The organism is Halobacillus sp. B29, from assembly GCF_052246755.1.
In the GTDB taxonomy this organism is placed as follows: domain Bacteria; phylum Bacillota; class Bacilli; order Bacillales; family Halobacillaceae; genus Halobacillus; species Halobacillus halophilus.
Map to the genome: position 1 here is coordinate 115,343 of NZ_JBQQCM010000011.1, position 47,486 is coordinate 162,828.

Annotated in this window: 50 protein-coding genes (1 of these 50 cut by a window edge); 30 read left to right on the forward strand and 20 right to left on the reverse strand. The window is 42.4% G+C overall.

Annotated elements, in window-relative coordinates:
• On the forward strand, window positions 1-189 hold the 3' end of the coding sequence (locus ACTWP7_RS14655) for a sugar O-acetyltransferase (protein ID WP_443123825.1). 366 nt of this gene lie to the left of the window's left edge; the window shows 189 of its 555 coding nt (coding positions 367-555); its start codon lies beyond the left edge, outside the window; the stop codon is at window positions 187-189.
• An 89-nt stretch (window positions 190-278) separates the two neighbouring features.
• Entirely contained in the window at window positions 279-1,034 is a 756-nt protein-coding gene (map, locus tag ACTWP7_RS14660) for a type I methionyl aminopeptidase (protein ID WP_443123826.1), read from the forward strand.
• 965 nt (window positions 1,035-1,999) lie between these two features.
• On the opposite strand, the gene ACTWP7_RS14665 is transcribed toward map, so the two are convergent.
• From ACTWP7_RS14665 to ACTWP7_RS14675, 3 genes are all read right to left on the reverse strand, one after another.
• Complete coding sequence (locus ACTWP7_RS14665) at window positions 2,000-2,197, reverse strand: cold-shock protein (RefSeq protein WP_014642423.1); 198 nt, start codon at window positions 2,195-2,197, stop codon at window positions 2,000-2,002.
• 193 nt (window positions 2,198-2,390) lie between these two features.
• Window positions 2,391-3,248: a hypothetical protein gene (locus ACTWP7_RS14670; protein WP_443123827.1), complete on the reverse strand. Its 858-nt coding sequence runs from the start codon at window positions 3,246-3,248 to the stop codon at window positions 2,391-2,393.
• Window positions 3,249-3,269: 21 nt separating this feature from the next.
• A complete protein-coding gene (locus ACTWP7_RS14675; protein ID WP_443123828.1) occupies window positions 3,270-4,097 on the reverse strand; it encodes an alpha/beta fold hydrolase in 828 nt (275 codons plus the stop codon).
• Between the two features lie 96 nt (window positions 4,098-4,193).
• Between ACTWP7_RS14675 and ACTWP7_RS14680 the strand changes: the two genes are divergently transcribed.
• Entirely contained in the window at window positions 4,194-4,964 is a 771-nt protein-coding gene (locus ACTWP7_RS14680; RefSeq protein WP_443123829.1) for a cobalamin-binding protein, read from the forward strand.
• Window positions 4,965-4,993: 29 nt separating this feature from the next.
• On the opposite strand, the gene ACTWP7_RS14685 is transcribed toward ACTWP7_RS14680, so the two are convergent.
• Both ACTWP7_RS14685 and nhaC read right to left on the reverse strand, forming a co-directional pair.
• Window positions 4,994-5,800 carry an MBL fold metallo-hydrolase gene (locus ACTWP7_RS14685; RefSeq protein WP_041601573.1) on the reverse strand — a complete coding sequence of 269 codons (807 nt, stop codon included), beginning with the start codon at window positions 5,798-5,800 and terminating at the stop codon, window positions 4,994-4,996.
• An 88-nt stretch (window positions 5,801-5,888) separates the two neighbouring features.
• On the reverse strand, window positions 5,889-7,289 hold the full coding sequence (nhaC, locus tag ACTWP7_RS14690; protein ID WP_443123830.1) for a Na+/H+ antiporter NhaC: 1,401 nt from the start codon (window positions 7,287-7,289) through the stop codon (window positions 5,889-5,891).
• 957 nt (window positions 7,290-8,246) lie between these two features.
• On the opposite strand from nhaC, the gene ACTWP7_RS14695 reads away from it, so the two are divergent.
• From ACTWP7_RS14695 to ACTWP7_RS14710, 4 genes are all read left to right on the forward strand, one after another.
• Window positions 8,247-8,984, forward strand: coding sequence for an AzlC family ABC transporter permease (locus ACTWP7_RS14695; RefSeq protein ID WP_443123831.1), 738 nt, complete (start codon window positions 8,247-8,249; stop codon window positions 8,982-8,984).
• Window positions 8,981-9,274, forward strand: coding sequence for an AzlD domain-containing protein (locus ACTWP7_RS14700; protein ID WP_014642430.1), 294 nt, complete (start codon window positions 8,981-8,983; stop codon window positions 9,272-9,274). Before ACTWP7_RS14695 ends, ACTWP7_RS14700 begins: the two co-directional genes overlap by 4 nt.
• Before the next feature lie 60 nt (window positions 9,275-9,334).
• The gene (locus tag ACTWP7_RS14705; protein ID WP_014642431.1) at window positions 9,335-9,790 is read left to right on the forward strand and encodes a hypothetical protein; all 456 of its coding nucleotides are present in this window, start codon (window positions 9,335-9,337) and stop codon (window positions 9,788-9,790) included.
• Window positions 9,791-9,903: 113 nt separating this feature from the next.
• Window positions 9,904-10,425 (forward strand): GNAT family N-acetyltransferase, encoded by a 522-nt coding sequence (locus ACTWP7_RS14710; protein WP_231853978.1) that lies wholly within the window; start codon window positions 9,904-9,906, stop codon window positions 10,423-10,425.
• Between the two features lie 45 nt (window positions 10,426-10,470).
• Here ACTWP7_RS14710 and ACTWP7_RS14715 read toward each other — a convergent pair whose 3' ends face one another.
• The gene (locus tag ACTWP7_RS14715; protein ID WP_443123832.1) at window positions 10,471-11,343 is read right to left on the reverse strand and encodes a cation diffusion facilitator family transporter; all 873 of its coding nucleotides are present in this window, start codon (window positions 11,341-11,343) and stop codon (window positions 10,471-10,473) included.
• A 334-nt stretch (window positions 11,344-11,677) separates the two neighbouring features.
• On the opposite strand from ACTWP7_RS14715, the gene wrbA reads away from it, so the two are divergent.
• From wrbA to ACTWP7_RS14730, 3 genes are all read left to right on the forward strand, one after another.
• A complete protein-coding gene (gene wrbA / locus ACTWP7_RS14720; protein WP_014642434.1) occupies window positions 11,678-12,283 on the forward strand; it encodes an NAD(P)H:quinone oxidoreductase in 606 nt (201 codons plus the stop codon).
• A 436-nt stretch (window positions 12,284-12,719) separates the two neighbouring features.
• Window positions 12,720-12,962, forward strand: a complete 243-nt coding sequence (locus ACTWP7_RS14725; RefSeq protein ID WP_014642435.1) for an IDEAL domain-containing protein — start codon at window positions 12,720-12,722, stop codon at window positions 12,960-12,962.
• Window positions 12,963-13,201: 239 nt separating this feature from the next.
• Window positions 13,202-14,050: a M15 family metallopeptidase gene (locus ACTWP7_RS14730; RefSeq protein WP_443123833.1), complete on the forward strand. Its 849-nt coding sequence runs from the start codon at window positions 13,202-13,204 to the stop codon at window positions 14,048-14,050.
• Between the two features lie 40 nt (window positions 14,051-14,090).
• Here the strand turns inward: ACTWP7_RS14730 and ACTWP7_RS14735 are convergent, their stop codons facing one another.
• On the reverse strand, window positions 14,091-14,711 hold the full coding sequence (locus ACTWP7_RS14735) for an NAD(P)-dependent oxidoreductase (protein WP_443123834.1): 621 nt from the start codon (window positions 14,709-14,711) through the stop codon (window positions 14,091-14,093).
• Between the two features lie 101 nt (window positions 14,712-14,812).
• Between ACTWP7_RS14735 and ACTWP7_RS14740 the strand changes: the two genes are divergently transcribed.
• A complete protein-coding gene (locus ACTWP7_RS14740) occupies window positions 14,813-16,108 on the forward strand; it encodes an MFS transporter (protein WP_443123835.1) in 1,296 nt (431 codons plus the stop codon).
• A 689-nt stretch (window positions 16,109-16,797) separates the two neighbouring features.
• Here the strand turns inward: ACTWP7_RS14740 and ACTWP7_RS14745 are convergent.
• Complete coding sequence (locus ACTWP7_RS14745) at window positions 16,798-17,709, reverse strand: zinc dependent phospholipase C family protein (RefSeq protein ID WP_443123836.1); 912 nt, start codon at window positions 17,707-17,709, stop codon at window positions 16,798-16,800.
• 348 nt (window positions 17,710-18,057) lie between these two features.
• On the opposite strand from ACTWP7_RS14745, the gene fumC reads away from it, so the two are divergent.
• From fumC to ACTWP7_RS14760, 3 genes are all read left to right on the forward strand, one after another.
• On the forward strand, window positions 18,058-19,446 hold the full coding sequence (fumC, locus tag ACTWP7_RS14750; protein ID WP_443123837.1) for a class II fumarate hydratase: 1,389 nt from the start codon (window positions 18,058-18,060) through the stop codon (window positions 19,444-19,446).
• A 125-nt stretch (window positions 19,447-19,571) separates the two neighbouring features.
• Window positions 19,572-19,790 (forward strand): alpha/beta-type small acid-soluble spore protein, encoded by a 219-nt coding sequence (locus ACTWP7_RS14755; protein WP_014642441.1) that lies wholly within the window; start codon window positions 19,572-19,574, stop codon window positions 19,788-19,790.
• Between the two features lie 98 nt (window positions 19,791-19,888).
• Window positions 19,889-20,125: a hypothetical protein gene (locus tag ACTWP7_RS14760; RefSeq protein ID WP_443123838.1), complete on the forward strand. Its 237-nt coding sequence runs from the start codon at window positions 19,889-19,891 to the stop codon at window positions 20,123-20,125.
• A 45-nt stretch (window positions 20,126-20,170) separates the two neighbouring features.
• Here ACTWP7_RS14760 and ACTWP7_RS14765 read toward each other — a convergent pair whose 3' ends face one another.
• Complete coding sequence (locus ACTWP7_RS14765; protein ID WP_443123839.1) at window positions 20,171-21,268, reverse strand: ABC transporter ATP-binding protein; 1,098 nt, start codon at window positions 21,266-21,268, stop codon at window positions 20,171-20,173.
• A 123-nt stretch (window positions 21,269-21,391) separates the two neighbouring features.
• Window positions 21,392-22,288 carry a PucR family transcriptional regulator gene (locus ACTWP7_RS14770; protein WP_443123840.1) on the reverse strand — a complete coding sequence of 299 codons (897 nt, stop codon included), beginning with the start codon at window positions 22,286-22,288 and terminating at the stop codon, window positions 21,392-21,394.
• Between the two features lie 131 nt (window positions 22,289-22,419).
• Between ACTWP7_RS14770 and ACTWP7_RS14775 the strand changes: the two genes are divergently transcribed.
• Window positions 22,420-22,701, forward strand: coding sequence for a metal-sensitive transcriptional regulator (locus ACTWP7_RS14775; RefSeq protein ID WP_041601223.1), 282 nt, complete (start codon window positions 22,420-22,422; stop codon window positions 22,699-22,701).
• 53 nt (window positions 22,702-22,754) lie between these two features.
• On the opposite strand, the gene ACTWP7_RS14780 is transcribed toward ACTWP7_RS14775, so the two are convergent.
• Window positions 22,755-22,931: a hypothetical protein gene (locus ACTWP7_RS14780; protein WP_443123841.1), complete on the reverse strand. Its 177-nt coding sequence runs from the start codon at window positions 22,929-22,931 to the stop codon at window positions 22,755-22,757.
• A gap of 833 nt (window positions 22,932-23,764) precedes the next feature.
• Between ACTWP7_RS14780 and ACTWP7_RS14785 the strand changes: the two genes are divergently transcribed.
• The 3 genes from ACTWP7_RS14785 (at window position 23,765) to ACTWP7_RS14795 (ending at window position 26,303) form a co-directional block, all read left to right on the forward strand.
• Entirely contained in the window at window positions 23,765-24,901 is a 1,137-nt protein-coding gene (locus ACTWP7_RS14785) for a DUF445 domain-containing protein (RefSeq protein ID WP_443123842.1), read from the forward strand.
• A gap of 85 nt (window positions 24,902-24,986) precedes the next feature.
• On the forward strand, window positions 24,987-25,346 hold the full coding sequence (locus ACTWP7_RS14790; protein WP_014642448.1) for a YlbF family regulator: 360 nt from the start codon (window positions 24,987-24,989) through the stop codon (window positions 25,344-25,346).
• A 186-nt stretch (window positions 25,347-25,532) separates the two neighbouring features.
• Entirely contained in the window at window positions 25,533-26,303 is a 771-nt protein-coding gene (locus ACTWP7_RS14795) for an enoyl-CoA hydratase (RefSeq protein ID WP_443123843.1), read from the forward strand.
• Window positions 26,304-26,385: 82 nt separating this feature from the next.
• Here ACTWP7_RS14795 and ACTWP7_RS14800 read toward each other — a convergent pair whose 3' ends face one another.
• The gene (locus tag ACTWP7_RS14800; RefSeq protein WP_014642450.1) at window positions 26,386-26,571 is read right to left on the reverse strand and encodes a YhzD family protein; all 186 of its coding nucleotides are present in this window, start codon (window positions 26,569-26,571) and stop codon (window positions 26,386-26,388) included.
• Between the two features lie 149 nt (window positions 26,572-26,720).
• On the opposite strand from ACTWP7_RS14800, the gene ACTWP7_RS14805 reads away from it, so the two are divergent.
• The 7 genes from ACTWP7_RS14805 (at window position 26,721) to ACTWP7_RS14835 (ending at window position 35,927) form a co-directional block, all read left to right on the forward strand.
• A complete protein-coding gene (locus ACTWP7_RS14805) occupies window positions 26,721-27,620 on the forward strand; it encodes an ABC transporter ATP-binding protein (protein ID WP_443123844.1) in 900 nt (299 codons plus the stop codon).
• Window positions 27,613-28,866, forward strand: coding sequence for an ABC transporter permease (locus tag ACTWP7_RS14810; protein ID WP_443123845.1), 1,254 nt, complete (start codon window positions 27,613-27,615; stop codon window positions 28,864-28,866). Before ACTWP7_RS14805 ends, ACTWP7_RS14810 begins: the two co-directional genes overlap by 8 nt.
• A gap of 284 nt (window positions 28,867-29,150) precedes the next feature.
• Window positions 29,151-30,401 (forward strand): metallophosphoesterase family protein, encoded by a 1,251-nt coding sequence (locus ACTWP7_RS14815; RefSeq protein ID WP_443123846.1) that lies wholly within the window; start codon window positions 29,151-29,153, stop codon window positions 30,399-30,401.
• Window positions 30,398-33,298, forward strand: coding sequence for an AAA family ATPase (locus tag ACTWP7_RS14820; protein ID WP_443123847.1), 2,901 nt, complete (start codon window positions 30,398-30,400; stop codon window positions 33,296-33,298). Before ACTWP7_RS14815 ends, ACTWP7_RS14820 begins: the two co-directional genes overlap by 4 nt.
• An 89-nt stretch (window positions 33,299-33,387) precedes the next feature.
• Window positions 33,388-33,951 (forward strand): GbsR/MarR family transcriptional regulator, encoded by a 564-nt coding sequence (locus ACTWP7_RS14825; RefSeq protein WP_443123848.1) that lies wholly within the window; start codon window positions 33,388-33,390, stop codon window positions 33,949-33,951.
• A 714-nt stretch (window positions 33,952-34,665) separates the two neighbouring features.
• Window positions 34,666-35,613 (forward strand): 3'-5' exoribonuclease YhaM, encoded by a 948-nt coding sequence (gene yhaM, locus ACTWP7_RS14830; protein WP_014642456.1) that lies wholly within the window; start codon window positions 34,666-34,668, stop codon window positions 35,611-35,613.
• A 119-nt stretch (window positions 35,614-35,732) separates the two neighbouring features.
• Window positions 35,733-35,927 (forward strand): sporulation YhaL family protein, encoded by a 195-nt coding sequence (locus tag ACTWP7_RS14835; RefSeq protein ID WP_443123849.1) that lies wholly within the window; start codon window positions 35,733-35,735, stop codon window positions 35,925-35,927.
• Window positions 35,928-35,990: 63 nt separating this feature from the next.
• Here ACTWP7_RS14835 and ACTWP7_RS14840 read toward each other — a convergent pair whose 3' ends face one another.
• The 5 genes from ACTWP7_RS14840 to ACTWP7_RS14860 form a co-directional block, all read right to left on the reverse strand.
• Window positions 35,991-36,908, reverse strand: a complete 918-nt coding sequence (locus tag ACTWP7_RS14840) for a peptidylprolyl isomerase (RefSeq protein ID WP_443123850.1) — start codon at window positions 36,906-36,908, stop codon at window positions 35,991-35,993.
• 188 nt (window positions 36,909-37,096) lie between these two features.
• A complete protein-coding gene (locus ACTWP7_RS14845; RefSeq protein WP_041601224.1) occupies window positions 37,097-37,279 on the reverse strand; it encodes a hypothetical protein in 183 nt (60 codons plus the stop codon).
• A 126-nt stretch (window positions 37,280-37,405) separates the two neighbouring features.
• Complete coding sequence (locus tag ACTWP7_RS14850; RefSeq protein ID WP_223254261.1) at window positions 37,406-37,954, reverse strand: DUF3267 domain-containing protein; 549 nt, start codon at window positions 37,952-37,954, stop codon at window positions 37,406-37,408.
• A gap of 429 nt (window positions 37,955-38,383) precedes the next feature.
• Window positions 38,384-38,959, reverse strand: a complete 576-nt coding sequence (locus ACTWP7_RS14855) for an HTH-type transcriptional regulator Hpr (protein WP_443123851.1) — start codon at window positions 38,957-38,959, stop codon at window positions 38,384-38,386.
• 143 nt (window positions 38,960-39,102) lie between these two features.
• The gene (locus tag ACTWP7_RS14860; protein ID WP_443123852.1) at window positions 39,103-39,609 is read right to left on the reverse strand and encodes a GbsR/MarR family transcriptional regulator; all 507 of its coding nucleotides are present in this window, start codon (window positions 39,607-39,609) and stop codon (window positions 39,103-39,105) included.
• A gap of 283 nt (window positions 39,610-39,892) precedes the next feature.
• Here ACTWP7_RS14860 and proV point away from each other — a divergent pair, with 283 nt between their 5' ends.
• The 3 genes from proV to ACTWP7_RS14875 all read left to right on the forward strand — a co-directional run bounded on the left by proV (window position 39,893) and on the right by ACTWP7_RS14875 (window position 42,934).
• Window positions 39,893-41,095: a glycine betaine/L-proline ABC transporter ATP-binding protein ProV gene (gene proV / locus ACTWP7_RS14865; RefSeq protein WP_443123853.1), complete on the forward strand. Its 1,203-nt coding sequence runs from the start codon at window positions 39,893-39,895 to the stop codon at window positions 41,093-41,095.
• On the forward strand, window positions 41,079-41,924 hold the full coding sequence (locus tag ACTWP7_RS14870; RefSeq protein ID WP_443123854.1) for an ABC transporter permease: 846 nt from the start codon (window positions 41,079-41,081) through the stop codon (window positions 41,922-41,924). Before proV ends, ACTWP7_RS14870 begins: the two co-directional genes overlap by 17 nt.
• Before the next feature lie 62 nt (window positions 41,925-41,986).
• Complete coding sequence (locus tag ACTWP7_RS14875) at window positions 41,987-42,934, forward strand: glycine betaine ABC transporter substrate-binding protein (protein WP_443123855.1); 948 nt, start codon at window positions 41,987-41,989, stop codon at window positions 42,932-42,934.
• A gap of 39 nt (window positions 42,935-42,973) precedes the next feature.
• On the opposite strand, the gene ACTWP7_RS14880 is transcribed toward ACTWP7_RS14875, so the two are convergent.
• From ACTWP7_RS14880 to ACTWP7_RS14890, 3 genes are all read right to left on the reverse strand, one after another.
• The gene (locus ACTWP7_RS14880; RefSeq protein ID WP_443123856.1) at window positions 42,974-43,387 is read right to left on the reverse strand and encodes a YtxH domain-containing protein; all 414 of its coding nucleotides are present in this window, start codon (window positions 43,385-43,387) and stop codon (window positions 42,974-42,976) included.
• A 189-nt stretch (window positions 43,388-43,576) separates the two neighbouring features.
• On the reverse strand, window positions 43,577-44,131 hold the full coding sequence (locus ACTWP7_RS14885) for a tryptophan transporter (RefSeq protein ID WP_443123857.1): 555 nt from the start codon (window positions 44,129-44,131) through the stop codon (window positions 43,577-43,579).
• Between the two features lie 128 nt (window positions 44,132-44,259).
• The gene (locus ACTWP7_RS14890; protein WP_443123858.1) at window positions 44,260-44,694 is read right to left on the reverse strand and encodes an HIT family protein; all 435 of its coding nucleotides are present in this window, start codon (window positions 44,692-44,694) and stop codon (window positions 44,260-44,262) included.
• A gap of 147 nt (window positions 44,695-44,841) precedes the next feature.
• On the opposite strand from ACTWP7_RS14890, the gene ACTWP7_RS14895 reads away from it, so the two are divergent.
• Together ACTWP7_RS14895 and ACTWP7_RS14900 are read left to right on the forward strand one after the other, a co-directional pair.
• The gene (locus ACTWP7_RS14895; RefSeq protein ID WP_014642469.1) at window positions 44,842-45,585 is read left to right on the forward strand and encodes an ABC transporter ATP-binding protein; all 744 of its coding nucleotides are present in this window, start codon (window positions 44,842-44,844) and stop codon (window positions 45,583-45,585) included.
• Window positions 45,578-46,792 carry an ABC transporter permease gene (locus tag ACTWP7_RS14900; RefSeq protein WP_443123859.1) on the forward strand — a complete coding sequence of 405 codons (1,215 nt, stop codon included), beginning with the start codon at window positions 45,578-45,580 and terminating at the stop codon, window positions 46,790-46,792. The genes ACTWP7_RS14895 and ACTWP7_RS14900 overlap by 8 nt, the downstream gene beginning before the upstream one ends.
• The last annotated feature ends 694 nt before the right edge of the window (window positions 46,793-47,486 follow it).

The window sequence follows — 47,486 nt, forward strand, 5'->3', positions numbered from 1 at the left end:
GGATTGGAAGCGGGAAAACCCATTACGATAGGCGATGATGTATGGATTGGAGGAAATGCCGTTATCAATCCTGGCGTGACCATCGGGGATAATGTCATTGTTGGTGCTGGAGCGGTCGTAACCAAAGACGTTCCTTCAAACGTTTTTATAGGAGGGAACCCTGCTAAAACGATAAAAGCAATTGAGTAAGTCTCAGGGGTGGTCGAACGGGAATTTTTTCGGTATTATACTATAGGATGCTTAGTTAAACGTTAGAGAGATAAGGAAGGAATGGGTGTATGATTAAACGTAAAAGTAAACGAGAAATAGAATTAATGCAGGAAGCCGGTAAGCTGCTGGCCAACGTTCATAAAGAATTAAGAACATTTATCAAGCCAGGTGTGACCACAATGGAGATTGAAAATTTTGTGGAACGTTATTTAACCAAACATGGAGCGACCGGTGAACAAAAAGGGTATCAGGGTTATGAATTTAATACTTGTGCCTCCATTAATGATGAAGTATGTCACGGCTTCCCACGTCATGAGAAACTCGCTGAAGGAGATATCGTTACCGTGGATATGGTGGTGAACCTCAACGGGGCGCTCGCTGACTCTGCCTGGACGCATGCGGTAGGAAACGTTAGTGAAGAAGCCAGTAAGCTGATGGATGTAACAAAAACATCTCTATATAAAGGTATTGAGCAGGCTATACCTGGGAATCGGATCGGTGATATTGGTCATGCGATTCAATCCTATGCGGAAGGAGAAGGCTACTCTGTCGTCCGCGACTTTACAGGTCACGGGATCGGCGAAGGCATTCATGAAGATCCATATATTCCGCATTTCGGTAATGCTGGAAAAGGTGCTCGTTTGAAAGAAGGAATGGTTATTACGATTGAACCGATGATTAACATCGGCGGCTGGAGCACTAAGATGGATGATAATAACTGGACCGCCCGTACAGTAGATGGATCATTATCTGCACAGTATGAACATACGGTAGCTATCACAAAAGACGGCCCCGTGATTCTAACTAAGCAGGAAGAAGAATAAATAATTGCAGGCAGGAGCTGGATCAGCTCCTGCTTTTTTTATTAGAGGTCTTTACGTATGTTTGATTAGTGCAGCAAGACGAAGATTTCTTATTATAAACATAGGCTCTGTTACACTTTTTTTGATGATTTTTTATTAAATACTTATTAAGCTAAAGGGCCGGATTGTGGAAGACTCAGCTACAAGATATTGGGTGGAGAAGGGGCTCCAGGGAACGGCTCGCTTTCCGTGGGCATGTGGTGAGCTTCCTCAGGCTACGCCTTCCGGGATCTCACCGATCATGTTCATCCCACAGGAGTCTTCGCCGTTCCCTTCCGCCCCTTTGCGTTTATGGAGAGCTCGAAAATCTTTCCATAATCGCCTTCCAATGAACGAGATCCACACTGGTTTTCACGTGTAGGACCACTGTTATAGAAGCATTTGAGGCAGATGCAGCATGGCTCCTTTCTCCTATAGCAGGGTCCGCTCATCAGCTATCGTTCGGGCGGCGAAGGAAACGACGAGACTCCCGTTTAAAAGCGGAAACACCTTGGTCAGCGGCGTATGGACTGGAGGTACAAGGAAGTTCGACTAAGATCGCCACCTCGTGTGGCAACGTCGAACGCCCCTACGTCATGCCGGGCCAAATGTGGAGGTGCCTTGTCCAGCCTCGACAAGCTTAAGAACGACCATGAAAGGAAGGGCTCTTCTTCCTGTCATGGTTGGACTTAAGACCTCGAGAGGCTAGGCACGGAAACTAGCCTGGAGCTGGATAGCACTTCATGCCGTTTAAGCATTGGTTTATGATTCCATCTATCATGAGTGTAAGAACGGGAGAAGGGTCACCCTTTTTTGGCGACGGACCCAAGTTATTTCGAAACTGAGTCTTCAAGTATCGGGGGTTTATCTTAAAAAATTGACAATGAGATGGAAGGAAATTCGACAAAATAAAAAGACTCCCTGTTAGGGGAGTCTTTTTTAGGTATTTATTTACGAACGTTAGAAGCTTGTGGTCCGCGTTGTCCTTCTTCGATTTCGAAAGTTACAACTTGACCTTCTTCTAGAGATTTGAAACCTTCTTCTTGAATAGCAGAGAAGTGAACGAAGACGTCGTCTTGGCCTTCTACTTCGATAAATCCAAAACCTTTTTCTGCATTAAACCATTTTACTGTACCTTCAACCATGTACAAAAACCTCCTGTGTGGAAATATTCCACATTGTATTACTATTCTTGCCCTTCAAGTTCAATCAAGACGACATCTTTGAAACATCTTCTCTTGCATGAATCTGATCGAACAACAATAATTAATCCTAGTATAGCAGATGCCCAATAAGAAAGAAAGCTTTTCAGGAAAAAACTTTCTCCTGACACCCCGGTTACTCCTGAGGCTGAATAATATAGGCGTGGTTTAGTAAGGAAAAAAGGGATCGCTCCACGAAAGTATCCACATCTTCTTTAGGCACGGAAGCTAAATCTCCAACCGTCCGTCCATTATCCAGGAGGTGCTTGACGACGATCCATCCCGTAAAGTTCGCTTCTTTTTCATATCCAGACGCGCCTGTTCCTTTTGTGAAGGAAAAAAGGGCTTCATAGTCTGTCCGACTTAAATGAGGGATGATATTAATCATAATGCGATTGGGCTCCCTGCTGCATTTCTCACGGCTCCACAGGAGTTCTGTTTTTACATTTGCCTGTTTACTCATTAGCTGGCGAGCTGTATGCAAGGCAATGCCTTCCTGAAAGATTAATTGTGCAAGGGTTCTAGTCTGGCTGGGCGCGAGACCAGATTTGCAGCAATGGACGACGCGGACAATTTCCTGAAGCAGCTTGAACTCATTCCATTCTGTTTCGATAGGAAAACAAAGGGTATATTCATGGTCTTGTTCTAAAATGAATGGTTCTGTTTCAAACGTTCCTACGAAAAACAACAGAGTCATCGAAATAGGCTCATCATATTGTAGAGCTTGTTTAACGGGAGTGACTAATTCCTGTAAGTTCACTTCATCCATTTCAAAGTACTTGATCTTATCATAGACGAGAGAATATTTATCCCAGGCATAGTTCAGCATTTCTCTTTCAAATTGGTCTTTCTCATAGCCGGGAGGGACAAAAGTAAATCCGTAATGTTCCTTCCATAATGCATAACGGCGCTCAGGATCAGCATTTTCAAGGGAAGCTTTATCATAAAAAAACAGGAAGCGGTCCAGCATTTGTTTAATTTTTAAATCATCCACGATGATCCTCCTCAATATAGTTTATCGTGACAGAAACTCGAGACGTTTGTTCCAAACCTGCTGGGCGTTTTTACCAATCCAGATCAAATGACTGTCTGCATCTACTTCAAAGATTTCACAATCAGGGGCCCTGGACTTTAATAGGAGAGCATGGGTATAAGGGACACTTTTATCTTTTTGGGAATACATGCCCAGTACAGGAACCTGGATTTTGGATATATCCGTGGTGACGGAATGGTCAATATCAAGGCTGAATCCCTTTCCTGACTGAGAGGTAGCAAGCATGTCATAAATAAACCTGCGATCATTAGGGGAGAGGCGCTCTAAGTATTCTTCAGGATCTTCTGTAGTCATTTCTGAGATCAACTGTTTCATAATAAGGTCCGGGAAGAATTTAAGCATGGTTTTCAAGCTTCCCCACACCATCCGTTCGGCAGGCCCAAATAGAACTCTGGCTTTTTGCTTTACAGCCTCTTCCCATGGTGAAGTAAGAGCAGCTTCCATTATTAATTTAGATACCCTTGACGGATGATTTACCGCTAAAGCAATACCTGTAGGACCAGCTGCCGAGATAGCAATAACTTTAACCGTTTCAATGTTTAAATGATCGAGGATTTCGATAATCGTTTCGGCGAAAATCTCAGGGCTTTTCCCGGTCGAAACCTCAGTGTAGTCGTAGCCGGGACGAGAGACGGTCAGAAGAGAGAAGCCCTCATAAATAAGGCTGCTGTGGGACAAATCAGTCTCTCTGGTGGAATGGCCTCCTTTTAATAGAAGCACGGCAGGGCCGGTTCCTTTATATGTATATTCAACAATTCCTTTGGAAGTATCAAATAGTGTGGCAGTCATTGGGATCATCCCTTTCTTCCTTTTTCATTAATTTAAATATAAGCTATAATAAAAGAAAATGAAACATCAGAGGATTCTGAAAAATGAGGTGGAATTGTGAGGATTGTGTCGATATGTCCCAGTAACACTGAACTTGTAGCCTATCTCGGTCAAACGTCTCTGTTGGTTGGTGTCGACAATTATTCTGATTATCCTGAAGAGGTGAAGGATCTTCCAAAACTTGGTCCTGACCTCTCCATAGATATGGATGCCGTCGAGCAGCTGAAACCGGATCTGGTACTTGCTTCTCTTTCTGTTCCAGGAATGGAGAAGAATATAGAAGGTTTAAAAGAGAGAGGTCTCCGTTATATCATTTTGGATCCGAACAGTTTGAAAGAGATCGCAGAAGATTTAAAGGTAGTTGGAGATAAGCTCGGGATGAAAGAACTCGGGGAAGAAAAAGCAGACGCGTTTCTGAAAGAGATTGATGTGTGCAGGCAGGGAGCGCTCACCTGCGGAGATCAACCTTCTCTGTACTGGGAATGGTGGCCCAAGCCTATTTTTACACCCGGTAAAGCTAACTGGTTAACTGAGATTAGTGAACTGGCCGGAGCACGGAACATCTTCGATACAGAGCCAGAAGCAAGTGTTCAGACGGACTGGGAAAATGTGAAACTGAGGAACCCGGATCACATTTGTATGGTATGGGTTGGGGTGAAGGAAGAGAAAATGAATCCTGACCTGGTTCGGAAACGTCCGGGCTGGTCTGAAATGAAGGCAGTTCAAGAAGATCATATACATGTACTTGAGGAATCTTTATTTTGCCGACCCAGTCCAAGACTGCTGGAAGGATTGAAAAAGTTAACCTCTGTTTTAAGTGAAAAGTAAGGCAGCCCAGTGCCGGGCTGCCTTACTCATTAGTGAAGCTTATTTTTATGTTTGGGAACGGCTAGTTCTTTAAAGTTTTCAGCCAGGTGATCCAGTTGATCCGCTAAAAGTTCACCTTCCATAGGCAGTCCGTGCCCTGTAATAGCTACTCGCGGTTGCAGAGCGGCTAACTTCTTAACGGATTTTTCAGCTGCTTCCCAATTATGAGTGAAATAAGCAGGAGGTCCATGCACGTGCTGATGCTGGATGAAAACGGCCATGCTAGATTCCTGTTTAACCGTAATAAAAGCGTCACCGGAAATAAGTGTTCGATCCTCTTCTCGAAATAAAGCAACATGTCCCGGGGTATGTCCCGGGGTATGAATGGTGCGCCATCCTTCTAAGAAGGGGATAGAACCGTCTTCGGGAAGAGGATAGATATACTGGCTCAAATCTACGGGATCAGTTGGAAAGAACGGAGATAAAATTGAAAATAAGCCTCCTCCGACCGTAGCATCCCCAACAGGGTAGTCGCGCTTCCCGGTTACATATTCCATTTCTTTCGGATGAATGTAGATTGGAACGTTCCAGTGGTCTGCCAATTTTTTGGCTGAGCCTACATGATCAAAATGGCCATGCGTCAATATAATGGCCTGCGGGGGCCTGGAGCCGTAGCGTTTTTGAGCGGCTTCTATTATACGTTTAGCATAATGTCCTATGCCGCAGTCGACAAGGACCCATTCCCTTGCATCCTCTGCCCCGATAAAAATCACATTAACAATTAAAGTTCTATAGAAAGCGACGTCTGGAAGCATTTGTTCCGCCACCGCCTGATCCATGTGCCACCCATTATCCATTTCATCTTGATGTCCGTATTTATCCACGTCTCCACCTCTTTTTTTATAGTTTGGTTGGAGATAAAGGTTCTATACACCAGTTGTATGATTAGCTCGTTGCTTTTTGCTTTTCTTCGGTTTGCATCGTCAGTGTTTTACCGGTGAAACCAAAAATAATAGTCAGCACTGGACAGAGCAGACAGAAGAATGCAAATGGAAGGTAATCAAGGACAGGTACACCGAGTACGTCGGATAAAAATACTCCGCAAACGCTCCAGGGCACCAACGGGTTAATCACTGTGCCTGCATCTTCCAGGGTTCTTGATAAATTTTTACGTGCTAAGCCGGCTTTTTCATAAATATCCTGATAAGCTTCTCCTGTAAGCAAAATGGAGAGGTACTGTTCCCCGATCGCTAAATTAATACCGATCGCCGTTAAGGCGGTGGAAAGGGTAGCAGAACGAGCGGATTTTAACCCAGATTGAACACGAGCTAATATTGAAGGAATGACTCCAGTTTTGAAAAATAGTCCGCCTAGAGCAAGAGCCAAAATGACGAGTGCAATTGTAAAAAGCATGTCGTTCATGCCTCCGCGAGTTAGCAAATCATTCACGGCATCATTGCTGGTTTCCGCTGTATATCCGTTAAACCACGTGCTCCATAGTGTAGACCATTCCATGACTCCTCTGAAACCCGCTAACAGAATAGCAGCTAAACTGCTTACCGCAAGGGAAATAAAAGCTGGACGCTTTGAAACAGCCATGACTACAAGGATCAACAAGGGAATCCAGGAACTCCAGTGAATCACCCCAGCCTCTGTTAGGCCATTTTGAAAACCGGCTAATTGTTCTGGCGAGACTTGCTGGCCAGGAGAGAGAATGATAAAGGCAAGAGCTGAAAGGATAAAGGCAGGAATGGTAGTCCAGCTCATGTTTTTAATATGATCAAATAAATCTACTTTCACTACGGTGGAGGCGAGGTTGGTCGTATCAGATAAGGGCGACATTTTGTCACCGAAAAAGGCACCTGAAACAACCGCACCAGCGGTCATGGCCAGGGGGAGGTCCATTGTCTGGGCGGCGCCGATAAAAGCGACCCCGACGGTAGCCGCTGTTGTAAACGAACTGCCAAGAGCAACTCCGACAATAGCTGTAACAGCAAAAGCAATGGCCAAAAACCATGGTCCCCCCGCTAAGTAAAAGGCTGCATCCATCAATATGGGAATTGTGCCGCTGGCCATCCAGCTTGCAATTAGTATCCCAATTAAGAAAAATAACAGAACAGCCCCCATTCCGGTTTGGGCCCCTTGAACCATTCCATGCTGTAAATCCTGAAAACTTACTTTCTTCAGCATTCCGTACGTAACCATAAGAAGAATTCCTATAAGAATAGGGATATGCGGAACGGTCTGAATTTCAATGATAAAATAACTGATGATTCCAATGACTAATAATAGGATTAAACTTGATTCTACCACTCCTGGCAGTTTTTTAGGCTGTAGGTGAAGCATCGTAATTCCTCCTTGAATAGATAAGATCTTTTCATTCTCAATGTTAGTTATCGGAAATTCTCGCGATTCCATAGGCGAAAGGCCATCCCTGCCAGGAATGCACAAGGGTCTAATTGATAACTTGTTTATTAAGAATTCACCAAAAGTTGATGTTAGTACAAAATAAAAAGACTTCATCCCCAAAAACACAGGGACGAAGCCTTGGCTCCGCGGTACCACCCTAGTTGGTAAGCCATACTTACCCACTCGTCTGGTGTATCACTGGTAAAGAATTCTGTAATTCAAAGAAAGAAGACCTGAATTTCCACCTGACATTCAGTCTCTTAGTGCTGTCCTTCAATCTTCTACTCCGGAATTCATGATACGGATTATTTTTCACTTGAACGCTTTTAAGTGATGAAGCATATTAGTTCTATAATCGTAAAAGAAGTGAAGAAAATTGTCAATCAGTTTTTGAAAATCAATTTACCCTCACATTATGTTACTTATTTCCAGTAAGGAATTGTCTCATTTTCTCTCTGAGGTGCTTATTAAAGATAATCTCCCGATATTTGAAGACTCAGTTTCGAGACTTTTGTGAGAATTAGGTCCTGCAGAGGTCGATTTCGCTTTTCGGCCCTGCACGACGCAGGGTCGTTCGACGTTGCCAAACGACGTGGCGTTCTTAGTCGAACTTCCTTGTACGTCCAGTCCATACGCCGCTGACTAAGGTGCTTCCGCTTTTAACCTAGGAGTCTACATCTTCCCCCATAGGAAAGCGAGTTATTTCCCCAACAGCCCTCTTCTACATAGAGTAACGGACCCAAACTATCTCGAAACTGAGTCTTACACAATTCGGTCCTATACTGGAATAACTCATTTCTTAAGAATCAACGACCAGAACTTATATCTTCCAATCACAAGGGTTCATTGTGTATAATAGTGGAAATTTAGTAGAGAGGAAGGGAAGGGAAGAGAATGCAGTCCCAAGCTGTTAAACAGGCTGGAACATCGAGCCGCATACATATGATTCGAAGGGGGATGCTAGCTGGTTCTCCGATTATGCTCGGCTATTTGCCAATTGCTCTTACCTATGGGGTTCTTGCCAGTCAATCAGGTATGAGTAACTCGGAGCTGACGCTTATGAGTGTTCTTGTTTTTGCGGGTGCTGCTCAATTTTTAGCGGTTGGAATGTTGGCCGCCGGTACAGGGGTTTTTGAAATTATAGTAGCAACATTTGTATTGAACTTTAGACATTTCGTGATGAGCTTCTCTTTTGTGAATCGATTGAAGAAGATCGCGCTCAGAGCGAAGCTTCCGATGACTCTCGGTCTTACAGATGAAACGTTTACTGTATCTTCTCTCTATCGCAGAGAAGCAAAAGAAGATTATGGAGCTTACTTTTTCTCTGCTCTTATTATAACTGCCTATGTTTCCTGGGTCGGAGGATCCTACCTCGGAGGCGTTCTTGGAGATATTATGCCTCAAAGATTGAGCGAAAGCATGGGTGTTGCACTTTATGCTATGTTTATAGGTCTGTTAGTCCCCTCTGTGAAAAAACATTACCGAATTGCTGTAGTTGCTGTTTTAGCCATGATTATTAATTATCTAGCCCAGCAGATTGGCTTCAGTCAAGGATGGGCTATTGTTCTTGGTACGGTAGCCGGGGGATGCAGCGGTATCTGGATCTTGCCAGAAGAGGAGGAAGACATATGATCATCTGGATGATTATCGGAATGGCTCTTGTAACTGCCATTCCCAGAGTACTGCCAGCCTTTATAGTAGATATTGTGTCTTTTCCAAAATGGGTAGACCGTTGGTTAAATGCTATCCCTTATGCAGCACTTGGAGCTTTGATTTTTCCTGGTATTCTAAGCGTAAAGCCGGAAGCTCCTCAGATTGGGATAATTGCCGGTTTAACAGCCGTGCTTTTAGCGTGGCTGGATCTCCATATTATTCTGGTCGTTCTTGGAGCCATCGCATCTGTGTTTCTTTTAACATTATAATCACGCCCGCCCATCCGATGCATATCGTATAGGGATACTTCCGGAAAGGGATTGATCGTGATGTATAGACAACAAGGATTCCCATTTGGACAAAACTTTGGAATTCCCGGGCAGGGACAGGGAGGACAGTTTGGACCAGGCGGCCCATTTGGTGGTGGACCTCAAGGCCCGCCGTTCGGAGGAGGCCCCGGTCAGCCACCGCAAGGTCCGCCATTCGGAGGAGGTCCTGGTCAGCCGCCACAAGGTCCGCCATCTGGGGGAGGTGCACAATTACCACCGCCTCCTTCTTCACCTCCATCCCAACAAGGGGCTTCCGTGTATGCGGTAGATCCTGGATCGCTTTTTGGATGTTTATATCGGTACACTTGGATCAGACTGGAAAATGGACGCTCTTTCTGGTTTTATCCAACGTTCATAGGAAGAACCTCTGTGGCTGGTTACCGATGGCAGCGGAGAAGACGTCAATGGGTTTACACGGGCTTCGATACAAGTTTAATTTCGAATTTTCAATGTTAAAAGAAATGGTGCCCTCTCTGGCGCCATTTCTTTTTATAGAATATACAGAATTATGTTACTATTAAGGATAGAGAATAAGTAGAAGGGAAGACGAGCCTATGCCGGAGCTTAGATTGGCACGTTTAGAAGATGCAGAAACGGTAGCAAATATCCATGTAGCCAGCTGGAAATCTACATACAAAGATCTCCTTGATGAACGGGATGTAAGTAATATAACGGTGGAAAATCGAATTGCTCTTTGGCAGACCATATTAAGGAAGCCTGTAAACGGACAGATTGCCTATGTCATTGAAAATGATAACCAGGAAGTGGTCGGCTTTGTGTCTGGCGGAAAAGAACGTACGAGAAACTACGGCTATGATGGTGAAATTTATGCCATTTACCTTCTCGATGAGTATCAGGGCCAGGGTTATGGAACGCTTTTGATCCGGACATTTGCAAGAGCGATGAAGGAAGCAGGATATAAATCCCTGCTTGTGTGGGTATTAACTCATAATCCTTCCAGCCAATTTTATATAAAACTGGGTGCTCATCCGGTAGAAGCAGAAAAAGTAACGATCGGGCAAGGTACCTATGAAGAAACAGCTTATGGATGGAAAACGATAGATGAATTAGCGGAAGAGGCAGCTAATTAAACAAAGCGGTCACGAATATCGTGACCGCTTTGTTCGTTTAAGATATTAATCTTTTTCAAAAGGCTCAATGTGGATGTGTGCATAAAGAATACGATGTTCTTTTTCTAATGTGTATTCCACATCGTCTGTGATGGTATGACCTTGTTCGATCGTAATATGAGGATTTACGTGGATAGTGGCTTCCACAAGTGTCTGATTGCCTTGCAGTCGAGCTTTTACATCTTTAACGGCCCACACATCTGGATGTTTTGAAATGGTTTCCCGTATGCTTTCAATTTCTTCTTCATCAAATCCGTCCGTCAAACTATGTGTGGAGTCTCTAAATATATCCCAGGCTGTCTTGCAAATGATCAGCCCAACGATCAGTCCCGCTAATGGATCAAGCCAATAAGCCCCGAATTGAGCGCCAAATATACCTATGGCAGCTCCTATACTTACCAAAGCATCAGAGCGGTTATCCTGAGCAGCAGCGTATAAGGCGTTACTATCTATTTTCCTGGACAGCTTCAGGTTGTAACGGTACACAAAATACATAATGGCGGCGGCTGTCAGTGCGGTCCAGGCTGTAAGTAATCGCGGCTCACTAATTTCTTGATTGATGATGTCCTGTATAGTCCCGATAATCACTTCAATCCCAACGGTCATCATAATAAAGGCCGCGACAAGGGAAGCAATCGTCTCGGCTCTGAAATGCCCGTAATGGTGGTCCTGATCAGGAGGCTTGCGGGAAATCTTAAGACCAATCAGTACAGCGACGGAAGCAATGACGTCTGTCGTATTATTCAGTCCATCGGCTCTCAATGCTTCTGAATTACCTATGGAGGCAATCGTAAGTTTAGCTGCAGCCAGAACTAAATAGACGATGATACTGATCCAGGCTCCTTTTTCTCCCTTTTTTATATTTTGATATTCACTCATCTCTTGTAACCCCCGTGTCTTCTTTGAAAGCTTGACTTAGCTTACCAAATATATTCTTGATGAGTCTAGAGAAAAAAAGCTTTCCATACGCAGATTGCTTGGTCAGGACTAGGATGTTTGCATTCATTCAAAAAAAAGAAATTCCTTACGCTATGTAAAGCAAACCTACAGCTTATGTTAACCAAGTGTAAAGACTATATAAAATATCTTGAAATGAAGATTCTTTAGTTTGAGTTTTATTTACGCAGGGTATATAATTTTAATGAATCCAAGCGGTTCGATTGGAAACCATAAGAAAATAGGTAATGAGCAACTAATCAAAGGAGAGATACTCATGGCAAATGTAAAATTAGCGGTGATTTACTACAGTTCTACAGGTACCAACTATCAAATGGCTCAATGGGCCGAAGATGCAGCGAAACAGGCAGGAGCGGAAGTGAAGCTTGTTCGTGTCCCGGAAACAGCACCTATGGAAGCTATTGAACAGAACCCTTCCTGGAAAGAGCATTATTTAGCAACTAAAGATACTGTAACAGAAGCGAAAATTGATGATTTAGACTGGGCAGATGCTATCATTTTCAGTGCACCTACACGATTTGGAAATGTACCTGCACAATTAAAACAATATATGGATCAGGCAGGCGGTCTATGGTTCCAGGGTAAACTTGTCAATAAAGTTGTCAGTGCCATGACCTCCGCTCAAAACCCTCATGGCGGTCAGGAAGCTACACTTCTTAACTTTTATACCACGATGTTCCATTGGGGTGCTATTATAGCTGCGCCAGGATACAGCGACAATGCGATCTTCGGTGCAGGCGGTAACCCTTATGGAACAAGTGTAAGCGTGGACGGCGAAGGAAACATGAAAGACGATGTTGAAGAAGCTGTACGTCACCAAACCCGTCGTACGATTGATGTAGCCAGCAAGTTTGTTAATTAAAAATACGAAAGTCCTCTTTAATAGAGGACTTTTTTTATGGGTAAGGATCTGAAATACAGTCCGTGAGCTAGGTTACCTCAGTTTTTGGGAGACAGGGTGTAAAAAAATTTATCTAATCCTTCTTCCCCCTTAAAAATTGAGTTCACACTTATCTATTATCCACAAGGGATGAGCACGGGAAATTCAATTTGAATGAGATAACCCCACGTTTGACTGAACCAAAATCTGGCCGTTGTTCATACCATTTCCTCTGACTACCCTCAGTAATTCTGAAAAATCTAAAAAATTTTAATAGAGTCAAAACCCCTTCATGACAGGGCTCAATAGGTTTAACAATCATTTAAAGAGGGAAAGATATAACTAAATATTCAGAAAACTTATTGCGTTATAAGTTTAAATCCTGCATAATGAAAAAAAGCATGAAGGGGGTATTCTCATGAGAAAGCAAAAAATGGTCTATGTTATACGTCGCGACCCCGATTATAAAGGGAAAGAGATTACGGCTAAAAGAGAATTGTCCTTTGGTATTCAACTAGCTTCACGGTTGTTCCTTGATCAAATGAGTTTTGAGTTTAATAAGGATCGTTTAGATGAAGAAATTAATCAGGCGATTGACAATGGCGACCGTGCAGAATTCGAACGTTTGAGTTTACAATATACACCTTATACGTGGGAATAAAATAAATGGTACCAGACCACTGCTGATGCAGTGGTTTTTTTTGTGAAGTCCATCTGGTTTTTCATAGTAATTGTTAATATTTAAGGATTAGTACCGATGTTAATAGTACATAAGTTCGTCACTTAGACCAACACAGTTGGGGGAAGAAAAGGCCGCCTATTGATTAGAAAGATTGTACACGACAAACATTAAAAAGTGTTATAGTGGGAATATCATCAAGGTTTAGGTAGGTAATGTCGATGAAACAATTATTATTCATTTCTATATCACTTCTAAGCATAATGTTAAGTGCGTGCTCGCTTACCGAAACTTCGAGTGAGGAGAATGACCAGGCAGAACCAGCTCCTGCGAGTGATAAAGAGATAGATTCCAAAGAAAAACCAGCTTTTAAATCTGAAACGGAATCACCAGAGTCAGATTCCTCAGAGGAAAAGGAAAGCGGGGAATCTTCTCAGAATCAACAAGAACCGAATGAAACCAGTGAAGAAGGTCTGACAATTGTAGAGAACCCGGAAAGTATACAGGTAGTGGTTAATAAGAACCGAAAGCTACCTGACGGATACACTCCACCGGATTTAACGATACCGAATGTCCCCTTTTACTTTGACGAAGAGCTTCCAAAAAAGCAGATGCGTAAAGAAGCTGCAGGGGCGCTTGAAAAGCTGTTTAAGGCTGCCGATCAAGCAGGACAGGACTTAGTGGCCGCTTCTGGTTATCGTTCTTACGAGCGTCAAAAGAACCTTTTTGAGGGATATAGTGAAGAGTACGGGGAAGAGAAAGCTAAAACGTTTTCCGCCCGTCCCGGCACGAGTGAACACCAGACGGGTCTTGCTATGGATGTTACCTCTGCAAAAATGTCTTTTAAGCTGGACGAGTCCTTCCGTGATACTGAAGAAGGCGAGTGGCTTGCTCAACACGCTCACGAATACGGATTCATTATCCGTTATCCTGAAGGTAAACAGGACATTACAGGTTATACCTATGAACCGTGGCACTTAAGATATGTAGGTAAGGATATATCGTCGGATATTCATAAAGCAGAAGAAACGCTTGAAGAATTCTTTGGGCATTATCCTTCTGAATCATAAAAGATCCCCTTCCACACGTGGAAGGGGATTTTGTTAGGGATTAGTAACAAATCCCTACGCGATGATGAACATAATGATTTTGTAGTAATTCATGAAAAGCAAATAATGCGGTATCCCCGACAGTTACTTTATTTCCATCTTTGGGAAGAAGATCAGCCTCAGCCCTTACTTCTCCTACAGCATCTCCATATGGTAAATAAGTGGGACAAACAATAGTCCAGTTAAGACTACTTTTCAAAAACTGTTCATATACTTTGGCATGTTCTTCTGCTGCGAACGTTTTCTTTCGTTTGGATTCGGATGTCTGGAAGCGATACTTCCCGTCTTCATATCGACTGTCTAGTATCCCGGCAGTACCAATCGTTACAATTCGGTCGATCTGAGCTTCATCCATTCCCTTGATGATTTCCGGGACTGCTTTCGTCAGTGTATCTGTTTTGTCTGTGCTTAAACCGCTGAATACTAGATCAGCGTCTCTTAAGGTTCTCTTAATATCTTCGGGATTCATGGCATCCCCGTGGATAAAATCAGCCCCGGGAATCAACTCTTCTGCTTTGGCTTCGTCTCGGACCAGGGCGCTTACTTTGTATCCTTCTGCTAAAGCTAATCTTACAACTTCCTGACCGACCCGGCCGGTGGCACCAAAAATAGCAATTCTCATAGTCTCACCTCAAAATATTGTAAAAGTTGAATGAAATCCATCTGTTTGACGGAATAGTCTGCTAAGCTTAATTAAATAACAAAATGGCAGGGGGTACCTCGTTGAAAAAGAAACCTGTATTGAGCTGGATGCTTTACGATTTTGGAAATTCTGCTTTCGCAACAACGGTTATGGCTGCTGTCCTTCCCGTTTTTTATTATGATGTAGCGGCAAAAGGAGTTGACCAATCGCTTGCCACGAGTTACTGGGGGTATTCCCAATCCATTGCTGTTCTAATCGTAGCCATTCTCGCTCCCATTCTTGGAGCCATTAGTGACTATTCGGCGGCAAAGAAACGCTTTTTAATGTTCTTTGCTTTTATGGGAATGATTGCGAGTGTGCTGCTAGCCTTTGTAGGTGAAGGGGATTATTTATTAGCTTCTCTTCTTTTGATCATAGGAACCATCGGTTTTTCAGGTGGGAATGTTTTTTATGATGCTTTTCTTCCGGAAGTGTCGGATGAAGAAACGATTGATAAGGTGTCGGCATATGGTTTTGCCTTTGGGTATATAGGCGGCGGAGTACTGCTCGCTGTTAACCTTCTGATGATTATGAAATATGAGTGGTTTGGACTTCCCGACAGTTTGGCTGGTACACAGCTTGCTTTTGTGTCTGTCGGAGTCTGGTGGCTGATTTTTTCCATCCCTTTATTTAAGAATATTGTAGAAGAAAAAAAGGTCTATGAGAAACGTACAGCCTCTTATATTTCCATTGGTTTTAACCGAGTAGGGAAAACATTTAAAGAATTGAAGCATTTCAAACAACTGTTATTATTCCTTTTTGCTTTCTGGTTATACAATGATGGTATTTCCACTATTATAAAGATGGCTACGATTTATGGAAGAGATATAGGAATTGATAGTACGGCTCTTATTACAGCTCTATTAATTACTCAATTTGTGGGAATTCCTTTTGCCTTTTTCTTTGGATGGCTTGCAAAGAAAATTACGGCGAAACGTGCTTTGATGCTGGCTTTGTTCATTTATCTTGCAATCGTAGGTCTTGGGTATTTCATGACCACTGCCCTTCACTTCTATATTCTGGCCATGTGTGTAGGATTTGTGCAGGGAGGAGCTCAGTCTTTAAGCCGCTCGATATTTGGGAGAATGGTTCCTGGCGACCGGCATGCAGAATTTTTTGGATTTTACGGAATATCATCCAAATTCGCTGCAATTTTTGGACCTTTCGTATTTGCCCTTGTCGGCCAGCTGACAGGCTCCAGCCGCTTAGGAATCTTGTCGCTTATCGTATTTTTCGTTGTCGGGATCGTTTTATTGAATAAGGTGGACATCGAAAAAGGAATGAAAGAAGCTAAAGCATACACCGATCCTGATAAAAAGCCTGTCATCCATCCGTAAGAGAGGAGCCTATTCCTCTCTTTTTTCATTCTTTATAAGTTATTCCACAATCGAGCCGGATTGTGTAAGACTCAGTTTCGAGATAATTTCGGGGCCGTTGCCAAAAAAAGCGGAGAGGTGGCTGCGGAAACAACTCGCTTTCCTGCGGGGGAACCGGCAAACCTCCTCGCTCGTTTCACTCCCTGTGGGGTCTCTCCTAGCTCCTTCTCCCGCGGGAGTCTCGTCGTTTCCTCCGCCACCCTATGATCGAGGAGTGAACGGACCCTTCTATAAGAAAGATCAGCGTTCTAAAACATCCTTAAACCCTTATATATCAGGGTTATTTAGGGTTATATACTTAAATAAGCTAGATGCTCTTTTGCTCTCCGGTTAATTATAAGACGCATTTTTGGTGGATTTCGAGTTTCTGAGTTGGCCAGGTCCGGAGGGGGACGATGAAGACTCCTGCGGGAGGAACATGATCGGTGAGATCCCGCAGGGCTTTTAAGACCGAGGAAGCTCAGCACATATAAGAAGTTCGACTAAGATCGCCACGTCCTGTGGCAACGTCGAACGACCCTGCGTCGTGCAGGGCCGGAAAGCGAAATCATCCCCCGCAGGACATAATTCTCACAAAAGTCTCGAAACTGAGTCTTCCACAAGCGGGAGCTTTTCTGTAAGAACTAATACGGAGATTTAAGAGATCTTTTTTATACGATGGGGTTGCTGAAACGGTTGACCAATCCTTCTGATAGAGGAGCTCCTGTGTCATACGATCGGTTGCCGATCATGTCTTTTATTTCATTCAGGCGGCTGCTATCGGGATTCTCCCAATAAGATAAGATAAGCTGGAATAAAAGCTTTCCTTCTTCGAGCGCCTCTTCATAATGGTCAAGGAAAGAAGATGTATGCGGCTCATTAGTCGCTGGGTGATGCCAGCGGTTTTTTTGCTCATTCAGATAATCCTTGTCATCGTTAACCGGTTGATGAGAAAAAGAAGAAACTAGGGAACCGAAGTATTTGTTTTTCCATTTCCATGGGTCATACAGCACACGCTGCGCAAACTGAATATGGCGGTAGGACTGGTGAATAAAGTTATCAGGATAGTCTTCCACTAGACCTGGGAAATGCGTGTCCAGGAGCAGGTCCATTAGTTGAGCAATAGAAGGGAGCGATCTGCTTTTTATTTGTTTATGAACTGGATTCTTCCAAGTTTTTATAGAACGGAACCGCTCAAGCATAATGGTGTCAATGATGGTTTCCAGCTCCTGATGCTTATTTGCCTCATAACCCGCATGGTAATGGATATAAGGATGAGTGTGACGGTCAAGCATATGATGGCTGACAAATCCAAGAATGAAGGCCTGAAGGTGATTCTTATGATAAGCACCCCGCTCAATCATGTCTATTAACAGAGGGCCGCATTGCTCGGTATGTAATTTCATTCCCACTTCATCCACGTGTTCGTCTTGAGAGAAAGGCAGGAAATTATGGTAAAAGAACGGATCCGGTCCCTGTGCTCCTAAGTGAAGAGAATGGCCGGATGTCTGAATAAGATCATGTCGGTTCAGTTCGTTACATAATTGATCGACAAATAATACATGGGTCCAAATATTTGGCATGATTCTCACCTCCAAGCTTTATTATAAAGGATTTTGAAAAAAATTCATTAAAAAAGAGCCTGTACAGACAGACTCTTTTTATTCCCACCTAACTGGACCATTTGAAAAGATCGAGCAAAAACAATAATGCTTTTTACCGGGAACCTCCTTCCTTGTGGTATTAAGTACGATTGTTTCTGCCTCCTTTCTTTTATTAAAATTCACTATACACCAAAAACTGAAAATTGTAAATAATCTGATAATAAAATATCGAAAATTGTTTTTTTAAATCTAAGCTTGAGGTGAATGTTCAAAAGATTCTTGATACAATAATGGAGGAGTGAATGAACAAAATAAGGAGGATTTATCATGGATTACCGTATTGAAAAAGATACAATTGGTGAAATACAAGTACCGAGCGAAAAATACTGGGGAGCACAAACCCAGCGAAGTAAACAGAACTTTCCGATCGGTGATGAAAAAATGCCGAAAGAAGTTATCGAAGGTTTTGCGATCTTAAAAAAGAGTGCTGCACGAGCCAATTTTGAATTGGGACTATTGGAAGAAGAGAAAGCAGACGCCATTGAATACGCAGCGGACCAAATTATTTCCGGTGATTTTGAAGAGCATTTTCCTCTTGTCGTCTGGCAAACAGGGAGCGGCACGCAATCCAATATGAACGTAAACGAAGTTATTGCTTACGTAGGAAATGAATGGCTTAAGAAACAGGAAAGCGAAACGCGCCTGCACCCGAATGATGATGTGAATAAATCACAGAGCTCTAACGATACTTATCCGACAGCTATGCATATTGGAGCTGTTCAGAAGCTTGAGGATGTGGTTCTTCCCGCATTAACTCAACTAAAAGATACCTTAAAAGAAAAAATGGAAGCGTTTGACGAGATTGTAAAAATCGGGCGTACCCATTTGCAGGACGCGACGCCTCTTACCCTGGGTCAGGAAATAAGCGGCTGGCATCGTATGTTAGTTAAGACCGAAAATATGATTATAGATAGTACGAGGTATGTAAAAGACCTTGCTATTGGCGGTACAGCTGTTGGGACAGGTTTAAATGCCCATGAAGATTTCTCTGAGCAGGTGGTCGCTAAAATCAATGAAGTTACCGGTAAAGAATTCGTATCAGCACCGAATAAATTTCACGCGCTCACATCTCATGACGAGCTTGTGCATACTCATGGTGCGCTTAAAGCATTAGCTGCTGATCTTATGAAGATTGCAAATGATGTTCGCTGGCTGGCGAGTGGACCTCGATGCGGGATTGGCGAAATTACTATTCCAGCTAATGAACCGGGAAGTTCGATCATGCCAGGGAAAGTTAATCCTACTCAAAGTGAAGCGGTCACTATGGTTTCCGCACAGATTATGGGAAATGATGCGACCATTGGTTTCGCAGCGAGTCAGGGGAACTTCGAACTGAACGTATTCAAACCTGTCATAGCTTATAACTTCCTGCAGTCTGCCCAGCTTCTTGCGGACAGTATGGTTTCATTTGAAGAGCGCTGCGTACGCGGACTCGAGCCAAACCATGAACAGATTGAAAAGAATCTGCGCGATTCGCTTATGCTCGTTACGGCACTTAATCCGCATATCGGGTATGAAAATGCAGCCAAGATTGCTAAAACTGCTTTTGAAAAGAATCAAACATTAAAAGAAACAGCGGTGGAATCCGGTATTTTAACTGCTGAGCAGTTTGATGAATACGTTGATCCAAAGGCCATGACGAAGCCTAACGCATAGAGATTTGTATGTTGTTTAGCCATGGAATGAGTCTGGTGAAACCCCTCCATTAATTTCCAGTAATTTTTTTGACATAAAAAATACAATACCGGCTCATACTACTTTTACACAGGAGGTGAGACAACATGGCTAACAACAACAGTTCAAATGAGTTAGTTGTACCTGGTGTTCAACAAGCTCTAGATCAAATGAAATACGAAATCGCTCAAGAATTCGGAGTACAGCTTGGTGCTGATTCTACTTCCCGTGCTAACGGTTCTGTAGGTGGAGAAATCACTAAGCGTCTTGTACAAATGGCTGAACAGCAGTTCGGTGGACAGCAGTACGGACAACAACAAAAATAAATACGTGTGACGAAGGAGGAAGGGTGCGCCCTTCCTCTTTATTTTGTGGTGAAAAATCGTATTTATTGAATAGAAACTTGTGGAAAGAAGTGCAGTATATGCGGGAATGCGGGATTTGTAATGGCTGGGGTGAAACAGGGCACCCTTGCCCTAAGTGCAAAGGAACGATGGAGGATCAGGGTAGAATTACCGATTTTCTAGATGATTATAGTCCGTACCTCGACCAAAAATGGACGAATCTGGTGGACGGGGATGAAGATTCTTCTATAACAGATGAATGTATTCATCTGTTTATCTGCCGGAAGTGCGGTCTTGAGGATGTACGAAGTTCATAGAAAAAGCGCAGCTTGAGAGCTGCGCTTTTTTCTCTATTATAGCTATTAGCGGATACGTAATTCAGAATCTTTATCGAAGAAGTGAACTTTGTTCATATCAATCGCAAGTTCGATATCTTCACCGCCGTTAATATCCGTACGGGAGTCTACACGAGCGATAAATTCCTGATCATTAAGACGAGAATAAAGGTAAGATTCAGAACCCATCATTTCAGCTACTTCGATATGGGCTGTAATCTTCTTGTCCTGGTTAGCATCAATGAAGACAGGCTCATCGTGCATGTCTTCCGGACGAACACCAAGAATCAGTTCTTTACCTATATAGTTCTGATCACGAAGGGTTTTCATTTTTCCTTCTGGAACCGAAATCTTGACGGTGCCAAGGTCAATTTGCCCTTCTTCTAATGTACCTTGCAGGAAGTTCATGGCTGGTGAACCGATAAATCCGCCTACGAAAACATTCTCAGGTTTGTCATAAACATCTTTTGGCTTTCCGACTTGCTGAATCAGGCCGTCTTTCATAACGACCAGTCGAGTGGCCATCGTCATGGCTTCTGTCTGGTCGTGTGTTACATAGATCGTTGTAGTTTGGAGACGCTGGTGAAGCTTTTGAATTTCTGCACGCATCTGGACACGAAGTTTAGCATCCAGGTTAGAAAGCGGTTCGTCCATCAGGAAAACTTTGGCGTCACGAACAATGGCACGTCCGAGCGCGACACGTTGACGCTGACCACCTGATAGGGCTTTTGGTTTACGATCAAGTAAAGCTTCCAGACCAAGAATGTTGGCTGCATTGTTTACGCGCTGCTCAATTTCTTTTTTGTCCATTTTACGAAGCTTCAATCCGAAGGCCATGTTGTCATAAACGTTCATGTGCGGATAAAGGGCATAGTTCTGGAAAACCATTGCGATGTCCCGGTCTTTAGGAGCAACATCATTCATACGCTTATCATCAATCAGAAAGTCACCGCCGGTTATTTCTTCAAGTCCTGCAATCATTCTTAGCGTTGTAGATTTACCGCACCCGGATGGTCCTACGAATACGACGAATTCTTTATCGTTAATATCTAAATTAAAGTCTTCAACCGCTTTTACATTTTTATCATAAACTTTTTCAATATTGTTCAGTTTTAGTTCTGCCATTATGTCTCACTCCAATGTAATTTTTGAAATCGCTTTCTTTACTGTTTACAGTGTAGCGAATTCTGAAAAATGGGTAAATGGACAAAGTGCACAAAGATTCGTCATTCATCTTTGTGCACTTTGTTATTGATCCAGAGTGAGCAAGGCAAGATACGTAATCATGGCTCCTTCAAATTGTTTTACATCTATACCGGTTCTCTCAATAAATTTATCTACCCGGTATTGAAGGCTGTTGCGGTGCATGTACAGGGTTTTAGCTGCCAGGGTCGCATTTGAGCCTGATTGAAGAAAAACTTTAATAGTCTGAAGCAGGTCTTTATCCTTTTTAATATCCTGAAAGATAGAACGATGAATATGTTCCCATTGGTGCTCAGGAATAGCTTCAATAAATAGATAAGGCATGACTTCCTTGTAGGTGACAGCTACACCAATTCGGTATTTCATGGCAATCGTATGACAATAGTCCGCCCACTTATAGATGGATGGAGAGGAAGGTATATCGTCTGAGAATTCGCTGATATAGAACTGAATATTGGTATAAAAATCGCTCATCAGTACATCGACAATGCCCTGGAAGGATAATGGCTCCTGGTTCTTTTCATGAATTTCTTCAATAATAAATCCTTCTCCGTTTGTTTCCCATATAATTGGCATTCTTCTCGGAAAAAGAGATTGGAACGCTTCTTGAAAGGATTCTTTATCTTCAGGAAGGTTCGCTATTGAAAAGAACACAAATCGGTATTGAATTGGCCACTGAATCGGCAGTTGATCCTGACTCCCTTTTAAGAAGTCATTCCAGGCCGTCTCCCGTTCCGTTTCTGTCGGAAGACCCACTGGCGCTGGAGTGAGAAAAACGGAAAGCAGTTCAGTATCGCGTGCCTCCGTTTCCTCTTTAAGAATACCGATGGTGTCCATCGAAGGGGTCAAATACCAAGCATAGGCGTCGGAATGGTCGGTTTCTTCAGGATCTGATATAATTAATGAAGGGTAGATCGTTTTAAGCTCGGCAATAATGGGCATGAATATCTTCCTTTTTTATAGATTCTTTACTATTATAGTAGTACATTGCACAATAAACTTAAAATCAGCATCCCGCAACTGGGGTTATGGTATAGATCCTATTTATAGGTACAGAAGGGAGTCGTTTCTCTATGGAACAAGTGAAAGACAGTAACTTATATGGTCAGGAAACAAAAAACCGTCTGAAACGGATTGAAGGACAAGTTAGAGGCGTATTGAAAATGATGGATGAAGATAAAGATTGTAAGGATGTCATAACTCAATTGTCAGCTGCCCGTTCAGCTATGGATCGTGCAATCGGATATATTGTAGCAAAGAACCTGGAAGGCTGCATTAGGGAAGCCCATGAAGAAGGCGAATCTGCAGAGGATTTAATTAATGAAGCTGTACAAATGATTGTAAAAAGCAGATAACACAAAGCCGGAGATGTGCGAAGCATCACCGGCTTTTTTCATCTTTGTGATTGTTAACGCTGTGGATCTCTTTTGGGCTGCTCAGGAATTTCGTGTACTTCGCCAAGTTGCTCATATCCATGCACGGGTTTCACAGTTCCTCCGGCCATTCCTTCGTTGATCATGCGATCGACATCCAGTTCATACTTATCTTTTCCTTCAGGAACTCGATTGTTTTCGCTTTTCTTCACGTTATTCACCTCCCTGTAATAGTTTGTCCCGTAATGAATAGAACCATGAAGGTTTCACACGATGACCTTTGGATTTTCATATTTCTTATAAGCGGAACTATGCACATCAACAATTAAGTTCTGTTAAATACTAGTTGATTCTTATAAGAGGCTTATTTAAGAAAAAGGCCGGATTGCGGAAGACTCAGTTTCGAGATATTTTGCGTCCGTTACTTAATATAGAGAAGGGATGGCTGCGGAAACAACTCGCTTTCCTGCGGGGAACTGGCAAGCCTCCTCGGTCGCTTCACTCCCTGTGGGGTCTCGCCTAGCGCCTTCTCCCGAGGGAGTCTCGTCGTTTCCTCCGCCACCCTATGATGGAAGAGTGAACGGACCCTTCTATAGACGATAGAGGAGTTCTTGATCCGCCTTAAATGCTTCTATAGCGGGAATGATCTACACGTACACGCTTATTGTTAGAAGTTTATCTCCATCATAAAACGGCGCGTTTCGAGCAGAGATTTCGAGCTCCATATATAGCAAGGTCCGGAGGGGGACGATGAAGACTTCTGCGGGATGAACATGATCGGTGAGATCCCGCAGGGCTGTTAGGTCCGAGGGAGCTCAGCACATGCCCGCGAAAAGCGAAATCGTCCCCCGCAGGACCAAATTCTCAAAAAAGTCTCGAAATCAAGTCTTCAAGAAACGGGAGCTTTACTTTAAGAGCAATAAAGGGATTTAGCAACGTAAAGAATGAAAGGAAACGAAAAACGGCGGTTTTTTTACATAAAAATTGGCACAACCCCTGAAATGTCTTATACTTGGGTGAGATTAAATAAAGAGAGGTTGTACCCATGAATCCTGTATTGCTCGTGTTAATGATGATAGGAATCGGTGCGTTAATTGGAGGATTGACCAATTCCCTTGCTATAAAGATGCTTTTTCGACCGTATCGTGCGTTGTATATTAAGAATTTTCGCCTGCCTTTCACCCCCGGGTTAATTCCAAAAAGACAGAAAGAACTCGCGAGACAACTGGGGCGAATGGTGGTCGAGCATTTACTGACAGCAGAAGGTCTGCGTCGTAAGCTGGAACGGCCTGCTTTCCAAACCCAAATGACGGAATGGGCTCAGGAAGAAATTGAGAAAATACTTAATCATCCGGCCACTCTTAAAGAGATGCTGGAGGAACTTGACCTGGATATGAATACGATCCATCTTGAGCAGTCGATTTCCAGTTGGGTGGAGAACCGGTATCATTCTGTAATGGATAACTACCGGGATGAAACCTTAGAAAATCTCCTCTCCCACGAATGGAAAGAAAAAATTGAGGTGGGGGCGGATCAGCTTGCTGACCATATTCAAGAACAGGTTACATTGTATTTTCAAAGTCCGGAAGGCAGATATAAAGTAACTGCACTAATTGATAATTATCTTGATAACCAAGGGTTTCTTGGAAATATGATTTCGTCTTTTATGGGTCCGGATGGCATTACCGAACGAATCTATCCTGCCATTATTCGTTACGTTTCAGATAGAGAAATGACTTACTGGCTGAGAGGCATGCTTCAGTCTGAACTTCAGCGCGCTATGAATCAGCCTGTTGGATTTTACGAGGATAAGATCGGTCGAGACGCTGTTGGCCATACATTAGGACAAGCCGTCGCGAAAGCACTTCCGCTTGAAGAATGGATGGAAAAAACGGTAGCTGAATGGTCAAAACCTTATCAGAGTAAGATTCTTCAGGAATTCGTGCCGCTTCTTGTTAAGAAAGCGAGCGTACTATTATCTGGCAAGATGGAAAGTATGATGGAATCCATGCACCTTTCAGAAATTGTCCAGGAAGAAGTGGAAGCTTTTCAGGTTGATCGGCTGGAGGAAATGGTTCTTGGAATCTCCAGGCGGGAATTCAAAATGATTACCTATCTAGGGGCGTTGCTTGGCGGTCTGATTGGATTGCTGCAGGGTTTAATTGTTTTATTTCTCGGATAAATAGGGATTCCTATACATCACATCTTCAGTTTGTTATAGTGGGGTAGGAGTCAAAGAACGAAACCATTTAGGAGGCTTTTAATTTATGTCTAATATCTATGATCACGCGTATGATCTTGAAAAAGCAATTAGAAACAGTGAGGAATTCACAAGCTTGAAAGAAGCTTATGAAGCAGTAATGAACGATGAAGCTGCTAAAAAAATGTTTGAAGATTTCCGTCAGACACAAGTAACTCTTCAACAGAAACAAATGCAAGGCGAAGAGATTTCTGAAGAAGAAGTAGAAGAAGCTCGTAAAGTTGTTGAACTTGTTCAGCAGCACCCTCAGATTTCTAAACTGATGGAAGAAGAGCAGCGCTTGAACACGGTTATCAATGATGTTAGTAAAATCATCACTAAACCGCTGGAAGAGCTTTACGGAAACCCGGAAGAGCCACAGCAATAATAAGGAAAGTCATCCTCCTCGAGGGTGGCTTTTTTTCTTTTTATTGGTGGTTCATCAATAAGACCAGGAGATAGAGGTCTCCAAAAAACTTGTGTCTCTATCGCTAGTTTTATGTCGGTTCGTGCAGGGAAAATTCTTACAAATGGAGAAATAGAATATAGAGAATTATTATAAAGGGGTTTGAGAATGAAACATTTCCTTATTGAAGAAATAGACAATGTCGTCCATTTAAAGATAGCCCGTGGTGAAAAATATAATGCCCTGGATGCAGAAATGCTGAAAGAATTCGCTGAAGCGATCCAACAGGTGAAAGAATATGATGGCCAGGTAGTCGTCCTTTCCGGAAAAGGAGATGGCTTCTGCGCTGGCGGAGATCTTAGCATGATGGACACAGTTAGTGATGCAAAGCAATATGACGAGGTAATGAATCATATCGAAACGATTGTGTCATCCATCTATACCATGCCGAAAATCGTGGTTTCGGCTATTCACGGTCCTGCCGTAGGACTTGGATTAAGCATTGCACTTGCAGCGGATTACGTGGTAGCGGAGCCGGATGCCACGATTTCAATGAATTTCATTGGCATTGGACTTATTCCAGACGGAGGGGCACATTTTTGGCTCCAGCAGCGTCTAGGGACTCACCAGGCGAAGCAATTTGCCTGGAAAGGAGAACAGATGAGAGCGAAAGAGGCCTATGACCACAAGCTGGTGGATATCGTGGTGAACGGGTCTGTGCAGGAAGAAGCTCATGAACTGGCTAAAAAATGGAGCAGGCGTCCGTTAAAGTCCATGATCGCGACGAAGGAGATTTATCATCAGTATGGACTTGATCAATTAATGCTTTATCTTTCAAAGGAACGAAAAGCCCAGTGGGATATGAAGCAGACTCATGATCACCATGAGGGTGTAAAAGCTTTCAAAGAAAAAAGACTGCCTCATTTTAAAGGAGAGTAAAAAAAGCCGCGCTTATCTGCGCGGCTTTTTTTCGTGAGATCGTTAAGGTCATTACAGGCTTAATCCAGTAGGGCTAAAATCGTTATCGGTGAAACAGAACCAGGTGCCCTTCAGGTGCAACACAGCGATGAGTCTGTTCACTGTACCCTTCCTCAGCTAATCTTTCCCGCCCAATTGTTTTTGCTTCATTATCATTCTCCGCCTGGAATGTCTCATCCAGAACGTTCGTACCATCACTCTTAAATACGGTTAAAAAATACGTCTTCACAACTGTTTCCTCCTTGAACTGAATAAGTGTTCATTATTTTACATTGGCTATTGATGAATGAAATTCCTGCCTTCCAGAAAATTTTTTAAATAAATGAAACTTAACTGTAGTCTTTTCGTAGTAGAATTAGAAGGAAAGGGGTGCAGAGGATGACTTTACGACTAGAGAATGTAACCAAGAAATTCGGATCGTTTACAGCGGTCGATGATTTATCGCTGGAGATTCCTGAAAAACAGATTTTTGGCTTTTTAGGGGCTAACGGAGCAGGGAAAACTACGACCTTTCGTATGATTCTGGGGCTTCTGGATCAAACAAAAGGATCCATCTCCTGGAACGAGGGATCGATCGGATATGACCAAAGCCATTTAATTGGTTACTTACCAGAGGAAAGAGGGCTGTATCCGAAATTAAAAGTACAGGAACAACTTATTTACTTAGCTAAACTAAGAGGGATGAATAAATCGGATACAGTAAAAGAACTAGACTATTGGCTGGATCGATTTAAAGTACCTGAATATAAAAATAAAAAAGTGGAAGAGCTGTCCAAGGGGAACCAGCAAAAGATTCAATTTATCTCAGCTGTGTTACATAAACCTAAATTGCTCATATTGGATGAGCCTTTCTCAGGCCTTGATCCAGTAAATGTGGAAATGTTGAAGAAAGCGGTCGTGGACTTGAAAGAGGCGGGAACCTCCATTGTTTTTTCTTCTCACCGGATGGAGCATGTGGAAGAACTCTGCGAGTATCTATGTATACTTCATCACGGAACACCGGTGGTTCGTGGACGTTTGAAAGATATTAAGCGTTCCTTTGGCAAGAAAAATATTCGGGTACATGCAGACTTCGACACAGCTTACCTGAAGCAAATTAGAGGGGTTACCAAATATAAGCCTGTGCAGGACGGCTGTGAGCTGGAAGTGGAATCAGAAAACATTTCACAGGAAGTTTTTCGAGAACTGCAAGGAAAAGGCTTTGTGCGCACGTTTGACCTGGAAGAGCCGACATTGAACGATATCTTTATTGAGAAGGTGGGGGCTTCCTATGAATAAGTTCTTCATTATGATGGGGCACACCTATAGAAACCGGGTGAAGTCAAAATCATTTCTAATTACCACGATCATTACAGTGCTTATTATTTTTGGACTAACAAATTTACAGCAAATTATCAATTCTTTTAGTAGTGATGAGGAAGAGAAGACGGTTGCCATGATTGCTGAGAACGAAGAATGGATTGAATCCATTAAGCAGCAAATGGGGGCAAATCAGGAAGTGGCTGTTGAAGCCTACAGCGGAAGTCTGGAAGAGGCAAAAGAGAGTGTGGAAGCGGGAGAGTTTCAATCCGTTACGGTTCTTGAAGAAGCAGAGAATGGTCTGCCTCAAGCTGATTATTATGCCAACCAGGTTGCCAATACAGGAACGAGTGAACCGATCAGGCAGGCTCTCCAGCAGCTTAAAGTTCAAATTATTACAGAAAGAGCGAACGTGAATGATGAAGTCCTTCAACAGATTTCTGCTCCTGTTGCCTTTGAATTAAACGCACTTGAAGAAAGTGCGAAAACGGCGGAGGAGCTGAATCAGACACGAGGTCTCGTCTATGTTATGCTGTTCTTTATGTATTTTGCTGTGATGATGTATGGCAATATGATTTCAACTGAAGTAGCGACTGAAAAATCCAGCCGGGTTATGGAAATCCTGATTTCGAGTGTATCTCCTGTAAATCAGATGTTTGCCAAGATTATCGGCATTGCTCTGGTTGGGTTAACACAGTACGGGATTTTTATCCTGGTGGGTTATTTAGGAATCCAGCAAAGTAAAAACTCCGGAAGCGGGTCATTGCTTGAATCATTCGGTTTGACGAATGTAGATCCGTTAACTGTTGTATATGCCCTCGTATTCTTTGTTCTGGGTTATTTGCTGTATGCAACGCTCGCAGCCACACTGGGTTCGCTCGTAAGCCGGCTTGAAGATGCCCAGCAAATCGTAGCCCCTATGATGATGCTTGTTATTGCTGCATTTCTTATTTCCATGTATGGCCTTGCGCAGCCGGATGCTGCTTTTATTACCATCAGTTCCTACTTTCCATTCTTTGCTCCTCTGACCATGTTCTTGCGTGTGGGGATGCTCGATATACCGATATGGGAAGTGCTGCTTTCAATCGGAATATTAATTGGTTCCATTGCTCTTCTTGCCTTCCTGGGAGCGCGCATTTATCGTGGCGGAGTACTGATGTATGGGAAGTCTTCATCATTGAAGGATTTGAAAACAGCTTTGCAGCTTTCTAAAAAGGAAAAATAGAATTAATCCGCGTTTCCAAACTGGGAGCGCGGTTTTTCTATTTCCTTCGCTAGCCATACACTTCTGGGCAGGATAAAGCGGTTCACTACTAGCATTATGCAGGGTACGTTGAACGTTGGAAAAGAAGATTCACATTACAAATATCTCTCTTTTTGTTACGAAATAGGCAGGTGAACTGTAAAAGCGGCACCTAAATGAAACAGAATCTTAAAAAGGCGAACGTGCATTCGAAATACACCTTTGTTAAAATAAAAGAAAACAATAGAAAAGAAAGGGGTGGGGCTATGCCAGAAAAGCTGCGATTTATTCATGCGGCAGATTTGCATCTGGACAGTTTGTTTAAAAGTAAAAGCCATGTATCTAAAGCGCTGTTGGAACGTTTAAGAATGAGTACCTTCGAAGCTTTTGACCGGCTTATTGATGCTGCTATCCGGTATCAGGTAGATTTCGTTCTAATCGTCGGTGATTTGTTCAATGAGGAAATGAGAAGCTTGAAAGCTCAAATACACTTGAGAAAAGGCTTTGAGCGGCTGGCCGATCATGCTGTTGAGGTGTATGTCAGTTATGGTAACCATGATTTTTTACAAGGGACTCATTACCCCATTGATTTTCCAGGAAATGTACATATATTCACCTCCCAGGATGTAGAAGCTTTTACATATAAGAAAAAGGGAGAGGCACTAGCCAATCTATATGGCTTCAGTTACGTGGAGAAGAAGGTCATAGATCGTAAGGTGAATGAGTACAGTCGTAAAGGAGGGGCTCCTCTGCATATTGCCATGCTTCATGGAAGTCTCGATACAAATACCGAACATGACGTGTATGCCCCGTTCCGTTTGGAAGAATTGTACGAGAAGCAGATGGATTATTGGGCTCTTGGTCATATCCATAAGCGTCAGTTCTTATCGGAAGATCCGCCTATTGTCTATCCAGGAAATATTCAAGGTCGTTCAAGGAAGGAGTCGGGTGAAAAAGGCTGTTACCTGATTGATTATGATAACGGAGAATGGAAAAAAACATTTCTGTCTTTGCAAAGTTTTGTGTATGAAACCATATCTCTTTCTGGTGAGCATCTGGATACGCCTCAGGAGCTTGAAAGGGTCCTGGATGAAGCCAAATCATTGGTACAGCGAAATGATGGGGGCGTCATGTTGGAAGTTATCCTCACTTCTACGCATGGGCGACTTAAGAAGTGGCAGTCTGAGGGACTGCTTGAAGATTGGATAGAGCTCTTGAATGAAGATGAAGGAGAAGAAGATCATTGGGTGTGGATCGATCGCGTCCGTATTGAAGATAATCCTCTCCTGGATGAAGAAGACCTTAGGAAAGGTCAGCATTTTACCGGTGAGCTGCTTAGAGAAATTGAGGGGCTGGAAGAGGAAGAGTTAGAAAATTGCCTGTCCTCTTTATTTCGCCACCGGAAAGCTTCCAGATTCTTAGAGACACTTTCCGTCGAAGAAAAGCAGGAAATCATTGAGGCAGCAAAAACGCTCATACTGAATCAGCTGTTAACAAAAGAGGGTGAGCATTCATGAAAATTAAAGAGATCCATATTTACGGATTTGGAAAATGGAAGGACCATTCCATAAAGCTTGAGAACGAGCAGGTTACTCTCATAACCGGCCAGAATGAAGCTGGCAAGTCAACGCTGTATCATTTTATTCTCTTTATCCTCTTTGGTCTCCCGCCAAAGGAACGTGAATTTTACCGTCCTAAAAGCGGGGGGTCGGTAGGTGGAAAGTTGATTGTTTCTACACGCGAGTACGGGGAGGTAGGGATTGAACGGCTGCATGAAAAAGAGAACGGCAAAGTAGTCTGCCATATGCAGGACGGCAGGGAAGAAGGAGAAGAGTGGCTTAAGTACCAGCTTGGCAGAATGAACCGGGATGTTTACGATTCCATTTATAGTTTTAATGCCGAAGATTTAACAAACCTGAACCAATTAAGAGGCAGTGAGATTGGGGAAGTGCTTTTAAATATAGGGTTGACTGGCTCTGAACAGATTTATCAGACGGAAAAGTGGCTGGATAAAATGAGTCAGGATCTTTTTAAACCAAAAGGCAGAAAGCCGGAAGTTAATCAGCAGCTTCAAGTTGTTGAGGATCTATATCGGAAACAGGCTATGGCAGAAAAAGAAGAAGGCTCTTATCAGGAATTGAAATCAGACTTCATAAAATGGACTGAACAGGTGAAGGAAGCGAGTGAAGAGATCTCAGATAGAAGAAACGATCAGTACAGTTTAGAACAAATGATTAAAGCACTCCCGCTTGTACTTGAATTCCATCAACTGAAAGCCGAAATGAAGGAGGGTGAGGGGGGGGGATCATTTCCGGAAGAAGGCCGTGAGCGCTATCAGCAGGTTAAAGAAGCCATTCTTCCATTGGAAAGTGAAAAACAGGTAACGAAGACGAAGCAGGAGGAATGGATATCCAGGCAGCAGGGTATTAAGCAGCAACTTGTTTCAGAAGAGGAATGGAAGGAAGCGGAATCTCTTCTAGAAAAACAAGCAGGCTTTGAACGTGCCTCTCATGAAATAGAGCAATGGAAAGAGAGGAAAGCTGAGCTTCAGGAGAAAATAGAGTACGATCGTAAGCAGATGCATGTTCCCATTCAAGACGATGAGTGGAATGATTATTCTTTTCCTTTTTATATAGAAGAAACATGGAGCAGCTTAAAACAGGAAGCGAGAACGATTGATCAGGAAGAGGCACGCCTGGATGAATGGGAATCTGAGCTGAAAGTGGAGAAGCATTCCATTCAGAAACGTAAGGAATCCCTGGCACAAAAGATGATGGATGAAGACAAAGTGAGAAGCTATACAGAGCAGTTGACTATGCACGGTCAGACTGGAGCTTCTTCTCATGATGAGACACCGGCACAGTTATTGAAAGTATATCGGCTGATGTGGATTCTATTTACTATGATCTTGTTTACAGCCGGATGGACGATCGCCCTGCTTTCCTCCCTTATGGTAATTGGTCTCATAGCTACTCTTATGAGCGGAATAACGGCTTTTTGCGCTTTTTGGAGCCATCGATCTTTGCAGAAGGTAGTACCAGTAAAAGAGCATCCTTCCGCACCTGTCCATTCCGTATCGGAAATTCAGCAAAAGTTGTCTGAGCATGAAAAAGATAAAGCTGAACGTGCTCATTTGGAAGATCAGGAGCGAAACGTCAGACAGGAGGAAATACGTCTGGAAGAAAGAAAGAGACACCTGAATCAGCGGACAAAAAGGCTTGAAGCTGGCATACGGGAACAAGAAACCCTCTATCCATTTTTAACATCTCTATCTATTGATCATTGGGAGAAATTATATCACTGGCTAACGCAGGCTAAGCAGAAGTGGTCGGAAATTGAAAAGCTGGAACAATCCATTAAGGAACATGAGGAATGGACACATCGTGTTCTTCATGACTTGAAAAGGTTTTATGAGCGTCTGAATTGGGAAACGGAATCCAAAGAGGCACTTGCGATCTGGAGCAGCCTGAGAAGCTGGGCGAACCAGCATCAGCAGCTTCAAAAAGAACTGTCATCCGTAAACGAACAAATCTCCCAGACAGAACAACAGCTGAAAGAAATCAACGCTAAACTTGATGTCTACTATGAAAAGCGTCAGGCTCTATTCAATCAAGCTGGGGTTCCCTCAGAAGAAGCATTTTACCTTCGACTAAAGCAGACCGAAACTTTAAATGAACAAAATGCTCGACGCCATTCACTTATTCAGCAGATCCACCGGCTTCTGTCTGAAAAAGACCAGAAACAATTTGCTGTCTGGCAGCATCCTCCCGATGAATCCAAGTTACAGATGCAATGGAATGCAACCAAAGAAAAGATGCAGGATAAAGAGAAGGAGCAGAGGGAGTTGCAGCAGCAGGTGGCCGATACGAAAAGCAAATTGAGGACTTTAGAAAGTTCCGGGCAATATTCTGAGCTAGTTCACCATTACGAAGCGGAACGGTCGAAGCTAAAAGACCTCGCCATTGAATGGGCTAAATACCAGCTCGCCGGACATGTGGTTCACAAAACAAAAGAAAAGTACAAACAAACCTACTTACCTCAAGTTCTAGAGCAGGCAGGAAAGTATTTTTCCCGTTTGACTAGCGGCAAATATCTAGCTGTACACCTGCTTGAGGATCGTGAAGCGTTAAGGATAGAAGACTATGAAGGTAAGGTTTATGAGGTGTTTGAGCTTTCCCGGGGGACGAGGGACCAGTTATATGTATCCTTACGCTTAAGCTTAGGAAAGATAATGGCCGAAACTGTCCGACTTCCATTCCTTTTAGATGATGCGTTCGTACATTTTGACCAGCAGCGGCTCCCCGTCATGCTGGAGATCATAGAAGAGATGTCTAATGACCACCAGACTATTCTTTTTACATGGAGAAGCGACCTCGCCAGCAGTTTCCAAAAGGTAGAGGAGCATAAACTTTAGTAAAATAGGGAATAAGGTCGCAAAGTACTGGCATTAGTGATAAAATGTTTTAAGATTATAAAGAGGAAATAGCAAATGGAGGGTTTCCATTGCCAAACACACACAACGAAGAATGGAATAAATACGAAGAGACAATCGAACAGTTCATACAAGTGATTGCTAAAAACATGACTTTGTACGGGATCACTCCTTCAATCGGCCGTTTATACGGGGTTTTATATTTTGCGGAGGAGCCTATGACCCTGGATGACATGAGGGAAGCTCTGGCAATGAGCAAGACCAGTATGTCCACTGGTGTCCGGGCCCTTTCGGATATGAAGATGGTGGAACCGTCTTTTAAAAAAGGGGTACGCAAAGACTTGTATAAATCAGAAGAAGATTGGTACAAGTCATTTACCTCTTTATTCAGCAGCCGGTGGAAACACCATACTGAAACCAATATTGAAGAAGCTGATGAAGCTCTTGAAGAATTGAGAGAATTGAAAGAGAACACAGATGATCAGGAACTTCAGGAGAAAATTGATCAGGACATTTTCAGACTGGAATATGCCCAGGATTATTACCGCTGGTTAATTAAATTTATTCATGTGGTGGAATCCGGTGAAATTTTTAAATATGTTCCAAAGATTGATCAGCGGGAAAAAAAGAAATAAAGAACAGACAGAAGCTGGCCTATCATTCCATTAGCTAACAATCACATGCTGAGGGAAAGGGTCCAGCTTCTTTGTTATAGGCTCTATTCAACCTTCGCCTTGACTATTAAAGATAAGCTCCCATTACTTGAAGACTCAGTTTCGAGATAAATGGGTCCTTTACGTTAGATGGACAAGGGCTAGTGGGGAAATAACTCGCTTTCCTATGGGGGAACGGTGAGCTTCCTCGCTCGTTTCACTCCCTGTGGGATCTCACCTAGTCCCTTCTCCCATGGGAGTCTCATCATTTCCCCACCACCCCAACTATAATGTTGCGAACGGCCCCTTCCAGAAGAGAATGGTTCTCCTCTGTAATCTGTAGGGAATGCTATCATGACGGGCTGTGTGGGTCGTTATATCCTAAGTACATGGTCTAATACTTCATTATGCAGGTGATGTTTGAAGTGGTTTCGAGCGTCTGATTTGGCAAGGTCTGGAGGGGGACGATGAAGACTCCTGCGGGATAAACATGATCGGTGAGACCCCGGAAGGCGTAGCCTGAGGAGGCTCAGCACATGCCCACGGAAAGCGAATCGTCCCCCGGAGGACCTTTCCTCTCATAAAATATCTCGAAACTGAGTCTTCAAGTAACCGGCCCTTTAGTGAAACTATCTCTTTAAGAAATATCGATGTTAATGATAACTTGTAAAATAAAAAAGAAAGGAAGTGGGAGGATTGAAAAAGGGAATAGCACACTATCAAATCGGGGATTCATTTGATTACTTTCTATTGATAAAAACGGCAGTAAAAGGAGTAGCCAGCAATGGCAAGCCATTCTTAACCCTCCTACTTAAAGATCAGACCGGCGAAATTGATGCCAAACTCTGGGAAGCAAGCTCGGAAGATGAGAGGGTATTCCAGCAGGGAGAACTAGTGAAGGTGACCGGGGAAGTAGGGCAGTTTCGCAATAAACCTCAACTGAAAATCCACAGTATTCGTCCCTCCCAGCCGACAGACGGTGTCTTTCACAACGATTTTATTGAAAAAGCACCTGTGGAGAAGGAAGAGTTGATGGAGCGGATTACAGAAGCCATCTTTGAAATGAAAAATGCCAATTTTCAGCGCATCACACGCCAGTTTGTAAAACAGTACCAGGAGGATCTGCTCAGTTATCCGGCAGCTGTCAGAAACCATCATGAATATGTATCGGGACTCGCCCATCATATTGTCAGCATGCTGAACATAGCGAAGGAAATGAGTAAGCTCTATCCAGATATTGATAAAGATTTGCTGTACGCTGGAATTATTCTGCATGATCTCGGCAAAATAAAGGAATTCTCCAATGCCGTGGCCCCGTCTTATACCACGGAAGGAAAATTAATTGGTCATATCTCGCTTATGGCAGAAGAGGTCCGTATCGTCGCTAATGATTTGCAGATTGAAGGGGAAGAAGTCACGGTGCTGCAGCATATGATCCTCTCCCATCACGGAAAAGGCGAATGGGGTAGTCCAAGGCCGCCTTTAATTAGAGAAGCCGAGCTTTTACATCACATTGATATGCTGGACGCGAGAATGAATATGCTGGACAGAGCTTTGAAAAAAACAGCTCCGGGGGAGTTCACCGAGAAGATTTATCCCATGGAACAGCGTGCTTTTTATAAACCTTCCTTTGAAGATAAGTAGAATAATTAGGCTTATCCTGAAAGTTTAATAGAATAAATAGAGGTGAAACTCTAAGCTTGTTCATATTTTTCGAACGCTTCTCATAGAATGGATACAAATGGTATAGGGAGGAAACAACCATGTTGTTCGGAATTCCAATTTGGGTCTTCTTTTGTATTGTGTTTATATTTGTAAGTGGTTATATGGCACTGCGGGCAATGCGAGCGGAACATCATCTGGAACAGCAGCATATTGAGCAAGAAGGACAAGTTTATTTAACCCGTATGGAAGAAGAAAAAGAAAGACGCAATCAACACAGAAAAGTGATGATGTAAGTTAATCATATAAAAAATCCCTGATGTTTATAAACATCAGGGATTTTTTCGTTGCAGAATGATTTATTCTTCAGAAGAACTGTTCTCCTCTGAAGAGCCGTTTTCAGCTTGGGCAGGTTCTGCCTGCTGTTTAAACAGATCCTTGTACTCATCAAGCTTCACATCAATTTCAGCTTCCTGCATCATGGTATTCATTTTTTCTTGTAGTTTGGCCTGATCTACTTTTTGGCTGACTAGTGTACGTTTGATTTCTTCTTTAGCTTCTTCGTATGGCTTCACATCTTCAGCGTCACGTTTGTCGGTCACTTTAATAATATGGAAGCCGAACTGTGTTTTTACTGGTTCGCTTACTTCACCTTTTTCAAGCTCATAAGCTGCTGCTTCAAATTCCGGAGCCATCTTGCCAGGTCCGAACCATCCGAGTTCGCCACCTTGCTGAGCAGATCCGTCAGAGGAATATTCTTTGGCAAGTTCCGCAAATGAGCCGCCATCTTCAAGCTGCTGTTTTACTTCTTTCGCCGTTTCTTCATCTGAGACTAAAATGTGGCTCGCTTGTACTTCGGTCTTCATGCGTTCATAATACTGTTTCATTTCTTCTTCTGAAATCTCTACATCCTCAGCAGCAGCTTTTTCCTGAAGCAAACTGAATCGAATGGTTTCTTTAAATTGTTCTTCACTGGAAAATCCGCTTTGTTGCAGAACCATTTCAAACTGGTCACCATATTGTTCTTTTAATGATTCAAGTTCCTGGTTCACAGCTTCATCGGATACTTCATATTTTTCGGCAAGAACTTCTTTCATCACAAGCTGCTGGAGCACTTGTTCACCATTCTTGCTTTTCAATTCCTGGTAAAATTCTTCTTTTGTTACGTTTCCACCGCTCGTTTCTACTACGGTTTCTGATTCATCCGCATTGGAAGAGCAGGCAGATAAAGTGAATACGCTAGCCGCAAGAGCCGCTGTAATTACTATTTTCTTCATTTCACGTACACTCCTATAAAACATTTTATTATTGTTGACGTAGAGGTATTCTTAACAACCCATGAGTAAATATAACACAGAATGACTAGCGACTGCCATATTCTTCATTAAAAATTTGTGACAGGCTGATTACGGCCGGCAGAATCTAAAAAACAGGCCGGGCTGTATGGGCAACCGGGCCTGTCTGTTTAAAGTGTTATAAGCACTTCTACATATGAAGATATGAGTAATATCGTAATGAGGACATTGATAGTCCGGAATACGCGAGTTTGCTTTTCATTCGACATCTTTGTTTTCAAGCATAAGGAATGAGTGAGTGAATTGAATACGAATAAAATAACGAGCGCATACAAGATGAATCCGAATGCCATGACGATGTACCTCCTTTATTCCCTATGAAACTACTCTATCAAAATTTCCAGTAATTGAACAGAAGAAAGGCGTGAAAAATAAAAAGCAGCTGTTACACAGGGGTGCAAGCTGCTTCATAGCAAAGGTTACGCTTCTCTTTGACGAATTAAAATATCGTAGCCATCTTTAGCGTTTTCGATTACACATTTTCTAGGTGCTCTTGCAAAATAGTTTAAATATAGAAAGTCAGGAAATGATAATCCAATATTGACCGCTGCAAAGATTACCAAATAAGCAAAGTAATTAGGGAATACACAGCTCATGATGAGTGTTGGAATCGTAATAAAGAAAGTCGGCGCTAAGGCCATCATCATAGAAGTCTGTTTTGAAAGTTTAGATTTGCATTGGTAAGTGAACGTCGGCAGCATTCTTCTTCTGAATTTAAATTTTACACTGAAACGCTTGTAAAGCAGTACTAAAGGTAAGATATGCATTAGCCGATGCAAAGCTGGCAAAAAGAATAAAATAACGATTAATGGCAGAAAGCCATGATCTTTCATATCATGCGTGCCATGCAGCATGGAAAATGGCAGATATAATATCAAAAAGGACAGTAGTCCTGTTAAAAATGACATCAGATAAACACGATTGAGACCGAATTCTTTATTGATGTTCACTGATTTCCAGCAATTCATCATAGAATCCCCCTTTACTGCAGAAATTGGTGTGAGTAAGTTACGAATATTTATAGAAAATTAGTATTTGTAATGCGTTCTTATTTGACTTGCACATTTGGAATAATAGTACCTTTACAAGGAAAAAGCAATAGGTTTTTCGTAAAAAAAATAATTGCTCTATAAACCGCCATGGTGGGGCTGAACCTGAAGAGGATTATAGATATATGAAAGAATAAAGTAGGAAAATTGTGAAAAATTAAGTAACAGGATAGGAAAGGCATAGTGACAGGAGGTTTGGGAGGGGAAGGAAGTCTAAAGGGGGAGGCGCACTGCCGCGGGGCCTGTAAAAAGAGACTCCTTCTTAGGAAAGAAGAAAAAAGTTTTTGAAAATTTCACCACACACAAAAAATCCCTTCCTGAAGTAGTGACTTCAAGGAAGGGAAAACATTAGGAAGATTTCGATTGATTTTTAAAGTCTTCGAGATCAGGAGGTTCTTCTTGAACAGAAGCTTCATCTTCAATGTTTTCTAAGGAACGTTCAAGAATTTCCATATATTCTTCCCCGTAAATTTCCTTTATGAGGGCGGATAAGTCTAGAAATTCCGGTAATTTACCGTACATTTCTGTCATTGGAAGTGAACCGCGAAGAACAGAATTATCTTCTGGATTATAGTCGCTTAACGTAGCCTCAAGAAGCTCGTTGCCATCATCTGTAAGTTCTATATACGTATTTCTTTTATCGTTTTCACGTTTAGAAAATTGAAGGAGACCGCGTTTTTCTAGTTTCTTTGAGAAGTTAAACGCTGTAGAGACATGCATGACTCCAAACTTGGAAATTTCAGAGATGCTGGCCCCTTTCAAATGATAGGCAATCCATAGGATATGGTGTTCATTGATGTTGAGCTGAAAAGGCTTTGTCCATTCTTGCCAATCTTTTTCGATGGCTTTCCAAAGCGCCTTGGATAATTGGGCCATTTTATGACTATAAAAAATAGCTTCTCGCTTGGAAATTTTTTCCTTCATACATCTCACCTTCTTTACGTTTAGGTTACATCTATTGTGACAGGTTTATTGACATATTGAAAGTGATAATGCGCAAGAATACTATTTTTGTAAAACAATCTGAATATTTTCCGTCCTGTTTAGTGGCTCATAACAAAAAAAGCTTATTTGAGGTCCAATTTATGGAATGATTTCAATATATTTTCATGAAATCCAATCATTTGTTCCAGCTTTTGATATAAAAGATCAGCTTCTTCCATCTGTTTCTCACTGGAGAACTCACGATACTTGTTTTTCAGCTGATTTTCTACTTTTTTTAAATTCGTTTCCTGTTCATTGGCTGCCGTCTGCCATTTACTAATATAGGAAGACATGAAATTTTTATAGATGCTTTTATTAGCTTGAAATAAGTCTTTTCGAACTCCTTTTTTCCATACACGGTTCACCAGCCCCTGATCTATCAAGGAACGAACACCTGTACTCATGGAGGTTTTGCTCTTTCCGAGAGCCTGACTCATTTCATCGAGGGTCATAGGATGAGGATGAATATAGATCGTAACGAATAATCTCGCTTCAGCAGGTGTTAAACCAAACATTTCTAAGGTTTTAGAGAATTCAGTTATGACTTTTGTATGAATATCTTCTAGCGATTGATGATCTTTTAATACCATAAGATCCTCCTTCAAATCATTGCTATACTTACATTACTATTATTTGGATAAAAATGAAAATTAACTATGAGTAAGTAAAATGGAGTATTTAGAAGCAATTTAAAATAAATATCCGAAATCATTCTGTAAAGTTTATACTGTACGTAATTTTTAAACTAAAATAAATGAATTTATAGTTTGAACTATTTATTACAAATAGGTTACAGTTATAAGGTGGAAAGATGAGTGCGGATAAAATATCGAGAAAAACGTACCATAATAATAAAAACTAGAGGTGATAGACGTGCCGATTATTCAAGTAGAGAATTTATCCAAAATCTTCGGTAAGCAGGCTAAGAAAGCCACCAAGTATTTGGATGAAGGTTTATCCAAGGATGACATTCTGGAGAAAACCGGAAATACCGTAGGGGTCAACCGGGCTTCCTTTAATGTTGAAGAGGGAGAAATCTTCGTCATTATGGGATTATCCGGAAGTGGTAAATCCACGCTTGTTCGGTTAGTCAATCGACTAATTGAACCAACAGAGGGAAGTGTATATATTGATGGACAGGACTTGGCCAAAATGGATAGTAAAAGTCTTCGGGAAGTCCGCCGTCAAAAATTAAGCATGGTTTTCCAGCGCTTCGCTTTATTTCCGCACCGAACAATCCTTGAAAATGCTGAGTTTGGTCTAGAAGTCCAGGGCATCGATAAGGAAGAAAGAAAGAAAAAAGCACGCGAGTCATTAGAAATGGTAGGACTTGGCGGATACATTAACCAATTCCCTTCCCAGCTATCCGGCGGAATGCAGCAGCGTGTGGGACTTGCCCGTGCTCTAGCAAACGATCCAGAAATTCTGCTTATGGACGAAGCTTTTTCAGCTTTAGACCCATTAATTAGAAAAGAAATGCAGGATGAGCTGCTTGAACTGCAGGAATCGATGCAGAAAACCATTCTGTTTATTACGCACGATTTGGACGAGGCGCTCCGCATTGGAGATCGAATTGCCTTGATGAAAGACGGTAAAATTGTACAAATCGGTACGCCGGAAGAAATTCTTGTTAACCCGGCGAACGATTATGTAGAAAAGTTCGTAGAGGACGTAGATCGTTCCAAAGTATTAACAGCGGAACACATTATGAAGCGGCCTGAAACGGTTGATATTGAGAAGCATGGACCAAGGACTGCGCTTGAGCGTATGCGCAAGGAAGGTCTTTCTAGTATTTATGTTACGGATGCAAAACGTAAACTGCATGGTTACGTGATGGCTGATGATGTAGCAGAAGCTGTTAAAAATGAGCAGAAGAATCTGAAAGGAATTATGCGTACAGATATTCTGAAAGTAGAAAAAGATACGTCCATGTCGGAAATCTTTAATCTGATTCATGACGCACCGGTTCCTGTCGCCGTAGTTGAGAATGACAGGTTGCAAGGTATTATTGTTCGAGGAGCAGTAATTGCTGCACTAGCTGGAAATGAGGTGAATCTAAATGGAAATGATTCCTAAAATACCTGTGGCCGAATGGGTATCCTCTTTTACGGAGTGGGTTACCGATACATTTGAGCCTTTATTCGATTTTATAAAAAATGATTTTGGTGACTTTATTGAAATGTTTGCTGAAGACTGGCTGATGAGTATTCCGATTTGGTTATTTATTATTGTTGTAGGTGTTATTGCTTTCTTTATCTCTGGTAAGAAACTGGGCTTGACCGCATTCTCGGTTGTAGGCCTGTGGTTCATTTCCAACCAGGAGCTTTGGGAAGAATTGATGAATACATTTACGCTTGTTATTTTCGCCAGTTTGATCTCGGTCATTATTGGTGTCCCTTTTGGAATATGGATGGCCAAGAGCAGGACTGTTGAGAAAATCTTAACGCCTATTCTGGACTTTATGCAGACGATGCCGGCTTTCGTATATCTAATCCCGGCTGTAGCCTTCTTTAGTATCGGAATGGTTCCAGGGGTGGCTGCATCCGTTATTTTCGCTACACCGCCTACAGTCCGTTTTACCAATCTTGGGATTCGTCAGGTGTCTCACGAGCTAATTGAAGCTTCCGACTCTTTTGGAACGACCAATACTCAGAAATTGTTTAAAGTTCAATTGCCAATGGCTAAGAAAACCATTATGGCAGGAATTAACCAGACCGTTATGCTTGCGTTATCCATGGTAGTTATTGCTTCCATGATCGGTGCCAAAGGTCTGGGGCAGACGGTTATTACCGGACTGCAGCGTGCTGATGTGGGAACAGGTTTTGTGGCCGGTCTTGGAATTGTAATTCTGGCTATTATTATTGACCGCTTTACGCAGAATTTGAACACTCAGCGTGGTGAATAATGGTTTTAAATGAGGGCTGGAAGACCAGTCCTCATCTAATAAATAAAAAAGGAGCAAATAACATGTTTAAATTTGATTGGAAACGTCTTAGTGTAGCAGCTGGTCTTTCGTTGACTCTTGTAGCAGCAGGTTGTGGATCGTCTGATGAAGGTTCTGAAGGAACAAGTGGCGACAGCAATGAAGGTGGAGAGTCTACTTCAGAAGAAGTGAACTACGGAGAAGAATTGAGTTATGAAATTACAGGCATCGAGGCTGGAGCAGGTGTTGTTAAGGCTGCTCAAAGTGCTGTAGAAGAATATGAAAACCTGGCCGGGTGGGAAGTTTCTACCTCCTCTTCAGGTGCTATGGCTACAGCCTTAGGACAGGCCGTTGAGAATGAAGAACCTATCATCGTAACAGGCTGGACACCGCACTGGAAATTCGCTAAATATGATTTGAAGTATCTTGAAGATCCTAAAGAAGTCTTCGGTGGAGAAGAGCAAATTAAAACTATGGTACGTAAAGGATTGAAAGAAGAAAAACCAAATGCTTACAAAATTCTAGATCAGTTTAATTGGACAGCCGCTGATATGGAAGAGGTTATGCTTGAAATCAATGATGGTGCTGAACCTGCCGAGGCAGCGAAAAACTGGATCGAGAATAACCAGGAAGCTGTAAGTTCTTGGACAGAAGGTACAGAAGAAGTAGATGGCACAGAAGTTGAACTTGTGTTTGTAAACTGGGATTCAGAAATTGCTTCTACGAACGTTGTGGCAGAAGTTATGAAACAGCAAGGTTTTAATGTGACCATTACGCCGCTTGACAATGGGCCAATGTGGGAATCTGTTTCAGAAGGAGAAGTGACCGGAATGGTAGCAGCCTGGCTTCCAGCAACACACGGTGACCTTTATGAACAGCATAAGGATAACCTGGAAGACCTTGGTGCGAATCTAGAAGGTGCCAAAGTTGGATTGGTTGTTCCGAAGTATATGGAAGTTGACTCCATTGAAGATTTAAAAGCAGCTGAATAATGAAAAACCGGAAGGCGGGAAATCGCCTTCCGGTTTTTTTTAATGGTTATTCACTTCATCATTGGGAGGATTCCCATCCTCCACGTCATTTCCCTGCTCGGCTTTTGCCTTTTCTTCCAATTCCTTTAGACTTTCTTCAATTTGTTCTAAGTATTTCTGGATGTTTTTTTGGTGAGGCTCTACGGTTTTTTTCCAGCTTTCAATAGATGTTTTTACATCTTCAGATAGTTCTTTGATCAAATCAGCTCCCTCTTTGGAAGTCTGAGCAATCTGATCCTTCAACTGCATGCCATCTTCCCGCAGACTTAGTACGGTGTTTTTTAGACTTTCGCTTTTTAAGCGGGCGCCTTCTCTAAATTCACGTCCAGATGAAGGGGCACTGAGCAGTGTATAAGCAGCTCCTGCGATCCCGCCTACGATGATACCTAAAGTTAAGGATTTTGCATTTGGCATAAAAAATCTCCTTTCCTATCTCCTGCTTTATTATTTTCTCTTATAATGAATGAACCAAACATAAAATAATAAATAAAAAATAGAGTACGATGAAGATAACCTGAAAGTGATTTCTTTGGTGATAGTAAACAGAAGGCACTACATCTGATGCAGTGCCTTTAACTTCTTATAATTCTTTCCAATAACCCTTCAGTTCCCTTTGGAAATGGAAGGGGAAGAAACGGGGAGAACTTCATTTATGCTGGATCTTCTTAAAATGGAAACAGCAATTGGATATATAATCGCCATGAACGCGAGATTCAAGGCAGCTGTTGGTAAAACAACTGTTAGGAACATGACAGAAAAACTTGCTTGCATTAAACCGATAACATACAGTACAAGGCTTAAAAAGATAGTCCCGCTGATTACGGTCCCCACAGCTGCCAATGCAGGTGCGCCCCACTTGGAATGGCGTAAAGGACGAATCAGTAAGACAATTCCAAACACGAGTAAGCCTGTTACAGGTTTATCAATTAAATTCGCTAACTGACCTCCCGGAACCGTCGTAGTTAATGCGGAAATAAAACCGGTAGCAATTGATAAGATAAGCACATACGGAAGCTTAGGGAATAATAAAATACCTAAGAACATCATGGCAAGCATCATATCCGGCCTCATTCCCAGGAAGAACGGGGGCACAATTGCGTGCAGAACTGCTCCAATTCCAACAAATAAAGATAGCATGACTAACACTCGAGTATTCATTTGTACATCTCTCCTCAACTAAACTAGTCTCTTTTTAATTTACAATCCAAACGTGCCCTCGTGGCCGCTTGCGAATGCATAGCTGTATTATACCAAAACGAATGTTGAAAAATCAAAGCATCGCACCGTTATTTAGGAATATTCTGGTTGATTTCTCCGGCAATACTTTGTAAATCTTCCGGGGCATAGTCTTCGGCATGTGTTTCCCATTTGGCTTCAAATCCATCTTGATCTCCGTATCTCGGCAGCAGGTGGATATGTAAGTGATAAACAGATTGACCAGCCGGGGCTTCGTTATTATTCAAGACATTCATCCCAATCGGGTCGTAGGTTTCTTTAATGGCATTCGCAATCTTTGGAATGCGGGAAAATAATTTCTCAGCCACATCCGGGTGCGTATGATAAATGTCTTTGGAATGCTGCTTAGGAATTACCAGCGTGTGGCCTTTCGTCACTTGACTGATATCAAGAAACGCATAAACGTCTTCATCCTCATAAACTTTGGCTGATGGAATATCTCCATCCAGGATTTTGCAGAAAATACAATCTTGTGCTTCAGACATATCCAACACTCCTTTAACTTTTGTTCTATTGTATCACAAAAGCAGCGGTCACCTCGACGCTCAGCATCCTTTCTTCGTCTATGCAAGTTATGAAGGAATTGTGGTAGAATTTGATAAGAATGTATGCTTATGAAATGAGGGATCAAGTTGAGTTCGTTACTTCAAGTGAATAACCTTCACGGAGGTTATACCCATAAAAATGTACTGCACGGAATTTCGTTTCAAGTACAGGCTGGTGAAATTGTTGGACTAATTGGATTAAATGGAGCGGGGAAAAGTACAACGATTAAACACATCATTGGCATGATGCAGGCGAAGGATGGAGAAGTTTCCATTAATGGAACATCATTCGAGAAAAACCCCGAAGAATACCGCCAGCAGCTTGGCTACATACCCGAAATGCCGATTCTGTATGATGAATTGACGTTATTTGAACATCTTGAGTTAACAGCTATGGCTTACAACGTACCGGAAGACTTGTTTAAGAAACGTCTGGATCCATTGCTCAAAGAGTTTCGAATGGAGAAGAAGCTTAAGTGGTTTCCCGTTCATTTTTCCAAAGGGATGCGACAAAAAGTAATGATCATGTGTGCCTTTTTAATTGAGCCGGAACTATATATTGTCGATGAACCATTCGTGGGTCTTGACCCTCTCGGAATCCAGTCTTATTTACAACTGATGGAGGATATGAAAGACAAAGGAGCCGGTGTGCTTATGTCGACACATATTCTGGCTACCGCTGAAAAATACTGCGATCGCTTCATTATTCTGCACGATGGAAAAATCCGAGCGATGGGGACACTGGAGGAATTGAGGCAATCCTTTAAGCGCCCGCGTGCATCTCTAGATGAAATATACGTTCAACTGACAAAGGAAGACGATCATGATTAATGCCAAAGAGCTTTGGAATCGCAGGGTTTCGGAACATTTGAAAGAGACAAGCCGCTACTTAAAGTACATCTTTAACGAACACATTGGTATAGCATTATTCTTTTTTCTAGCGGCTCTTGCTTATTATTATCAGCAATGGCTGGCTGATCTTCCAGCGTCATTTCCGACCGCATGGATAGTGGGGATTGCTTTTGGGTTGATTGCAAGCTATAGTCCCGTACGGACTCTCCTGAAAGAACCGGACCTGGTGTTCCTGATGCCAGCTGAATATCAGCTGGATACGTATTTTAAGAGAAGTCTATATTACAGCTTCATCGTGCAGATTTACACAGTTCTTCTTGTGGCAGCAGCCCTTGGACCACTTTATTTCGCCTCCTTTCCTGATCTTGGAAGCCGTCATTACCTCATGATGATCGCGGTCCTCTTTGTTATCAAAATATGGAACATGCTTTCCAACTGGTGGATGCTGAAAGAAAGAAATGCGAGGATGCGGAATACTGATCAAGTTGTAAAGATCGCCTTGAACATCATGATCTTTTATTTCCTTTCTCAAGGAGAATGGCTGTTTGCAAGTATCGTAACGATTCTGCTAGCTGTACTGGTGCTGTACACATACAGCCTTTCGAGGAAAAAAGCCGGGCTCGCCTGGGATCTACTGGTTGAAAAAGACCAACAGAGAATGAGGACGTTTTACCGCATTGCGAACATGTTTATCGATGTACCGCATCTGAAAAATACTGTGAAGAAGCGTCATTCGCTCGTCCGGGTATTGCTTCAACCGGTTACGTACAAACAAAGCCGCACCTTTACGTATCTTTACCGGATTACGTTTATCCGGAGTAGTGATTATCTAGGAATGTATCTTCGTTTGTTGGCTATTGGCGGACTTGCGATCTGGTTCGTACCGAATATATGGGTGAAAATTGCCTTTGCCATTTTATTTTTGTATTTGAGTGCTTTTCAGATGATGACGCTTTGGAATCACCACCGTACGAACATATGGCTCGATTTATATCCGATTAAAAAAGAGTGGAAGCAGGGAGCATTACTGGAATGGCTGCGTCAGATTATGCTGTTTCAAACGTTTGTATTTGGGGTGCTGTTTATTATTCAGTGGAACCTTTTGGGGCTGCTGATCGTATGGATTGGAGGAAGTGCCTTTAGCGTTGCCTTTATCCAGGTTTATGTCAAACAGAAGTTAACGTAATAAGAAAGGGGCGCAGATTGGTGCGCCCCTTTCTTATTACGTATTGATCATAATTAATGAATTGCTTTAAAAGAATACCTTGAATTAGTGCCTTTATTTCTTATGAGTTACAAAATTGAGTCTTACAGATAAACTCCCTTTTCTGTAAGACTCAGTTTCGAGATAGTTTGGGTCCGTTACTCTATGTGGAAGAGGGTTGGTGGGTAAATAACTCGCTTTCCTATGGGGGAACGGTGAGCTTCCTCGTTCGTTTCACTCTCTGCGGGATCACACCTAGTCCCTTCTCCCATGGGAGTCTCGCCATTTCCCCACCAACCCAACTATAATTTTGTGAACGGACCCTTCTTTAGAAGGGCAGGTGTTGGACTTAATCCTTTCTAAATCCAGTGGTATCAGACCTTTTCTATCAAAATTTAGAGAAAACAGGAACTCATGGCATGATTTTATCTTTCCTATCCAATTGATTTTTGCCAATGTTTCGAGCCTCTCATTTCAGCAAGGTCCGGAGGGGGATGATGAAGACTCCTGCGGGATAAACATGATCGGTGAGACCCCGGAAGTCGAAGACTGAGTTATCATGAACGAAAAACTAGCTCCTTACACGTAAATTCGTAGGTTAATCGGGTAAGGAATAAGTAAGAAACCCAAACCCTATCAGAGCTACATTACGGAAGGAGCTAGCTTACTATGAAGA

Coding starts and splice junctions, on each gene's coding strand:
- map (WP_443123826.1), top strand. CDS start 279: ATGATTAAACGTAAAAGTAAACGAGAAATAGAATTAATGCAGGAAGCC.
- ACTWP7_RS14665 (WP_014642423.1), bottom strand. CDS start 2,197: ATGGTTGAAGGTACAGTAAAATGGTTTAATGCAGAAAAAGGTTTTGGA.
- ACTWP7_RS14675 (WP_443123828.1), bottom strand. CDS start 4,097: ATGACTGCCACACTATTTGATACTTCCAAAGGAATTGTTGAATATACA.
- ACTWP7_RS14685 (WP_041601573.1), bottom strand. CDS start 5,800: ATGGATAATGGGTGGCACATGGATCAGGCGGTGGCGGAACAAATGCTT.
- nhaC (WP_443123830.1), bottom strand. CDS start 7,289: ATGCTTCACCTACAGCCTAAAAAACTGCCAGGAGTGGTAGAATCAAGT.
- ACTWP7_RS14695 (WP_443123831.1), top strand. CDS start 8,247: ATGCAGTCCCAAGCTGTTAAACAGGCTGGAACATCGAGCCGCATACAT.
- ACTWP7_RS14700 (WP_014642430.1), top strand. CDS start 8,981: ATGATCATCTGGATGATTATCGGAATGGCTCTTGTAACTGCCATTCCC.
- ACTWP7_RS14705 (WP_014642431.1), top strand. CDS start 9,335: ATGTATAGACAACAAGGATTCCCATTTGGACAAAACTTTGGAATTCCC.
- ACTWP7_RS14715 (WP_443123832.1), bottom strand. CDS start 11,343: ATGAGTGAATATCAAAATATAAAAAAGGGAGAAAAAGGAGCCTGGATC.
- wrbA (WP_014642434.1), top strand. CDS start 11,678: ATGGCAAATGTAAAATTAGCGGTGATTTACTACAGTTCTACAGGTACC.
- ACTWP7_RS14725 (WP_014642435.1), top strand. CDS start 12,720: ATGAGAAAGCAAAAAATGGTCTATGTTATACGTCGCGACCCCGATTAT.
- ACTWP7_RS14730 (WP_443123833.1), top strand. CDS start 13,202: ATGAAACAATTATTATTCATTTCTATATCACTTCTAAGCATAATGTTA.
- ACTWP7_RS14735 (WP_443123834.1), bottom strand. CDS start 14,711: ATGAGAATTGCTATTTTTGGTGCCACCGGCCGGGTCGGTCAGGAAGTT.
- ACTWP7_RS14745 (WP_443123836.1), bottom strand. CDS start 17,709: ATGCCAAATATTTGGACCCATGTATTATTTGTCGATCAATTATGTAAC.
- fumC (WP_443123837.1), top strand. CDS start 18,058: ATGGATTACCGTATTGAAAAAGATACAATTGGTGAAATACAAGTACCG.
- ACTWP7_RS14755 (WP_014642441.1), top strand. CDS start 19,572: ATGGCTAACAACAACAGTTCAAATGAGTTAGTTGTACCTGGTGTTCAA.
- ACTWP7_RS14760 (WP_443123838.1), top strand. CDS start 19,889: ATGCGGGAATGCGGGATTTGTAATGGCTGGGGTGAAACAGGGCACCCT.
- ACTWP7_RS14765 (WP_443123839.1), bottom strand. CDS start 21,268: ATGGCAGAACTAAAACTGAACAATATTGAAAAAGTTTATGATAAAAAT.
- ACTWP7_RS14770 (WP_443123840.1), bottom strand. CDS start 22,288: ATGCCCATTATTGCCGAGCTTAAAACGATCTACCCTTCATTAATTATA.
- ACTWP7_RS14775 (WP_041601223.1), top strand. CDS start 22,420: ATGGAACAAGTGAAAGACAGTAACTTATATGGTCAGGAAACAAAAAAC.
- ACTWP7_RS14785 (WP_443123842.1), top strand. CDS start 23,765: ATGAATCCTGTATTGCTCGTGTTAATGATGATAGGAATCGGTGCGTTA.
- ACTWP7_RS14790 (WP_014642448.1), top strand. CDS start 24,987: ATGTCTAATATCTATGATCACGCGTATGATCTTGAAAAAGCAATTAGA.
- ACTWP7_RS14795 (WP_443123843.1), top strand. CDS start 25,533: ATGAAACATTTCCTTATTGAAGAAATAGACAATGTCGTCCATTTAAAG.
- ACTWP7_RS14805 (WP_443123844.1), top strand. CDS start 26,721: ATGACTTTACGACTAGAGAATGTAACCAAGAAATTCGGATCGTTTACA.
- ACTWP7_RS14810 (WP_443123845.1), top strand. CDS start 27,613: ATGAATAAGTTCTTCATTATGATGGGGCACACCTATAGAAACCGGGTG.
- ACTWP7_RS14815 (WP_443123846.1), top strand. CDS start 29,151: ATGCCAGAAAAGCTGCGATTTATTCATGCGGCAGATTTGCATCTGGAC.
- ACTWP7_RS14820 (WP_443123847.1), top strand. CDS start 30,398: ATGAAAATTAAAGAGATCCATATTTACGGATTTGGAAAATGGAAGGAC.
- ACTWP7_RS14835 (WP_443123849.1), top strand. CDS start 35,733: ATGTTGTTCGGAATTCCAATTTGGGTCTTCTTTTGTATTGTGTTTATA.
- ACTWP7_RS14840 (WP_443123850.1), bottom strand. CDS start 36,908: ATGAAGAAAATAGTAATTACAGCGGCTCTTGCGGCTAGCGTATTCACT.
- ACTWP7_RS14845 (WP_041601224.1), bottom strand. CDS start 37,279: ATGGCATTCGGATTCATCTTGTATGCGCTCGTTATTTTATTCGTATTC.
- ACTWP7_RS14850 (WP_223254261.1), bottom strand. CDS start 37,954: ATGAATTGCTGGAAATCAGTGAACATCAATAAAGAATTCGGTCTCAAT.
- ACTWP7_RS14855 (WP_443123851.1), bottom strand. CDS start 38,959: ATGAAGGAAAAAATTTCCAAGCGAGAAGCTATTTTTTATAGTCATAAA.
- ACTWP7_RS14860 (WP_443123852.1), bottom strand. CDS start 39,609: ATGGTATTAAAAGATCATCAATCGCTAGAAGATATTCATACAAAAGTC.
- ACTWP7_RS14870 (WP_443123854.1), top strand. CDS start 41,079: ATGGAAATGATTCCTAAAATACCTGTGGCCGAATGGGTATCCTCTTTT.
- ACTWP7_RS14875 (WP_443123855.1), top strand. CDS start 41,987: ATGTTTAAATTTGATTGGAAACGTCTTAGTGTAGCAGCTGGTCTTTCG.
- ACTWP7_RS14880 (WP_443123856.1), bottom strand. CDS start 43,387: ATGCCAAATGCAAAATCCTTAACTTTAGGTATCATCGTAGGCGGGATC.
- ACTWP7_RS14885 (WP_443123857.1), bottom strand. CDS start 44,131: ATGAATACTCGAGTGTTAGTCATGCTATCTTTATTTGTTGGAATTGGA.
- ACTWP7_RS14890 (WP_443123858.1), bottom strand. CDS start 44,694: ATGTCTGAAGCACAAGATTGTATTTTCTGCAAAATCCTGGATGGAGAT.
- ACTWP7_RS14900 (WP_443123859.1), top strand. CDS start 45,578: ATGATTAATGCCAAAGAGCTTTGGAATCGCAGGGTTTCGGAACATTTG.